This is a genomic window from Rhodococcus sp. KRD175 (assembly GCF_017168275.1).
GTDB classification, from domain to species: Bacteria; Actinomycetota; Actinomycetes; order Mycobacteriales; family Mycobacteriaceae; genus Rhodococcoides; species Rhodococcoides fascians.
The window spans coordinates 1-57671 of the sequence record NZ_JABFAQ010000025.1; the positions used below are offsets into that span (position 1 = coordinate 1).

46 protein-coding genes and 2 pseudogenes (1 of these 48 running past the window's edge) are annotated in these 57671 nt (G+C 64.8%); 41 read left to right on the forward strand and 7 right to left on the reverse strand.

The window, feature by feature from the left end; translation table 11 throughout:
• Positions 1 to 124: 124 nt before the first annotated feature.
• Complete coding sequence (locus J1M81_RS23850) at positions 125 to 1297, reverse strand: acyl-CoA dehydrogenase family protein (protein WP_032388183.1); 1173 nt, start codon at positions 1295 to 1297, stop codon at positions 125 to 127.
• An 81-nt stretch (positions 1298 to 1378) separates the two neighbouring features.
• On the opposite strand from J1M81_RS23850, the gene J1M81_RS23855 reads away from it, so the two are divergent.
• The 13 genes from J1M81_RS23855 to J1M81_RS23910 all read left to right on the forward strand — a co-directional run bounded on the left by J1M81_RS23855 (position 1379) and on the right by J1M81_RS23910 (position 15777).
• Positions 1379 to 2551, forward strand: a complete 1173-nt coding sequence (locus tag J1M81_RS23855) for a cystathionine gamma-synthase (RefSeq protein ID WP_032365667.1) — start codon at positions 1379 to 1381, stop codon at positions 2549 to 2551.
• Positions 2548 to 3318 carry a glutamate racemase gene (locus J1M81_RS23860; protein ID WP_032400167.1) on the forward strand — a complete coding sequence of 257 codons (771 nt, stop codon included), beginning with the start codon at positions 2548 to 2550 and terminating at the stop codon, positions 3316 to 3318. The genes J1M81_RS23855 and J1M81_RS23860 overlap by 4 nt, the downstream gene beginning before the upstream one ends.
• A gap of 84 nt (positions 3319 to 3402) precedes the next feature.
• Positions 3403 to 4635, forward strand: coding sequence for an MFS transporter (locus tag J1M81_RS23865; protein WP_032365665.1), 1233 nt, complete (start codon positions 3403 to 3405; stop codon positions 4633 to 4635).
• Between the two features lie 198 nt (positions 4636 to 4833).
• On the forward strand, positions 4834 to 6105 hold the full coding sequence (gene mdo, locus J1M81_RS23870) for an NDMA-dependent methanol dehydrogenase (protein ID WP_027496261.1): 1272 nt from the start codon (positions 4834 to 4836) through the stop codon (positions 6103 to 6105).
• 83 nt (positions 6106 to 6188) lie between these two features.
• Complete coding sequence (locus J1M81_RS23875) at positions 6189 to 7226, forward strand: MoxR family ATPase (protein ID WP_206498980.1); 1038 nt, start codon at positions 6189 to 6191, stop codon at positions 7224 to 7226.
• Positions 7223 to 8740 (forward strand): VWA domain-containing protein, encoded by a 1518-nt coding sequence (locus J1M81_RS23880; RefSeq protein WP_206498981.1) that lies wholly within the window; start codon positions 7223 to 7225, stop codon positions 8738 to 8740. Before J1M81_RS23875 ends, J1M81_RS23880 begins: the two co-directional genes overlap by 4 nt.
• A gap of 186 nt (positions 8741 to 8926) precedes the next feature.
• Positions 8927 to 10114, forward strand: a complete 1188-nt coding sequence (locus J1M81_RS23885) for an iron-containing alcohol dehydrogenase (RefSeq protein WP_027496264.1) — start codon at positions 8927 to 8929, stop codon at positions 10112 to 10114.
• Positions 10111 to 11463, forward strand: coding sequence for a histidine kinase (locus tag J1M81_RS23890; RefSeq protein ID WP_167329303.1), 1353 nt, complete (start codon positions 10111 to 10113; stop codon positions 11461 to 11463). Before J1M81_RS23885 ends, J1M81_RS23890 begins: the two co-directional genes overlap by 4 nt.
• Positions 11460 to 12140: a response regulator transcription factor gene (locus J1M81_RS23895; protein WP_032365661.1), complete on the forward strand. Its 681-nt coding sequence runs from the start codon at positions 11460 to 11462 to the stop codon at positions 12138 to 12140. Before J1M81_RS23890 ends, J1M81_RS23895 begins: the two co-directional genes overlap by 4 nt.
• 119 nt (positions 12141 to 12259) lie before the next feature.
• Entirely contained in the window at positions 12260 to 12760 is a 501-nt protein-coding gene (locus tag J1M81_RS26730; protein ID WP_283348273.1) for a molybdopterin-dependent oxidoreductase, read from the forward strand.
• Positions 12655 to 14439, forward strand: a complete 1785-nt coding sequence (locus J1M81_RS26940) for a molybdopterin-dependent oxidoreductase (RefSeq protein ID WP_283348307.1) — start codon at positions 12655 to 12657, stop codon at positions 14437 to 14439. Before J1M81_RS26730 ends, J1M81_RS26940 begins: the two co-directional genes overlap by 106 nt.
• Positions 14440 to 14476: 37 nt before the next feature.
• Positions 14477 to 14791 carry a ferredoxin gene (gene fdxA / locus J1M81_RS23905; RefSeq protein ID WP_027496268.1) on the forward strand — a complete coding sequence of 105 codons (315 nt, stop codon included), beginning with the start codon at positions 14477 to 14479 and terminating at the stop codon, positions 14789 to 14791.
• Positions 14788 to 15777, forward strand: a complete 990-nt coding sequence (locus J1M81_RS23910) for an NAD(P)/FAD-dependent oxidoreductase (protein ID WP_206498982.1) — start codon at positions 14788 to 14790, stop codon at positions 15775 to 15777. The genes fdxA and J1M81_RS23910 overlap by 4 nt, the downstream gene beginning before the upstream one ends.
• Before the next feature lie 18 nt (positions 15778 to 15795).
• Here J1M81_RS23910 and J1M81_RS23915 read toward each other — a convergent pair whose 3' ends face one another.
• Complete coding sequence (locus tag J1M81_RS23915; RefSeq protein ID WP_206498983.1) at positions 15796 to 16854, reverse strand: helix-turn-helix domain-containing protein; 1059 nt, start codon at positions 16852 to 16854, stop codon at positions 15796 to 15798.
• Positions 16855 to 17071: 217 nt separating this feature from the next.
• On the opposite strand from J1M81_RS23915, the gene moaA reads away from it, so the two are divergent.
• Complete coding sequence (gene moaA / locus J1M81_RS23920; RefSeq protein ID WP_283348274.1) at positions 17072 to 18130, forward strand: GTP 3',8-cyclase MoaA; 1059 nt, start codon at positions 17072 to 17074, stop codon at positions 18128 to 18130.
• Positions 18127 to 19377: a gephyrin-like molybdotransferase Glp gene (glp, locus tag J1M81_RS23925; RefSeq protein ID WP_257886219.1), complete on the forward strand. Its 1251-nt coding sequence runs from the start codon at positions 18127 to 18129 to the stop codon at positions 19375 to 19377. The genes moaA and glp overlap by 4 nt, the downstream gene beginning before the upstream one ends.
• 314 nt (positions 19378 to 19691) lie before the next feature.
• Here glp and mftM read toward each other — a convergent pair whose 3' ends face one another.
• On the reverse strand, positions 19692 to 20519 hold the full coding sequence (gene mftM / locus J1M81_RS23935; RefSeq protein WP_094622019.1) for a mycofactocin oligosaccharide methyltransferase MftM: 828 nt from the start codon (positions 20517 to 20519) through the stop codon (positions 19692 to 19694).
• A 277-nt stretch (positions 20520 to 20796) separates the two neighbouring features.
• On the opposite strand from mftM, the gene mftA reads away from it, so the two are divergent.
• Genes mftA through mftD (J1M81_RS23960) form a run of 5 tightly spaced genes read left to right on the forward strand, consistent with a single transcriptional unit; the run spans position 20797 to position 24865 of the window.
• Positions 20797 to 20910, forward strand: a complete 114-nt coding sequence (mftA, locus tag J1M81_RS23940) for a mycofactocin precursor MftA (protein WP_069973092.1) — start codon at positions 20797 to 20799, stop codon at positions 20908 to 20910.
• A 2-nt stretch (positions 20911 to 20912) separates the two neighbouring features.
• Complete coding sequence (gene mftB / locus J1M81_RS23945; protein ID WP_032368354.1) at positions 20913 to 21197, forward strand: mycofactocin biosynthesis chaperone MftB; 285 nt, start codon at positions 20913 to 20915, stop codon at positions 21195 to 21197.
• A 33-nt stretch (positions 21198 to 21230) separates the two neighbouring features.
• Positions 21231 to 22454 carry a mycofactocin radical SAM maturase gene (mftC, locus tag J1M81_RS23950; RefSeq protein ID WP_206498985.1) on the forward strand — a complete coding sequence of 408 codons (1224 nt, stop codon included), beginning with the start codon at positions 21231 to 21233 and terminating at the stop codon, positions 22452 to 22454.
• A 12-nt stretch (positions 22455 to 22466) separates the two neighbouring features.
• Entirely contained in the window at positions 22467 to 23645 is a 1179-nt protein-coding gene (gene mftD, locus J1M81_RS23955; RefSeq protein WP_206498986.1) for a pre-mycofactocin synthase MftD, read from the forward strand.
• Positions 23642 to 24865: a pre-mycofactocin synthase MftD gene (mftD, locus tag J1M81_RS23960; RefSeq protein WP_206498987.1), complete on the forward strand. Its 1224-nt coding sequence runs from the start codon at positions 23642 to 23644 to the stop codon at positions 24863 to 24865. Before mftD (J1M81_RS23955) ends, mftD (J1M81_RS23960) begins: the two co-directional genes overlap by 4 nt.
• 29 nt (positions 24866 to 24894) lie before the next feature.
• On the opposite strand, the gene J1M81_RS23965 is transcribed toward mftD (J1M81_RS23960), so the two are convergent.
• The 3 genes from J1M81_RS23965 to J1M81_RS23975 form a co-directional block, all read right to left on the reverse strand.
• Positions 24895 to 25626 (reverse strand): aspartate/glutamate racemase family protein, encoded by a 732-nt coding sequence (locus tag J1M81_RS23965; protein WP_032408036.1) that lies wholly within the window; start codon positions 25624 to 25626, stop codon positions 24895 to 24897.
• Between the two features lie 10 nt (positions 25627 to 25636).
• Positions 25637 to 27190: an NCS1 family nucleobase:cation symporter-1 gene (locus J1M81_RS23970; RefSeq protein ID WP_206498988.1), complete on the reverse strand. Its 1554-nt coding sequence runs from the start codon at positions 27188 to 27190 to the stop codon at positions 25637 to 25639.
• A gap of 94 nt (positions 27191 to 27284) precedes the next feature.
• The gene (locus J1M81_RS23975) at positions 27285 to 28010 is read right to left on the reverse strand and encodes a GntR family transcriptional regulator (protein WP_032371147.1); all 726 of its coding nucleotides are present in this window, start codon (positions 28008 to 28010) and stop codon (positions 27285 to 27287) included.
• 70 nt (positions 28011 to 28080) lie between these two features.
• On the opposite strand from J1M81_RS23975, the gene mftE reads away from it, so the two are divergent.
• From mftE to J1M81_RS24040, 13 genes and pseudogenes are all read left to right on the forward strand, one after another.
• A complete protein-coding gene (gene mftE, locus J1M81_RS23980) occupies positions 28081 to 28767 on the forward strand; it encodes a mycofactocin biosynthesis peptidyl-dipeptidase MftE (protein WP_048319836.1) in 687 nt (228 codons plus the stop codon).
• A 126-nt stretch (positions 28768 to 28893) separates the two neighbouring features.
• Positions 28894 to 30291, forward strand: a complete 1398-nt coding sequence (gene mftF, locus J1M81_RS23985; protein ID WP_027496281.1) for a mycofactocin biosynthesis glycosyltransferase MftF — start codon at positions 28894 to 28896, stop codon at positions 30289 to 30291.
• 3 nt (positions 30292 to 30294) lie between these two features.
• Complete coding sequence (mftG, locus tag J1M81_RS23990; RefSeq protein ID WP_206498989.1) at positions 30295 to 31842, forward strand: mycofactocin system GMC family oxidoreductase MftG; 1548 nt, start codon at positions 30295 to 30297, stop codon at positions 31840 to 31842.
• A gap of 57 nt (positions 31843 to 31899) precedes the next feature.
• Positions 31900 to 32037, forward strand: coding sequence for a hypothetical protein (locus J1M81_RS23995; protein WP_167326762.1), 138 nt, complete (start codon positions 31900 to 31902; stop codon positions 32035 to 32037).
• Between the two features lie 109 nt (positions 32038 to 32146).
• Positions 32147 to 33442 (forward strand): transcriptional regulator, encoded by a 1296-nt coding sequence (locus J1M81_RS24000; RefSeq protein WP_027496283.1) that lies wholly within the window; start codon positions 32147 to 32149, stop codon positions 33440 to 33442.
• A gap of 121 nt (positions 33443 to 33563) precedes the next feature.
• Positions 33564 to 35087, forward strand: a complete 1524-nt coding sequence (locus J1M81_RS24005) for an aldehyde dehydrogenase family protein (protein WP_027496284.1) — start codon at positions 33564 to 33566, stop codon at positions 35085 to 35087.
• Complete coding sequence (locus J1M81_RS24010; protein WP_027496285.1) at positions 35087 to 35626, forward strand: DUF779 domain-containing protein; 540 nt, start codon at positions 35087 to 35089, stop codon at positions 35624 to 35626. Before J1M81_RS24005 ends, J1M81_RS24010 begins: the two co-directional genes overlap by 1 nt.
• A gap of 113 nt (positions 35627 to 35739) precedes the next feature.
• The gene (locus tag J1M81_RS24015) at positions 35740 to 36723 is read left to right on the forward strand and encodes a cation diffusion facilitator family transporter (RefSeq protein ID WP_027496286.1); all 984 of its coding nucleotides are present in this window, start codon (positions 35740 to 35742) and stop codon (positions 36721 to 36723) included.
• Between the two features lie 121 nt (positions 36724 to 36844).
• On the forward strand, positions 36845 to 38299 hold the full coding sequence (gene eat, locus J1M81_RS24020; protein ID WP_057474226.1) for an ethanolamine permease: 1455 nt from the start codon (positions 36845 to 36847) through the stop codon (positions 38297 to 38299).
• Positions 38296 to 39708, forward strand: a complete 1413-nt coding sequence (locus tag J1M81_RS24025; protein ID WP_206498990.1) for an ethanolamine ammonia-lyase subunit EutB — start codon at positions 38296 to 38298, stop codon at positions 39706 to 39708. Before eat ends, J1M81_RS24025 begins: the two co-directional genes overlap by 4 nt.
• Positions 39705 to 40481, forward strand: a complete 777-nt coding sequence (gene eutC, locus J1M81_RS24030; RefSeq protein ID WP_206498991.1) for an ethanolamine ammonia-lyase subunit EutC — start codon at positions 39705 to 39707, stop codon at positions 40479 to 40481. The genes J1M81_RS24025 and eutC overlap by 4 nt, the downstream gene beginning before the upstream one ends.
• Positions 40482 to 40533: 52 nt before the next feature.
• Positions 40534 to 42150: an AMP-binding protein gene (locus J1M81_RS24035; RefSeq protein ID WP_206498992.1), complete on the forward strand. Its 1617-nt coding sequence runs from the start codon at positions 40534 to 40536 to the stop codon at positions 42148 to 42150.
• 31 nt (positions 42151 to 42181) lie between these two features.
• Positions 42182 to 44164 (forward strand): annotated as a pseudogene (locus J1M81_RS24040) (acetoacetate--CoA ligase).
• Here J1M81_RS24040 and J1M81_RS24045 read toward each other — a convergent pair.
• Positions 44140 to 44574, reverse strand: a complete 435-nt coding sequence (locus J1M81_RS24045; RefSeq protein ID WP_206499003.1) for a thioesterase family protein — start codon at positions 44572 to 44574, stop codon at positions 44140 to 44142. The pseudogene J1M81_RS24040 and the gene J1M81_RS24045 sit on opposite strands and share 25 nt — an antisense overlap.
• Positions 44575 to 44650: 76 nt before the next feature.
• Here J1M81_RS24045 and J1M81_RS24050 point away from each other — a divergent pair, with 76 nt between their 5' ends.
• From J1M81_RS24050 to J1M81_RS27075, 8 genes and pseudogenes are all read left to right on the forward strand, one after another.
• Complete coding sequence (locus tag J1M81_RS24050; RefSeq protein WP_206498993.1) at positions 44651 to 46108, forward strand: amidohydrolase; 1458 nt, start codon at positions 44651 to 44653, stop codon at positions 46106 to 46108.
• Positions 46109 to 46220: 112 nt separating this feature from the next.
• Complete coding sequence (locus tag J1M81_RS24055; protein ID WP_206498994.1) at positions 46221 to 46664, forward strand: hypothetical protein; 444 nt, start codon at positions 46221 to 46223, stop codon at positions 46662 to 46664.
• Positions 46661 to 48151 carry an ATP-binding protein gene (locus J1M81_RS24060; protein ID WP_283348275.1) on the forward strand — a complete coding sequence of 497 codons (1491 nt, stop codon included), beginning with the start codon at positions 46661 to 46663 and terminating at the stop codon, positions 48149 to 48151. Before J1M81_RS24055 ends, J1M81_RS24060 begins: the two co-directional genes overlap by 4 nt.
• Before the next feature lie 10 nt (positions 48152 to 48161).
• Positions 48162 to 48821: a response regulator transcription factor gene (locus tag J1M81_RS24065; RefSeq protein ID WP_206498995.1), complete on the forward strand. Its 660-nt coding sequence runs from the start codon at positions 48162 to 48164 to the stop codon at positions 48819 to 48821.
• A 73-nt stretch (positions 48822 to 48894) separates the two neighbouring features.
• Positions 48895 to 50394, forward strand: a complete 1500-nt coding sequence (locus J1M81_RS24070) for an SLC13 family permease (RefSeq protein WP_241258429.1) — start codon at positions 48895 to 48897, stop codon at positions 50392 to 50394.
• A gap of 30 nt (positions 50395 to 50424) precedes the next feature.
• Positions 50425 to 51618, forward strand: a complete 1194-nt coding sequence (locus J1M81_RS24075) for a glycerate kinase (RefSeq protein WP_027496297.1) — start codon at positions 50425 to 50427, stop codon at positions 51616 to 51618.
• Between the two features lie 168 nt (positions 51619 to 51786).
• Positions 51787 to 52212, forward strand: a complete 426-nt coding sequence (locus tag J1M81_RS24080; RefSeq protein ID WP_027496298.1) for a PPOX class F420-dependent oxidoreductase — start codon at positions 51787 to 51789, stop codon at positions 52210 to 52212.
• A gap of 377 nt (positions 52213 to 52589) precedes the next feature.
• Positions 52590 to 57671: pseudogene (locus J1M81_RS27075) on the forward strand (amino acid adenylation domain-containing protein); its annotated part runs 4383 nt beyond the window's last position; the annotation flags it as partial.

A 57671-nucleotide genomic window follows, 5' to 3' on the forward strand; every position in this document is an offset into this window, starting at 1 on the left:
CAACACTCGTACGATGATTCTTCACTGGGGCCTCCCACATCTGTGGCTCTACCGGCCAGGACCCACTCCTGTCGGCAACCCACGCTTACATGCGGAGGGGCCCCAGCCAAGACCTCCATACCGTCTATCGGAAAGCGCTGGAGCCCGTCAGCGCCTGCCCGATCACGAGTTGATGGACCTCGGATGTGCCCTCGTAGGTGAGGACGGATTCGAGGTTGTTGGCATGCCGGAGTACGGGGTATTCCAGCGTGATTCCGTTGGCGGCCAAGATCGTTCGGCATTCACGAGCGATCTTGATGGCCTCGCGCACGTTGTTGAGCTTGCCGAGCGACACTCGCTCGCCCGGTAGCTCTCCCTTGTCCTTCAGCCGGCCCAGATGCAGCGCGAGCAGTTGACCCTTGCCGAGTTCGAGCGCCATGTTCGCGAGCTTGGCCTGGGTGAGCTGGTATCCGGCCAGCGGCTTGTCGAACACCGCGCGGGTCTTGGAGTACTCGACGGCCGACTCGATGCAGTCCCGAGCCGCCCCCATCGCGCCGAACACGATGCCGAAACGGGCCTCGTTGAGGCAGCTCAACGGTCCGCTCAGGCCGCGGGCCTCGGGCAGCATCGCGTCGGCAGGAAGCCGGACGTCGTCGAACACCAACTCGCCCGTGATCGACGCGCGCAGAGACAGCTTCTTCTTCACCGTGTTCGCGGTGAATCCGGGGGTGTCCGTGGGGACGACGAAACCCCTGACCTTGTCGTCGGTTTGAGCCCACACGACGGCGACGTCGGCGACCGGACCGTTGGTGATCCACATCTTGCTGCCGTTGAGAATCCAGTCGTCACCGTCGCGCTTGGCGCGGGTGAGCATGCCGCCGGGGTTGGACCCGAAGTCGGCCTCGGTGAGACCGAAGCAGCCGATGAGCGAACCCTCGGCCATCCCCGGAAGCCACTGCTGCTTCTGTTCCTCGGACCCGTACTTCCAGATCGCGAACATCGCCAGCGAGCCCTGCACCGAGACCAGTGAGCGGATGCCGGAATCGATGGCTTCGAGTTCGAGGCAGGCCAACCCGTACGCCGTCGCCGATGTTCCGGCGCAGCCGTAGCCCTCGAGGTGCATGCCGAGCAGGCCGAGCGAGCCCAGCTCCTTGGCGAGTTCACGCGCGGGAACGGTGCCCTCGTCGAACCAGTCGGCGATGTGTGGTCGGATGCGTTCGTTGCCGAACTTGCGGACGGTGTCCCGGATCTGACGTTCTTCGTCGTCGAGGAGGGAATCGATCGCGAACAGTTCGTCGACGCTCTGGGAGTTGGCCACGGTGCCTCTTTCCGCTGGGGGTTGTCTTCGCAGGTTACCCACGCCCCTGCCGGGCGACGCAGGCCGATTAGTGTGGAGGCCATGAGTGAGCAGCGCAGCAAGGCAGACAACACCTCCTGGCAGGGCTTTTCCACGAAGGCGGTCCACGCGGGTTACGAGCCCGATCCACTGACCGGCGCGGTCAACGTGCCGATCTACGCCAGCTCCACCTTCGCGCAAGACGGGGTCGGCGGAATGCGTAGCGGATTCGAGTACGCGCGCACCGGCAACCCGACGCGTCGGCCGCTCGAGGCCAACCTCGCAGCCATCGAATCCGGTACCTACGGTCGCGCTTTCTCGTCGGGCATGGCCGCTACCGACTGCATGCTGCGGTCGGCGCTGCGTCCCGGTGACCACCTCGTCATTCCCAACGACGCCTACGGCGGCACGTACCGATTGATCGACAAGGTCTTCACCCAGTGGGGCATCGAGTACTCCGTGGCCGCGGTCTCGAACGTCGACGAGGTCCGCGCCGCGATGCGTCCGAACACCAAGCTGGTGTGGGTCGAGACGCCCACCAACCCGTTGCTCAACGTCGGTGACATCGAGGCGCTCGCGGGCGTCGCGCACGAGGGCGGGGCCAAGCTGGTCGTCGACAACACGTTCGCGTCTCCCTACCTGCAGCAGCCGTTGTCCCTCGGTGCCGACGTGGTGCTGCACTCGACGACCAAGTACATCGGTGGTCACTCCGACGTCGTCGGCGGCGCTCTGGTGACCGACAGCGAAGAGCTCGATACCGCGTTCGCGTTCCTGCAGAACGGTGCCGGGGGCGTTCCCGGACCGTTCGACGCATTCCTGACCTTGCGCGGCATCAAGACCCTCGCGTTGCGGATGGAACGGCACAGCGACAACGCGGAGAAGATCGTCGAATTCCTCGACGGGCACCCGGCCATCTCGCAGGTCATCTACCCCGGCCTCGAGTCGCACCCGTCTCACGCGGTGGCCGCGAAGCAGATGCGACGGTTCGGCGGCATGGTCTCCGTGCGGCTGGCCGGCGGCAAGCAGGCCGCTCTCGATTTCTGCGCGAAGACCGAGATCTTCACTCTCGCAGAGTCTTTGGGCGGCGTCGAGTCGCTCATCGAGCACCCCGGCGCGATGACGCACGCGTCGACTGCCGGTTCGCTGCTCGAGGTCCCGGACGACCTGGTGCGTCTGTCCGTCGGTATCGAGGACGGTGCCGATCTGGTGGGCGACGTCGAGCAAGCACTGGCATGATCGTTGCACTGATCGACTCGGGGTTGGGAATGCTCCCGACGGCTGCTCGCCTGCGTGAGTCGCGTCCCGAGCTCGATCTGGTGCTGATGATGGATCCCGACAACGCGCCGTGGGGTCCGAAGCCGGATGCGTGGGTGGTCGAGCGGGTGGTCGGTACCGCTCGGCATGCCGTCGAACTCGGTGCCGAGGTCGTGGTGTTGCCGTGCAACACGGCCAGTGTGACGGCGTTGAGCCAGGTGCGGGCTGCGCTCGGTGATTCCATCCCCGTGGTGGGGACGGTCCCGGCGATCAAACCCGCAGCGGCTGTCAGTGATCGGATCGCGATCTGGGCGACGGCGGCCACGACGGCAAGTGCGTACCAGGCCCGGTTGATCGACGAATTCGCCTCTCGTCGGACGGTGACCAGCGTGGCCTGCCACGGCCTGGCCGATTCGATCGATCGCGGAGACTCGACCGGAATACGTGCGGCCATCGACGCTGCGGTGGCCGCCACTCCCGACGACGTCGAGTCCATCGTGTTGGGGTGCACCCACTACCCGTTGGTGCTGAACGAGATCGTCGCGCGTCTGCCGAACGGCGTGACGATGTTCGACAGCGCGGCGGCCGTGGCCAATCAGACGGTGCGGCGCGCGGACGAGGTCGGTTCGGCGCGGGCCGGCACCGGATCGGTCTCGGTGTGGCTGAGCGGCATCGAAGGCGTACTGCCGGAGAGTGCACATCGTTACCGCGAGGCGACGGTGCTACTCGACGGTGCGCGGGCCCGGTAGTTCCGCGCCGCCGGGGAATGCCCGGTGGGTTCGTGCGTTGTCTTTCACTGAGGTAACGGTCGTTGCGGTGGAGGGAATGAGCACATGGTCGGTGTCGACACGCGGGACGTACAGGGCAGAGCAGCGGCGCGGATTCCGCATCGGTATGCCTTCTGGGTGGTCGGCGTCGCCTTCATCGTGCTCATGGCGTCCTCGGCTGCACCGTCGCCGCTGTACCCGGTGTACCAGCAGTCGTGGGGGTTCAGCGCGATCACCCTCACGGTCGTTTTCGCCGTCTATGCGCTGGCGCTGCTGCTGACTCTGCTCACGGTGGGAAGTCTGTCGGACCACATCGGACGCAAACCGATCCTGGTCGCGTCCCTGCTGCTGCTGATCGTCAGTCTGGTGTTGTTCATCGTGGCCGACAGTGTTCCGGTATTGATCGCTGCTCGCGTCGTTCAGGGGATCGCCGCAGGCGCGGCGACGGGTGCCATGAGTGCGGCCATCATCGATCTGCAGCCCACCGTGTCGACCGGCCCGCTGCTCAACAGCGTCGCCCCCTCCTTCGGTCTGGCGGCAGGCGCAATCGGGGCCGGGTTGTTGGTGCAGTTGGCGCCGGCACCCGAAATTCTCGTGTTCGCCCTGTTGATCGCCGCCGCGGCAGTACTGGCCGTGGCCCTGCTGTTCGTGCCGGAGACGTCGGCGATGCGCGGCTTCGATTCCCGGCGTCACCTGGCGTCGACCCTGCTGCCGCGAGCCTCGCTGCCGAAGTCGGTGCGGGCACCGTTCGTGGTCATTGCTCCTGCCCTGTTCGCGACCTGGTCGCTCGGCGGGTTCCACCTCTCGCTGGGCCCGTCGATCATCGGCACCGTCTTCGGTATCGACAACCACATCGTGGGCGGCCTGGAGATCTTCTCGCTGTTCGCCTCGGGCTCGGTAGCAGCTGTCGTCGTGCGCAACGGGCTTCCTCGCACGGTGATGATGATCGGCGCGTCGGTGCTCGCAAGCGGCGTCGCGCTGACCTTGGTGTCGGTCGAAATCGGCTCGGTCGCGCTGTATTTCGTCGGCGCTGTCGTCGCAGGATCGGGCTGGGGAGCAACGTTTCTCGGTGCGATGCGCACGCTCGGTTCGTTGGTCCCCGCTGCGGAGCGAGGTGGCGTGTTCGCCACGACATTCGTCATCAGCTACCTCGCCTTCAGCCTGCCTGCGGTGATCGCCGGTCTCGCCGTGCATCGGCTCGGATTGAGCACCACGGTCGAGGTGTACGGGGCGTTCGTCATAGCTCTTGCACTGATCTCGGTCGTCGGGTTCTCGGTTGTGCAGCGACGAAATCGATAGCGCAGCAATCACTCCTCGATCTCCCCTCCCGAGGACGGGCACCATGTACTGCCCAATCGGATAGTCCGGCAGCGGTGTTGGAACGGTTCTGCCCTGCAGGTGTTCCGATCTCCTCTCGGTGCGGCCATGGTGGTCATCAGTGAGACGCCGATCACACACCCCAGGCGTTTCCTGACCACACTCACCGAGGAGACACCGATGGCAATCGAGCTCAATCAGATCTGGGAATTCCCCATCAAGGAGTTTCACCCGCTGCCCCGCGCCAAGCTGGGGGTCGGCGCTCACGACATGATCGGCGTCGAGGCGAAGGAACTCGGATTCAAGCGTGCCCTGCTCGTCACCACCGGACTGCGCGGATCCGGGATCATCGAGGAACTGATCGGCAAGATCGAATACCAGGGCGTCGAGGTGGTTCTCTACGACAAGGTCGAGTCGAACCCCAAGGACTACAACGTCATGGACGGTGCCGCGCTCTACCAGAAGGAGAAGTGCGACAGCGTCATCTCCGTCGGTGGCGGCTCCAGCCACGACGCGGCCAAGGGCATCCGCGTCGTCGTTGCCCACGACGGCCGCAACATCAACGAGTTCGAGGGATTCTCCAAGTCCACGAACAAGCAGAACCCACCGCATATCGCCGTATCGACCACCGCCGGAACGGGTTCCGAGACGTCCTGGGCGTACGTCATCACCGACACCTCGGACATGGAGAAGCCGCACAAGTGGCTCGCCTTCGACGAGGCGTCGACACCGACTCTGGCACTGGACGATCCGCTGCTCTACTACACCTGCCCCCAGCAATGGACCGCGTTCTGTGGCTTCGACGTTCTGGCACACGGTGCCGAGCCGTACGTGTCGCGTCTCGATTTCGCGCCGTCGCTGGGCAACGCGATCTACTCGATCGGCCTGGTGTCCAAGCACCTTCGCGAGGCCGTCTACGACCCGGGCAACCTGAAGGCTCGCGAGGGCATGATGAACGCCCAGTACATTGCCACGCAGGCGTTCAACTCCGGCGGACTCGGTGTCATCCACTCGATTTCCCACGCGATCAGTGCGTTCTACGACAGTGCTCACGGCCTCAACAACGCCATCGCTCTGCCGCGCGTGTGGGAGTACAACCTGCCTTCGCGCTACGAGCGCTATGCGGAGATCGCCGTGGCCATGGGCGTCGACACGAAGAACATGACCACCGTCCAGGCGGCCGACGCGGCAGTCGAAGCCGCCATCCGGCTCGCGAAGGACGTCGGCATTCCCGACAACTTCGGGTCGATCCGTTCCGCGACGTACGACAAGAACCGGATGAACACCGGCAAGTACGCCGGTAAGGGCGACGTGATCAAGGGTGACGAGAAGTCGGTACTCAAGATCTCCGAGCACATCCAGGAAGACTGGTGCACCCCGGGTAACCCCCGCGAGGTCACCGTCGAGTCGATGATTCCGGTCGTCTCGCACGCGATCAACGAGTCGTACTAACCGCCACCCATGTGAGTGGAACTTCGTAGCAGGGTACGAAGTTCCGCTCACATGCGGCGCAGCCGCCGTCCGAAGGGAAACACATGACCACGCTGTCGACAGTGCGTAGCGACGACACCGACACCGTTCGATTCACCGACGCTGCCGATCTGCGGAGGGCGCTCGCCGAGCAGGACTACATCGCCGACGACGATCTCGCCACCGTGGTGCATCTCGCGACAGCGCTCGATCGCCCCCTTCTGCTCGAGGGACCCGCGGGTGTCGGAAAGACCGAGCTCGCCAAATCGCTTGCTGCGGCGAGCGGCCGCAAGCTGGTGCGCTTGCAGTGCTACGAGGGCCTCGACGACAACCGAGCCCTGTACGAGTGGGATTACGCCAAACAACTTCTGCACGTGCAGATGCTGCGTGAACACATCGGTGCGCTGACGCAGCATGTCACCGACATCGACGACGCCTCGAAAATGCTTGCCGCCAAGGACTTCGGCCTGTATTCCGAGCCGTTCCTCTCGGTGCGTCCGCTGCTGGAATCGATCCTGTCCGAGGAGCCGGTGGTTCTTCTGGTCGACGAGGTCGACCGCACCGAGGAATCCATGGAGGCGCTGCTGCTCGAGGTGCTCGCCGAGAAGCAGGTGACCATTCCCGAGGTGGGCACCTTCACCGCACGAAGTGATCCGTGGGTCATTCTGACCTCCAACGACACTCGTGAGCTGTCCTCCGCCCTCAAACGCCGCTGCCTCCACTTTCATCTCGACTACCCCTCCGCCGAACGGGAACGTGAGATCGTCACCGCCCGCGCTCCGGAGGTACCCGATCGGGTCGCAGCCGACATCGTGGCGCTGGCAACCGAACTGCGGGCGCTGCCGCTGCGCAAGAGCCCATCGATCTCGGAGGTCATCGACGCGGCTCGTATCGCGTCGGTCCTCGGCCATACGGAGGACACCCGCAAGTATCTGCTCGCCGCGCTGGTCAAATACTCCTCGGACATGAAGATCGCGATGGCAGGCCCGGCGACGGAGACAGCCTCTGCAGCAACATCTCTCGGAGCCGTCGTCAACACGACCGCGACGGCGTTCCGGGGTCATGGTGGACGGGACAAGGGCGGCATCGGGATTCGACGATGACTGCGGTCGAGCCGTTCGCTCCGTCGGTGGTACTCGACGTGCTGTCGGCAGTGTTCGGCCGGACGCTGCGGCGGTTCGGAGTGGCGGCGTCGCCGGCCGAGGTCATCGAAGTCCGACGCGTGCTCGGGCTCCTGGGGGCACGTGACCTGACGGTTCTCCGCGCGGCGTTACGCGCCACGTGCGCGAAGTACGATCACGAACAGCAGGGATTCGATCTCGCGTTCGACTCGCTGTTCGCAGTCGGCTCGAACACTGTTGTCCACGAACACACTTCGCCGGTAGGCGCGCAGGTGGCGGGTGGCCTCCCGACCGATCTCGACGTGGGAGCCGACCAGGAGGCGGCGAAGTACGCCGAATACAACGAGCGTGCCGTCGAGATCGGAGATCTGCTCGACGCCCCTGAGGCCGACAAGGGCTTCAACCCACACAAGGACGACGACGACATCAGTCTGTCGTCGGAGGATCACGATCTGTCCATCGATACCGATGGCGACATGGGTCGACGGGGCGTGACCTACACCGTCGATCTGGAGCGTTCCGGTTCGACGGCGGCAGGGGAGTTGGCGTCGAGCACGAGCGGAGCGGTTGCAGGGCAACTGAACTGGGAGGATCCGGCAAGCATCCTGGCATGGTTCGATGCCTACGATCCCAGTAGCGTGTACGGCGATGGCGGAGATTCCGGGCCGCTGAGCGCGGCGATGTTGGACAGGATCACCGATGCCGTCGAAGCCTTCGTCGCAGCTCTGGGTGAGTTGACCGGGACGATGTCGTCACCGGTGCCGGTCGACGGCGCAGGGCGGGGGATCGACAGCCATGCCGAGATCGAGCGCGCAAGTCACGAAGTGTTGCGGCACATGCGCGGGACTCCTCGGCCGCGGCCTCGCGAACACTCTCGGGGCCCGCTGGACATGCGTCGCACGGTTCGGTCGAGCCTGCGCACGGACGGCATTCCGTTTCGGTTGGTCACCAGGACACCGGTTCCGGACAAGGTTCGATTGTTGGTGCTGGCGGACGTCTCGTTGTCCGTTCGCCCGATCACCGCATTCACGCTCAGACTTGCCCAGGCGATGCACTCGCGTGCGCACCGCTGCACTGTGATGGGCTTCGTCGATTCTCCGGTGGACGTGACGACCACCTTGCTCGGGAGCACGGGCGACGGTGCTCTGGCTGCAGTACTCGCAGATGCGCGATTGGACCTCGAAGCGAGCAGCGATTACGGCAGAACCTTCGCGGACCTGCTGGACTCGCACGGGGAGGTGTTGAACAAGCGCACCGCGGTGATCATCGTGGGGGACGGTCGGTGCAACGGACGGCCGCCCGGACTCGATGCGTTGGAGAAGATTCGCTCCAAGGTGCACCGCATCGCCTGGATCACTCCCGAAGCTCGTCGCTACTGGGCGCAGGCCGCGTGCTCGATGGAGGAGTACGAACAATTCTGCGACCAGGTGGTCGTGGCGCGAGACGGGGAACAGTTGACGGCGCACGCCGCCGATCTGGGGCATGCGCTGTCCTGACCCGACCCATCACACCACGTACCTGCCCGATCGGGTAGGTAGGAACCTGGCCCGGTGCTGGTGGGAACGGACCGACTGTGCTCGTAAGGTTGTAACCTGAATCACAGGTCCGGATCGTGTTCGGATCGAAGGACAGCGAGGGTGTGAACGGTGGACCAGGCAGCTACTGCGAACGTCGGCAAGGCGCTGCACGATCTCGATACTCGGCGCAGCCGAGCCGAGACGCCACGTGTCCTCAAGTTCCATGCGCCCGAGATCGTGTTCGGTCCGGATTCGCTCGGAGAGGTCGCGCATGCGACGCGTCGTCTCGGTGGGGTACGGCCGATGCTCGTCACGGACGCCGGCTTGATCGAGAGTGGCTGGGCCGGGCAGCTCGTCGACCTCCTTCTTGCGCAGGGGCTCGAGCCCCAGGTCTGGAGCGCACTGACGCCCAATCCCAAGGACGTCGAAATCGAGGCCGGCCACGGTTACTACGCGGACTTCGGCTGCGACGTGTTGGTGGCGATTGGCGGAGGGTCGGTGATGGATGCGGCGAAGGGGATTGCCGTCCTCGCCGGCAACGGCGGTCGAATCCTCGACTACGAGGGGGTGGATCGGGCCACCCGGCCGATCCCGCCTCTGGTGATGGTGCCCACGACATCCGGCACCGGAGCCGACGTCTCGCAGTTCTGCATCGTCACCGATACCGCACGCTCGACGAAGATCACCATTCTCGGCCGAGCCCTGGTACCGGACATCACGGTGATCGACCCGATGTTGCTGACCACGATGCCCGAATGGCTCAACGCCGCAACCGGTTTGGATGCTCTGACGCACGGGATAGAGGCGTTCGTGTCGTTGGGCCACAACCAGCTCACCGACCATCATGCGCTCCGAGCCATCACCATGGTGATGTCACAGTTGGCTCGCACCATCGACGAGCCGACCGACATGGTTGCACGAGGGTCGATGGCGCAGGCGAGTCTGGAGGCCGGCCTGGCATTCACGAACGCGATACTCGGTGCGACGCACGCGATGAGCCACCAGGTGGGCGGGCTGCTCGATCTCCCGCACGGGGTGATCAACGGTGTGCTGCTGCCGCACGTCATTCGTTTCAACGCTGCCGAGGATCCATTGCCGTACGTGGCCATCGCGACGAGTCTCGGGCTACCCGAGGGCAGGGCCAGGCCGGAGGAGGCCGCCATGGCCGTGGCCGATCGAGTGGACCGCCTCGCTCGTCAGGTCGGTGTTCCCGCCGGCCTGGCCGAGATCGGCGTCAGCGAGTCCGATCTCGATGTGTTGGCCACCAACGCATTACGCGATGCGTGCATGTCCACCAACCCGCGCTCGGCCACGCACCGCGAGATGGTCGATCTGTTCAGGACCGCACTGTGACAACCGGACCCGACCTCTCGTTGCTGACGGGACTGCGTTCGGGCAAGAACACGTTCTACCCCCAGTATCGCGGCGCGGCAGAACGTTTGGAACGCGTCGTCTATGCGCTGGAACTGATCTCGCGAGCGCTGGTGCGCACGGTCGACGGTCCGGAAACGCTGGTGTGCGCTGTGGCCGAGGCGGCACGAGCCCATCTGAGTGCGCGTTGGGTCGTGTTCGCTCTCGCTGACGGGGCGTTCCCCGACGCCGGTCCTCGCAGATTGGTACTCGGACCCGACGCCACACCGTTTCTGGTCGACAACGTCGAAGGGCCACCGTTGCCGGAAGACGTCGTCGACTGCCTCGAGTCGATCCGACAGTCGACGTGCGGCGACGGGCTGACCCCGGTGATCTCCGCCCATCACGCTTTCGTGCCGATCGCATACGACGGGGGTGTCGTGGGCGCTTTTGCCGCATGGACCGGCGAGCAACGTGTGCTGGACGCCACCGACGCCGCGGTGCTCAGCATCCTGGCCAGCCAAACTGCGGTGGCCCTGCAGAATTCGGCTCTGTTCCAGAGCCGAAGACAACTCCTCGAGCGCACCGAGAGTGCCTACGCCGAGGCGAATCGAACAGCGGCCGACCTCGCCGCCCGCAATGCCGAACTCCTGCTGACGCAAAGACAATTGGGTGCCGCGCATCGGCATCAGGTGCTCGACGATGAACGGCATCGCATCGCGCGCGAACTGCACGACAGCGTGACCCAGGCCGTGTTGTCGGCCGGTATGCAGATCGAGGTCTGTCGCAGCGACATCTCGGCCGACGAGCGCAGTGACAGGCTGGATCTGGCCAAGGATCTGACGCGTCGGGCAGTGGATCAGCTGCGGTCGGCGATCTACGCGCTCAATCACCCTCAGGACGCCGACCGAACGTCGCTTCCCGAAATGCTCGAACAGCTTTCGGTGGTCCACATGCCCGACGAGTTGCAGGTCTCGCTGCGGGTGGAGGGAACTCCCGTCGAGTTGAGCAGCGAATGCGAGCATGCTTTGCTCCGCATCGCCGGAGAGGCGTTGTTCAACACTGCAGTGCACGGACATGCATCCCGGGCCATTCTTCGATTGAGCTATTCGCTCGATCAGGTACAGCTGTCGATTGCCGATGACGGTGACGGCGATCCGGCGCACTTGCGCATGATGCTGCACATGGCCGAGTCCACCGACGTCGACGGCCGCCACCGCGGGTTGGCGAACATGGCGGCGCGCGCCCGCGAACACGGCGGGGTCTTCGAGATCCGCCGTGCCCGCACCGGGGGCGTGCGAGTGGCAGTGCGTATACCGCTCGACCCGAATTCCACGAAGGGCACAGCATGAGCGTCACAGCGGTACGAGACGGTTCGCCTCAGGCGGCGCCGCCCAGGGTTCGGATCGTCCTGGTCGACGACCACGCGATCCTGCGCGACGGGCTGCGTTCGGTACTCGAGCGTGAATCGGATCTGACGATCGTGGGGGAGGCGTCGACCCGAGAGGAGGGGTTGGCCGTCGTCGCTCAGGTCACACCCGACATCGTGCTGATGGACCTCAAGCTCTCTGCCAGCTCCGATTACGAGGGTCTCGCCCTGTGTGCGCAGTTGTCCAAGGCACACAACGGAATCGGTCTACTCGTCTTGACGACGTTCCTCGACGATCGTCTGGTGGTGGAGGCCGTGCATGCCGGTGCCCGGGGATATGTGGTCAAGGACGTCGACACCACCGAGTTGGTTCGCGCGATCCGCGCGGTGTCGCGCGGTGAGAGTGCGTTCGATTCCCGGAGCGCGTCGGCCGTCGTTCGTTCTCTCAACGGCACACCGAGCAGCATCGAGCGGCTGACCGAGCGGGAGCTCGAAGTGCTCCGGCTACTGGCAACGGGTCTGTCCAACAACATGATCGGAACACGTCTGTTCATCTCGGCGACGACGGTGAAGTTTCACGTCAGCAACATCATGCGCAAACTTGCGGTGTCCCGCCGTGCCGAGGCCGTCTATGCCGCGAGCAAACAGGGATTGATCTGAGCGATGAGCCTTCGGGCACAGAGTGCAAAGTAGACGGCGCTCGGCGTCCTGTCGGGAGCGTCCTCGCGGTGCAGGCTACGGATAACACATACCAGTGATATCCACGCCGAGGAGCACCCATGACGACTGTTCAGGAAGATACGCGCTCACACGACGCCCCGGCCGACCGCCCTACGGAACTCACCGTTCTCGGAGCGTGTGCGCAGGATTGTCCGGATTCGTGCTCGATGGTGGTGACCGTCGAGGACGGGGTGGCGACGAGCGTCAGCGGGAGCAAGACCAACCCGTACACCAACGGTGGCCTCTGCGTGAAGGTGGACAACTATCTCGACAAGGTCTACAGCCCGGACCGAGTGCTGTACCCGCTCAAGCGATCCGGGCCCAAGGGCTCAGGAGAGTTCGAGCGGATCTCGTGGGACGAGGCCGTGGCCACCATTGCCGAGAAGTTCACCTCCATCGCCGAGGAATTCGGCCCCGAGGCGATCATGCCGTGCAATTACCTCCAACCCCGGGAATCACGCAGGGTCTCAACGTCGGGGATGCATTCTTCAACCGACTCGGGGCGACGGTTGCCGAGCGCACCTACTGCGATGCGGGCTCGTGCACGGCCTACGCGATGACGGTGGGCGACACGGCAGGCGTCGACCCCGAGAGTTTCGTCCACTCCAAGTTCATTCTGATCTGGGCGGCGAACACCATGAGCACCAACCTGCACCTGTGGCCGTACATAGCCGAGGCGAAGAAACGCGGGGCCAAGGTGGTGGTGATCGATCCGATCAAGACCAGAACAGCAAAGGCCGCGAGCTGGTACATCCCCATTCGTCCGGGCACCGACGGCGCTCTCGCCCTGGCGATGATGCATGTGATCATCGACGAGGGATTGACCGACGCGGACTACATCGAACGCTTCACCATCGGTTTCGACGAATTGGCCGAGCGAGTGCAGCAGTACACCCCGCAATGGGCTTCCGAGGAGACGGGCATTCCCGTCGAAGACATCTACACGCTGGCAAGGGAATACGCACAGAGTCAGCCCTCCGTCATTCGGATCGGCGTCGCCATCGAGCGCAGTGCAGGTGGCGGGCAGAGCGTCCGAGCCATCTCCTGTCTACCGTCGTTGGTGGGGGCCTGGCGTAAGCCCGGCGGCGGCATCCTGCAGCTGCCGCTGTGGGCGTTTCCGGTGAACTGGCCCGAGTTTCTGCAGACGGATCTGCAGACTCCGGGTACACGCGTGATCAATCTGTATCAGCTGGGTGAGGCGCTGACCGGCGGGTTGAATCTGGACACGCCCCTCAAAGGATTGATGGTGTACAACTCGAATCCGGTGGTGGTGTGTCCCGATCAGAAGCGCATGATCGACGGGCTCAGCCGGGAGGATCTGTTCACCGTCGTCAGCGACCACTTCATTACCGACACAGCGGATTACGCCGATATCATTCTGCCCGCCACGACACAGCTCGAACAGGACGACATCAACTTCTCCTGGGGACACCTGTTCGTCACGTACAACAACCGGTCGATCGAGCCCCTCGGGGAGGCCGTCCCCAATACCGAGATGTTTCGCCGATTGGCCGCCGCGATGGGCTTCACCGAACCGGTGTTCTCACGAACCGATGAGGAACTCCTCGCCCTCTCCTACGACTGGAATGCCCCGGCAATGGAGGGCATCACGATCGACTCGCTCAAGAAGCTCGGGTGGCAGCGACTCAACCTTCCCGGTCCCGACGAGTACGCACCGCACGCAGAGGGCAATTTCCGGACGCCGTCCGGCAAAACGGAGTTTCTGTCCTCGGCGGCGGCGGGCGGCAACTTCGTGCTGCCGCTGTTCCGGCAGGGATCGAACGATCACCAGCCGGGACAACCGGTGGATCCGCTCCCGCACTACATCCCGCCGCGCGAGTCGTCGAGGACCAATCCCGGACTGGCAGAGAAGTATCCACTCAATCTGCTCACGCCCAAGTCACACGCGTACCTGAATTCGAGCTTCGGGAATCTCGACATGCACCGCAAAGTGCAGAAGGAGCCGACGCTGCTGGTCAACCCTGTCGACGGCGAACGGCGGGGAATCGCTTCGGGTGACGTGGTGCGAGTCTTCAACGATCGCGGCGAATTCACCGTCGTTGCCAAACTCGACAAGTCGGTCATGCAGGGTGTCACCGTCTGTGCGATGGGTGCATGGCGCAAGAACATGCTGTCGCTGTCGACCCCGGCGTCGCTCAATCCGACGGTGTTCGCCGACCTCGGGAACGCTCCGACCTTCTCCGACACCCTCGTCGAGGTCGCCGCGCTCGACGCCTGACAACTCTTTCTCCTACTACGAACATGAGGATTCCGATATGGCCTACGTCGTGACCGAAGCGTGCATCGACCTGCTCGACAAGGCATGCACCGAGGAGTGCCCCGTCGACTGCATCTACGAGGGCGCGCGGATGATGTACATCAATCCCGACGAGTGCGTCGACTGCGGCAAGTGCATGCCCGCCTGTCCCAACGACGCCATCTTCTGGGAGCACAAGATCCCGGAGGAACAGAAGCAATTCGTCGATATCGCCGTCGAATTCTGTGAGGACGCAGATGCTTCCGGTGGTGCGGAAGATCTCGGCCCCGTTGGGCACGACCATCCCTCGATCGACGAAGTGGCGAAGAAGTGAGTGCTGCAACGGTTTCCGAGAGTGATCTGATCATCGTCGGTGCCGGACCTGCGGGGCTGTACGGTGCGTACTACGCGGGTTTCCGGGGCATGACGGTCACCGTGATCGACGCTCTGCCCCATCCGGGCGGGCAATTGGCGGCCCTGTACCCCGAGAAGAAGATATTCGACGTCGCCGGTTTTCCGGCGATCAAGGCGCAACATCTGGTCGACGCATTGGTCGAACAGGCGGATCAGGCGAAGCCGACGTATCTGATGGGTCACGTGGCGACCGAACTCGAAGAATCCGAGAACTTCGTGCGGGTCACGACGGACAAAGGCGAGACCGTCGTCGGCAAGGCCGTTCTCGTGGCCGCAGGTATCGGTAAGTTCACGCCGAGGCCATTGCCGGCCGGAGCCGAGTTCCACGACCGTGGCCTACGGTACTTCGTACCGAAGCTCGATGATCTGGCCGGCGAACGGGTGATGATCGTCGGGGGCGGAGACTCGGCCGTCGACTGGGCGCTGAGCCTGGAGCCGATCGCGAAGTCGGTGGTACTGGTGCACCGGCGCAACGACTTTCGGGCCCACGCTCACAGCCTCGGTTTGCTGGAGCGGTCCGGTGTCGATGTCCTCACGCCGTTCGAGGTGGAGGAAATCCTGGGCGTGGACTCTGTCGAATCGGTGACGATCGTCGACGGCACCGGAGTCGACCGTCGACAGCTGGAGGTATCGAGTGTTGTTGCCGCACTGGGGTTCAAGGCCGCACTCGGCCCCATCGCCACGTGGGGGTTGGACAAGTACCAGCGCGATATCGCCGTCGGACGGACGATGCGCACCAGCCGAAGTCGAGTCTTCGCGGCGGGCGACGTCGCCGGACACGAAGACAAGGTCAAGTTGATCGCAGTCGGCTTCGCCGAGGCAGCGACAGCGGTGAACCACATCGCCCCGCTGGTCGACGGTTCGGCAGCGATCGTGCCCGGCCACTCGAGCGACTCGATTCACTGACGAGAGACCCGTAGGAGCTCAGTTCGACCGACGAGGACCGTGAGCAGTGCCGACCTCGGGCTGCTCACGGTCGCTCGGCCACATCGGGCGAGTGACCGCTCGTGGGTCGTCGGACTGCGCGCACGCGGCCGCGCGGTACTGACGCGGGCTCATCCCGTACTGCTCGCGGAAGGCGCGGCTGAACACTGCGGAGTCCGCGAAACCCCATCGCCGACTGATCTGCCCCAGTGAGCGGTCCACCGCGACGCTGGCGATGATCTCGCGTCGGCAGCGCTCGAGCCGTTTGACCCGAATGCTGCGCGCCACCGTAGTGCCACTGGCCGCGAACAGGCGATGCAGTTGGCGGGTGGAGACGAGCATGGCCGACGCGACCGTGCTGGGCGACAGATCTGGGTCTGCGAGGTGTTCCTCGATATAGCGTTGCGCCGTCCGAACGAGGGCGGTACCGGGGGAGTCCAGCGCCGGGCTGGTGGTGGTGTTCCTCGCGATGACGCTGACCAGATCTCCGACCTCGTCTGCTATGGCCTGTGCGCCTGCGGTACCCAGTGTCGACCGGGTCGACCCCAGGTCGTGCAGAAATCGGCTGAGGAGGCCGCTGAAACCGGCCGAGCCGTCGAACGCCATGGCCGTCAGGTCGCTGGATTCATGCTCGTCGAGTCGCAGCATGTGACGGGGCCAGGTGAATACTTCGAGCTCCCATTGATCATCGTCGGGGTGACCGTCGATGATCCAGTCGAAGGGACGAGACGTGTCGTAGATGGCGAAGTCGCCGCGGGAGAGCACGCATTCGCGTCCGTCCTGCACCACGATCGCGCGGCCTCGACGGATCATCCCGATCTGAACGTACTCGATTCGATCCTTCTCGATGAGCGAGTCGGTTCGCGCGATGCGTTGAGTCGTCGATCGGACAGTCGACACCTGCAGGTGCGCGAGAGACATCGATCGGACGGCTCCGGTGAATCGGCTGTCCGCCACGTCGGCTACGTCCAGGGCGACGAAGTGTTCGTTCAACATGTCGGACCAGTCGCCGCGGCTGGTCGTTCGAGTCGGAATGGAGAATCCGGATCGAGACAGCATGGGGACCCCTTGTCGTAGACGCTCACGGCGATGCAGGAGCTTTCTTCGAGATTAACCCGCAATGTTTCCGGTTGATTCACTGTTCGTAACTTTGCCGGAAAGTCGTGAGGCAGGGTCGTGCGCTGGTCGCTGCACGTCAACTACCGGGCGCGCGCGGTCAAGTGTGAGGCACTGCCGTCCGCGATTCTGGTGTTCGACCGAGTGAAAGGACTACTCCGTGGTTGATCCCGTTCGAGCAGTGCGCACGCATCCGACCGACCTCGATTCGGGGACGGTGGACGCTCGGGGACGGGCACTTCGGGATCTCCGTATCTCGGTCACCGACCGGTGCAACTTCCGCTGTGTCTACTGCATGCCTCGAGCCGAGTTCGGTCCCGATCACCGATTCCTCGACACCGGCAGGCTGCTGTCCTTCGACGAGATCGACAGAGTGGCGCGGGCGGCGGCGACGATCGGCCTCCGAAAGATCCGTCTGACGGGTGGTGAACCGTTGCTGCGGGCCGGAATCGCCACGCTGGTCGAACGATTGAGCGCCATCGACGGCGTCGATCTTGCGATGACCACGAACGGGTCGTTGCTCGCAGCCCAGGCCGCATCCTTGTGCGCGGCCGGTCTGAAACGCGTTACCGTCAGCCTGGATTCGATCGACCCGACGACGTTCGCGCGGATGAGCGACACGCGCGTACCCGTCCGGACCGTGCTCGACGGCATCGACGCGGCAGTGTGCGCCGGGATGTCACCCGTCAAGGTGAACGTGGTGGTGCGACGGGGCGTGAACGGTGATTCGATTCTCGACCTGGCCGAACGGTTCCGAGGGACCGGCATCGTCGTGCGGTTCATCGAGTACATGGATGTCGGGGCGACGAACCGGTGGGAAATGGCGCAGGTGACGGACGTCGACTCCATTGTCGACATCATCGGGGCAGCCCATCCGCTAGAACGGATCGAGTCGATGTACGAAGGCGAGGTCGCGACGCGCTATCGGTATCGCGACGGGAGGGGAGAAATCGGGGTGATCGGCTCGGTGTCGAAACCGTTCTGCGGCAGCTGTACTCGGGCCAGGCTGTCGGCGGACGGGCAGGTGTACACGTGCCTGTTCGCTTCAGCGGGAACCGATCTGCGCGCGCTGCTGCGTTCGGGGGCATCGCAGGATGCTCTCGTGGCGCGGTTGTCGGCGCTCTGGAACAGCCGTGACGATCGATACTCCGAACTGCGAGCGGGATCGGGGGACACCCCGGCCGGCGAGCGGATCGAGATGTCCTACATCGGCGGATGAGGCGGACCGTAAACTCGGCTACCCGTTCGGTCGACGAACACCGTTGTGCGATAGCAGATCTCGGCTTGGCAGCCCAAGTTCGGGCGGTACCCATCGGATCTGCGGTCGGCGCAGTTCTCGCCGAGGATGTCGTTGCCGAGCGCGTTCTGCCGGCGTTCGACAATTCTGCAGTCGACGGGTTCGCTGTGCGCCGTACCGATGTGATCGGTTCCCCACGACTGCCGGCCACACTGACCGTCTCGGCGCGTAGCGTCGCCGGGCGGTCGAGTACCGAGCTGAGCGTGGCGCCGGGTGAATGTGTACAGATCATGACCGGAGCAGTACTTCCGCGAGGGGCCGATCTGGTGGTGCCTGTCGAACAGACCAGCGGATTCGTCACGTCGTTCGGTTCCGATACGGTGACCATCTGTTCGAGTGGTTCCAAGAGCAACATCCGCCGTCGTGCTTCGGATGTCGATGCCGGTGACGTGGCCATCAGGGCCGGTACGGTGCTGACTCCCGCTCAGGTCGGACTGCTTGCGGCACTCGGACGAACGCATGTCAGGATCGGTTCGACATTGACCGTGGCTGTGTTGTCCACCGGATCCGAAATCCGCTGTGCTGAAGAAACTCCGACGCTCGGCGAGTGTTTCGACGCCAACTCTCCGATGATCGCAGCCGATCTGCTGCGGTGTGGTGCCGATGTGCACCTCGAATCGGCGGTATCCGACGATGTGGAGGCGTGCAGAGCGGCCCTTGCCCGCTGCGCTGCGGTAGCCGACGTCATCATCACGACCGGTGGAATCAGCGCAGGAACCGAGGAGGTGGTCCGGCTTGCGCTGGCGGATCACGACGTCACCTTCGCCTCGGTTGCGGTCAGGCCGGGAAAACCGCAGGGCTGCGGACGATTCGATGGAATACCGATCATCTGCCTGCCCGGAAATCCGGTGAGTGCGCTGATCTCGTACGAACTGTTCGTCCGGCCGGTCGTGGCATCCGCTCTGCAGGATCCGGCGGCAGAGCGAACGGTGAAAACTGTGCGGGTCCGCGGCGACGTGACCTCGGCGTCGAGCACACCTCGGGTTCTGTTGGGATTCATCGACGGCGCGGATGCCGAGGTCACGCAGTCACATTCGATGAGAGCATTGGCAGCCGCGAACGGAATGGTCGTCGTTCCCCCATGCGACTCACTCCCCCAGGCAACAGGGCAATATCCCGCGTGGACCTTCGATTCACGTACGGCATCGAGACCGGGCCGGTACGTATGACCGCCACTGCCGCTTCCCCGGCTGCCACCGACCCGCGGCACGCTGCCAAATCGACCACGTGATCCCGTTCGACCACGCCAATCCACTCGGCGGCTGGACCACCGTCAACAACTTCCAATGCCTCTGCGAATACCACCACAGCGTCAAAACCGCCGGCTACACATCCCCACCCAACCCAGACGATCCGGCATCATCGCCTACCCCGACCCACCCGACGACCCGACACCCGAACCAGAACCGAGCGACGAGGAAGCCGACGCAGCACCACCGTTCTAGTAGTCCCGCGGATCCCATGCCTGCGGTATCGAGACTGTTCAGACGAGTTGTGGTGCCGTCGTCTTGTCGATCACGAGCCAACCGCCGTGGAAGGTCGAGGTCTCGAAGGGCTTCCCCGTCGATAATCCCAGCTCGGCCAGCGCCGTCTCGTCGAACGTGCGGATGTGTCCGTGGCAGACGGTGGTCTCGGTCTCGAACGGTACCGCGATGACGACGCGGAAGCGCGCCACCCGGAGTGCCTCCGCGACGATGGCAGAGCCCGTCTCGGCATCGACGTGTTCGAGCAGGTGCAGAGCTGTCACAGTATCGACACTGTTGTCGTCGAACGGGATTCGGGCTGCATCGAACACTGCCGTGTCGAGTCTCGCGCCGAGGTGCGGAGCGACAGTCGCGAGCAAATTCATGGTTCCCGCTGACTGGTCGGTCGCGGTGACCGAACAACCCTGCATAGCCAGCCGCAATGGGAAGAAGCCGAAGCACGAACCCAGATCGAGTACCGAACCGCGGACCGACGCGGCGGCACGCTCGTGCACAGGAGCGAACTCTGCTCGACCGGAGAGGAGGTCATCCAACGAGTTTCGGTAGTACGTCGTCCATGCCTCGACCGGATCGGCGACAGTGGTGCGCACGATGCCGACCAGCACGTGCTCGAACTCGCGTTGAGACAGCCCGATATGGCGCGCCTGTTCGGTGATGAGCGGCACGAGGCCCTCACCGATCTGGCCCGCAGCGAGGCAGTGGTTGACCTGCACTGTCGATCCTGCACGGATGGCGTCGAATCGGAGCCCGGGAGTGTGCCGGACGACGACGTTCTCATGAGCCCAGACCCCGTCGGGTCCGGGTGCCAATGCATCGATCTCGGTCATGTAAGTCTTCTTCTGTCGTTTCTGCTGTGACCCTCTGTTCAGGTCAGCTTTCCACAGCGAACCGCGGCAGAACTCGGATCGACCGCTGGTCGGTCCGCTCGGACGCCGCTCACCCCGCACGCCGGACGGGCCGGTACCTACCCGACTGGACGGTTGATCGCGACGGCCGACCAGTTCCTGCGCCATGACCCGTCGGAAACCTCGATGGCCGTTAGCGTGGTGATCCTGAACACAGTCGATCGGATTGTGGCCGAACAGATTTCGTAGGAGGAATCAGATGTCGAAGAAGAGTGAGAACGCTGTGGTCGGTACGTCGGTTGTCGAGTCCGATCTGGTGGAGGAGTCGTTGGTGGAGGAAGTCTCGATCGACGGTATGTGCGGCGTGTACTGATCATGACTACTGCTGTGCAGGACGCGCTCGATCTGGACGTGCGGTGGGTGTTGCATCCGCAGGTGGCGTTGCGCCCGGAGTCGTTCGGGGCGTTGCTGTACCACTTCGGGACCCGCAAGCTGTCGTTTCTGAAGAACCGCACGATCGTGGCGATCATCGAGTCCCTTCCCGACCACCGGGATATGCGGTCGGCGATCGCGGCCGCAGGGATCAGCGATTCGGCATCGGCTCCCTACGTGAGAGCGCTCGAGACGTTGGCGGACTCGAACATGATCACTCGCCCGTAGAACCTGACCCATTCGTAGAAGAGGACGGCCCCTATGACTTCCACCCTCGAAAGACCAGCTCCGGTAGGGAGATTGGTCGATCAGTTCGAGCTCGGTCTCGATGCTCCGATTTGTTTGACGTGGGAGTTGACCTACGCCTGCAATCTGTCGTGTGTGCATTGTCTGTCGTCGTCGGGTCGTCGTGACCCGCGCGAACTGAGTACCGAGCAGTGCAAGTCGATCATCGACGAGTTGCAGAAGATGCAGGTGTTCTACGTCAACATCGGTGGCGGTGAGCCGACGGTCCGGTCGGACTTCTGGGAACTCGTCGACTATGCGACGGCGCATCAGGTGGGGGTGAAGTTCTCCACCAACGGAGTCAAGATCGACAGACAAGTCGCCGCGCGTCTCGCGGCGTCGGATTACGTCGATGTGCAGATTTCCATCGACGGGGCGACGGCGGAGGTCAACGACGCGGTGCGTGGTCCGGGGTCGTTCGACATGGCGTGCCGGGCGTTGGAGAATCTGAAGGAGGCCGGGTTCCGGGATGCGAAGATCTCCGTCGTCGTCACCCGGCACAACGTGAGCCAGCTCGACGACTTCAAGGCTCTGGCCGACAAATACGCTGCGACACTGCGTATCACGCGGTTGCGGCCGTCGGGTCGCGGTGCGGATGTCTGGGACGATCTGCATCCCACGGCGGGTCAGCAGCGCGAGCTGTACAACTGGCTCGTTGCGAACGGTGAGGGTGTGTTGACGGGGGATTCGTTCTTCCACCTCTCGGCGTTCGGTGACGCTCTGCCGGGGTTGAACCTGTGTGGTGCGGGGCGGGTGGTGTGTCTGATCGACCCGATCGGTGATGTCTATGCGTGCCCGTTCGCCATTCACGAGAACTTCCTCGCCGGCAACATCGTCCGAGACGCCAAGGACGGTGTGGGCGGATTCCAAACCGTCTGGCAGACCTCGGAGTTGTTCCAGGAGTTGCGCTCACCGCAGACCTCGGGTGCGTGCACCAAGTGTGCTCATTTCGATGCGTGCCGGGGTGGGTGCATGGCTGCGAAGTTCTTCACCGGTCTGCCGATGGATGGCCCGGATCCCGAATGCGTGATCGGCAACGGTGAGATGGCGTTGGCGGCCGCGGGGGAGATCCCCAAGTCCAGCGTCGATCATTCGCGTACCGGTCAGCGCAAGACTCCCCGAAAGTCGGTGCCGCTCACGTTGATGATGCGACCACCGACCAAGATCTGCGACGAAAATCCGCTCGCAGGAATGGAATAGGAACACAAAGCTATGGCGAAGAGTGCGTGGTTCGAGACCGTTGCCGAAGCGCAGCGGCGGGCGAAGAAGCGGCTACCGAAGTCCGTGTACGCCGCGCTGGTAGCCGGGTCCGAACGCGGGTTGACGGTCGACGACAACATGTCGGCGTTCGGCGAGCTCGGGTTCGCCCCACATGTGGCCGGACTGTCGGACAAGCGGGACTTGTCGACGACGGTGATGGGGCAGCCGCTGTCGTTCCCGGTGATGATCTCCCCGACGGGTGTGCAGGCGGTACACCCGGACGGTGAGGTCGCCGTGGCGAGAGCTGCTGCAGCGCGTGGTATTCCGATCGGCTTGTCCTCGTTCGCGAGTAAGTCCGTCGAGGAGGTCGCGGCCGCTAATCCGCAGACGTTCTTCCAGATGTACTGGGTGGGCTCGCGCGAGATCCTGTTGCAACGAATGGAGCGAGCCCGCGCGGCGGGCGCTGTCGGGTTGATCATGACGTTGGACTGGTCGTTCTCCAACGGCCGCGACTGGGGTAGCCCGTCGATTCCGGAGAAGATGGACCTCAAGGCGATGGTTCAGTTCGCTCCGGAGGGTGTCATGCGTCCGAAGTGGTTGTGGGAGTTCGCCAAGACCGGCAAGATCCCCGATCTGACGACCCCGAACCTGACCCCGCCCACCGGTGGTCCGGCGCCGACGTTCTTCGGAGCGTACGGCGAGTGGATGGGGACCCCGTTGCCGACGTGGGAGGACGTGGCGTGGTTGCGTGAGCAGTGGGGTGGGCCATTCATGCTCAAGGGTGTGATGCGGGTCGACGACGCGAAGCGTGCTGTCGATGCCGGGTGTACAGCGATTTCGGTGTCCAATCACGGTGGCAACAATCTCGACGGCACTCCGGCACCGATCCGGGCGTTGCCGGCGATCGCGGAGGCTGTCGGTGATCAGATCGAGATCACCCTCGACGGCGGCATCCGCCGGGGTAGTGATGTGGTCAAGGCGTTGGCGTTGGGTGCTCGGGCGGTGTTGATCGGTCGGGCGTACCTGTGGGGTCTGTCGGCCGGCGGTCAGGCCGGGGTGGAGAACGTGCTCGACATCCTGCGTGGGGGAGTCGATTCCGCGGTGTTGGGGCTCGGGCACACCTCGGTGCATGATCTGTCCCCGTCGGATGTGGTGATGCCCGCCGGATTCGACCGGAAGCTGGGTGTGTGAGCGAGTGGTTCGAGACTGTCGCCGAAGCGCAGCGGCGAGCGCGTAAGCGACTTCCGGCATCGGTGTATTCGGCGCTGGTGGCGGGGTCCGAACGTGGTCTGACGGCGGGCGACAACACCACTGCCTTCGCCGAGCTCGGGTTCGCCCCACACGTGGCCGACCTGTCGGATTCGCGGGAGTTATCGACGACACTGATGGGGCAACCGTTTTCGTTTCCGGTGATGATCTCTCCGACGGGTGTGCAGGCCGTGCACCCCGACGGTGAGGTGGCTGTGGCGAGGGCGGCAGCATCGCGGGGTGTGTCGATGGGGTTGTCGTTGTTCGCGAGCAAACCGATCGAGGAGGTCGTGGCGGCGAATCCGCAGACGTTCTTTCAGGTGCATTGGGTGGGTTCGCGGGAGTTGTTGCTGCACATGCTCGATCGTGCCCGCGCTGCGGGCGCGGTCGGGCTGATCGTGACGATGGATTGGTCGTTCTCGGAGGGCCGCGATTGGGGGAGTCCGGTGATACCGGAACGCCTCGACGCGCGGGCGATGCTGCGGCTGGCATCCGAAGCGTTGGCCCGTCCACGGTGGCTCGCCCGGTGGGCGCGGACGGGGACGTTCCCGGATTTGACGGCACCGAATCTCGCCGCGCCCGGTGGGGCCGCGCCGACGTTCTTCGCCGCGTACCGGGAGTGGATGTCCACCCCGCTGCCATCGTGGGAGGACATCGCGTGGCTACGCGCGCAGTGGGACGGTCCGTTCATGCTCAAAGGTGTGTCCCGGGTCGACGATGCATTGCGGGCGGTCGATGCCGGTGTCACGGCGATCTCGGTGTCCAATCACGGGGGCAACAATCTCGACGGGGCTCCGGCGTCGATTCGGATGTTGCCGGCGATTGCCGAGGCGGTGGGAAATCAGGTGGAGGTCACCCTCGACGGCGGGATCCGGCGGGGCAGCGACGTCGCGAAAGCACTCGCCCTCGGCGCGCGGGCGGTGCTGATCGGGCGGGCGTATCTGTGGGGTCTCGCCGCGAACGGTCAGGCCGGTGCGGAGAACGTGCTCGACATCCTGCGCGGCGGCTTGGATTCGGCGGTCCTCGGTCTTGGACACTCGTCGGTGCACACCCTCGAACCGACCGACGTCGTTGCACCGCATGACTTCACCCGTGCGAATCAGCTCCCCGGTTTGGAATATCCGACGCCGATCGGAGTCCGGGATACGGAACCGAGGAGCTGATTCGATCGACAACCCAGCGCAGCTGACGCTCAGGCCCTGCTGAATCCGTCGAGCATGCCGGTGTACAGCTTGGGCGGAGGAGTCGCGAACTCTCCACGCTTACCGGTCCCGAGTCCCAGGGTGACGAGGGATTGCACGAACAACGTTCCCGCTGCGACCCCGTCGACGACGGGCACTCCGATTTCGGACGAGATGTGTCGGCAGAGATCGGCCATACCCGCGCAGCCGAGGACCACGGCATCGCTACCGTCCGTCTCTACCGCGATGCGGCAGGCCTCGGTGACGATCTTGCGAGCGTCGGGGTCGGTTTCGAGATCGAGGACGGGCAGGTCGCACGCATGGATGCCGAGGCACTGCCGTCCGAAGCCGTAATGGTCGGCCAAATCCTGTGCCCGTCCGATCGTGCGCGCGAGCGTGGTGACGACGCTGAAACCGCGGCCGAGAAAACTCGCGGCATGCATGGCCGCTTCCGCGATCCCGATGACGGGCCCCGATGCGAGTTCGCGGGCGGCGTCGATGCCGGGGTCGCCGAAACAGGCGATGACGTAACCGTCGACCCCGGCGGCCTCGCCGCGGGCGATCTCGGCGAGAATGCCTGGGACGCTAAGGGCTTCGTCGACGTGGCTTTCGATCGACACCGGTCCCATGGATGGGCTGACCGCATCGACGACTGTGCCCGGGCCGACTACGGCCCGGGCACAGTCACCGATCGTTGCGGTCATCGAACTCGTGGTGTTCGGATTGATGACCTTGATGAGCACGTGCGAGATCCTATGCTTTCACTGGAGTGTCGAAGTTGGTGACGGCCAGCTTGGTCCGCGTTGCGAGGTAGAAGTACATCGCGAATCCGATGCCGCACCCGATGAACCAGCTGTACTTGGACGCCGTCGACATTCCGGCGATCTGCATGCCGTCGATGGCTCCGTTGAACAGCACGGTGAACATGGCCACCAGCGCGCCGACGATGGTGGAGTACACCGCAGCCGGGTTGTATCCCTTGGAGTACCAGTACAGACCCGTCGTCGACATCGAGAACAGCTCGTCGACGACGACCTTCTGCTTGCGGACGAGGTAGTAGTCGGCGATCAGAATGCCGAACAGTGGTCCGATGAATGCGCCCAGAGTTTCGAGCGTCAGGTGGATTACGTCGGGGTTGTTGTACAGATTCCACGGGGTGATCAGCACCGAGCCGATGGCGGCGATCATTCCGCCTGCGCGCCAGCTGATGCGCTGCGGGCTGACGTTGGAGAAGTCGAACGCAGGGGAGATGAAGTTCGCGACGATGTTGATGCCGATGGTGGCGATCGTGAACGTCAGTGCACCGAGAACGATGGCGAACGTGCTGTCTATTCGAGCGACGGTCTCGACCGGGTCGGTGATCAGCTCACCGAACACCGGAAGCGTCAACGACGCCGTGACGACCACCAGGATGGAGAAGACCAGGAAGTTGACCGGGAGGCCGAGGAAGTTGCCCTTCTTCACCGCGGAGTAGGACTTGCCGTAGCGGGAGAAGTCGCCGAAGTTGAGCATGGGGCCGGAGAAGTACGAGACCACGAGGGCGATGGCACCGAGCATCACCGGAATCGAGCTCAGGCCCGTGTGCTCGACCTCTTGTAGGTTGAGATCGATTGCGCCCCAGCCTGCTTTCCAGATCAGGTAGCCGCACAGCATGAACATCACGACGTAGACGGCGGGCCCGCAGAAGTCGATGAACTTGCGGATCGATTCCATGCCGCGCCAAAAGACCGCTGCCTGGACGACCCAGAGGAACAGGAAGCTGGCCCATCCGAGCATGGAGAGACCGGCGAAGCCGTAGTCGGCGGTGACGGCGTACGGGGCCAGTGACGGGAACAGCTTGATCAACACGATGTCGAGGGCTGCCGATGCCAGGAACGTCTGGATGCCGTACCAGGCCACGGCGATCAGTCCGCGGATGATGGCGGGGATGTTGGCACCGAGGACGCCGAACACGCTGCGACAGATGACCGGGTAGGGCACCCCGGAGACCTGGCTCGGCTTGGCGACGAGGTTGCAGAAGAAGTACACGATGGTGATGCCGACGAGCAGCGAGATCAGCACCTGCCAGCTCGCCAACCCGAGTGCGAAGAGGCTGCCGGCCGTGACGTAGCCACCCACCGAGTGCACGTCGGACATCCAGAAAGCGAACAGGTTGTAGGAGGTCCAGGTCTGCTTCTTCAGCGGAGCGAGGTCTTCGTTGGTCAGCCGTGGGGCGTAACTGTCCTTGATCAGGCCTCCACCGACGGGGTGGCCCGCGGCTTCCACGAGATCTCCCGTTTGGGCGGGACCGTGCGCTGTATCTGTCATCGATGCTCCTGACGGCCGGGCAATGAATGGAACGAGTGAATGGGGAAAAGCTAGCGGCGAAGTATTGCGCCCTCGTGACGTGAGCGATATATCTTCAGCCCGGCGTTTCCGTGGGTGGATCGGCAAACAATCCGTGATCGTTCGACAATGTCGAAATGACCGAATTGAGACGCGTGTGATGGTGCTGGGCAGCGCGCAACAGTGCGTCGGAGTCGCGATCGAGGAAGGCGGCGATCATGTCGGCGTGGTCGTCGTGCAGTGACGCCCGATCGGATCCGGCGACATGCACCATCGGTTGCACGGGTTCGGTGATGTTCCAGGCGGATTCGAGCATGTGCAGGAGTCGGTGCATCCGCGACGGCCGGGTCAGCGACAGGTGGAATTCGCGAGAGAGGCGGTGATACTCGCGTGAGTCGTCCTCGGTCAACGAGGCCTCGAGCTGCCGGTTGATCTCGATCAGGTGCGCGCGATCGGCATCGGTGGCCTGTTCTACCGCGATGGGGAGTGCGGCAGTTTCGAGAACCTCACGCACGATGTACATTTCGCGCAGTTCAGCCGCTGTCAGCTGCGCCACTCGGTAGCCGAGATTGGGTCGATGGTCGACCAGTCCCTCGCCGATCAGAGTCTTCAGGGATTCGCGTACCGGAATGCGGCTCACGCCGAACAATTCCGCGACCTCGTCTATCGGAATGGGTGTATTCGGAGGAGCGTCACCGGCCAGGATGACGCGTCGGAGCTCGTCCAGAATTGTCGGCTGCGGGCCACCCGGTGCCGATATGGACAATTGCGAGAGCAATATCGACCGACGGCGGGGTGGCACGAATCGAAGATTATCGGCCGTGTGTTTCGTCCGCGTGACGGCTCGGTTCCGTCCGATAGCATCTGCACCCATGGCCACTGACACGCTCGGTACCCAGTACTGGCCGGACATCGTCGGACCGAAGCTCCTCGTGGTTCCGGTCGGTTCGCTCGAGCAACATGGGCCGCACCTACCTCTCGATACCGATACCCGCATCGCCGACGCCGTCGCGCGAACGGTTCCGAACGCTCTCGTGGCACCCGCGGTGGCGTACGGCTCCAGCGGCGAGCACGAGGGTTTCGGCGGCACCGTGTCCATCGGGTCCGCCGCGCTCGAGGCGCTGTTGGTGGAGTACGGGCGCTCCGCGTGTCGGTGGGCAGAGAGGGTCGTCTTCGTCAACGGCCACGGCGGCAACGGTCCCACCCTGCGCTCGGCGGTGACGCTGTTGCGCTACGAGGGGCGCGACGTCGTATGGTTCCCGTGCTCGGTGCCGGGAGCGGACGCGCATGCCGGACGCACCGAAACATCGCTGCTGCTGCATCTTTCGGCCGATGTGGTCGACATGACGAAAGCGGCACCGGGAAACACCACCGAGATCGCGGCTCTACTGCCCGAGCTGCGCGCCGGTGGCCTGGCGCCCGTCACGGCCAACGGTGTGCTCGGCGATCCCCTCGGGGCCACCGCCGAGGAGGGACGGCTCATTTTCGAGCAACTGCGGGAACGCGTGCTGGGTGCGGTGCAGAGATGGAGTCCGTCCCCGCACGGCGTCATCGTGTGAGCGATCGCGGTGCAGAACCGGCGGAAAGCCTGTTCGAGGCCTCGAACAGAAACGGGGAGCAGGTATGTTCCGACCGATTTACCGGGTGGCCGACACACCGACCGTTTGTCCGCTTACGATGCCCTGATGGGTGAAGGTCGGTTGCCTGACGGCTTCGGGGTGCGAGTGGATCCACGCGTACGCACATTCTCCGAGGGACGCGTTCTGATCGGTGGTTCACCGATGCGGATGCTCACGTTGGCACCGACGGCCGCGGCAATGATCGGTGACGGTTTCATCGAGGTGACCGACTCGCAGTCCGCCCTCGTGGCGCGCAAACTGCTCGACTCGGGGGTGGGCAACCCGCGGCCCATGTCCATCCCGTCGCCCAGTGATGTCACCGTCGTGGTGCCGCTCAAGAACAACGAGGCCGGGCTCGCGCGGCTGATCACGGCGATGCACGGCATGCACGTGATCATCGTCGACGACGGATCCGACGTCCCGGTGGCGGTTCCTGCCGTGTCGTGGAGCGTGGGTAGCGTGACGGTGCTGCGGCACGAGACCTCACGCGGGCCGGCGGCCGCACGTAATACTGGACTGCGTTGCGCTACAACGGATTTCGTTGCTTTTCTGGACTCGGACGTGGTACCTCGCAAGGGCTGGCTCGAGGTGATGCTCGGGCACTTCTCGGATCCGGCGGTGGGCCTGGTGGCACCCCGAATCGTCGCGCTGGAGCCCGAGGGCAGCGCACTGGCCCGCTACGAGCACGCCCGCTCCTCGCTCGACCTCGGACGCAAGGAAGCGGCGGTGCGCGCAGGAAGCGCGGTGTCGTACGTACCCAGTGCCGCCATGTTGCTTCGCCGGTCTGCTGCGGTGGAATGCCACGGGTTCGACGAGTCGATGCACGTGGCCGAGGACGTCGATCTGTGCTGGCGTCTGCAGGAGGCGGGCTGGCGACTGCGCTACGAGCCCGTCGCCCACGTGGCGCACGAGCACCGCGTCGCCTTCGTCGAATGGTTCGCCCGCAAACTGTTCTACGGCACCGGTGCCACACCGTTGTCCGCGCGTCATCCGGGCATGGTGCCGCCGATCGCGATGTCGCCGTGGACGTTGGTGACGTGTCTGCTCGCCGCCAGTCTGACGCGTATCGGATTGCTCGGCGCTCTGGCCAGTTTCGGGGTCACGGTCGTCCGGCTGCGCAAGATGTTCGTCGGTCTCGATCAGCCCACCCGCATCGCGGCCGTTCTCGCTGCCGAGGGTTTCGTGGCGGGGTTGTGGCAACTTGCCTCGGCGCTGTGTCGACATTATTGGCCGATCACGTTGCTCGCGGTGTTGTTGTCCAGCCGTATCCGGAAGATCGCGCTCGGTATGGCTGTGGCAGAAGCGTGTTCGGATTGGTACAAGCATCGTGAACTGGGCGGGCTCGATCCGGTTCGATACATCTTCTTCAAACGCGCCGACGACATCGCGTACGGAACCGGGCTGTGGAGCGGCGCGCTGTCGGCCCGTTCCATCGAGGCGTTGAAGCCCCGCCTGGACGGCTGACCCGTGCGCCGGGAAAGCCGGGCCGACGACGAGGGAAGTCCACTCGACGCCGACGTCATCGTCGTCGGAGGTGGGTCGTGCGGTTGCGTCGTCGCCGCGCGACTGAGCGAGAATCCCGACCGCTCAGTTTTGCTGCTCGAAGCCGGGCCGGCATCTGCGGGGGTCGACGACATTCCGCGCAGCCTGGGCGACTCGACGACGCTCCCCATCGGTCCGGACAGCCGGTGGGTGAGCCGCTACACCGCCGAACTCACCCGCGACGTCACGCGCACGGTGACCCGGGGCCGAGTGCTCGGCGGATCGGGCGCCGTCAACGGTGGCTACTTCGTCCGGGCGATCCCCGCCGACTTCGAGGCGTGGCCACAATCGAACTGGTCGTTCGATCAGGTGCTGCCGTTCTTTCGTCGTTCCGAGACCGATCTCGACATCGATGCCGCCGGCGGTACCGGCATCGCGCGTCGATGGCACGGAACGGACGGGCCGATGCCGATCACCCGACCACCCGCGCGGGCCTGGCATCGGCTGACCGCCGCGTTCGTGGACTCGGCGACGAACGCCGGGATCGACTACCGCGAGGACCTGAACGCTCCCGATGCGGGGGCGGGCGGAGTCGGTGCTGTTCCCTCGAACGTTCTGGGCGGGACACGGGTGAGCGCGGCCAGGGCATACCTCCTGCCGAATGCCGACCGGACCAACCTTCGTATCCAGGGTGATACGACAGTGGTGTCGTTGAAGTTCAACGGCAGCAAGGTGATCGGAGTGGAGACAGTCGTCGGCGGAGTGCGCAGAATCGTCCGAGCCGATACCGTGATCGTCGCGGCCGGGTCCGTGCACACGCCCGCGCTGCTGATGCGATCGGGCATCGGTAATCCCGAAAATCTTGTCCCGCTGGGTATCTCGATGGTGGTCGACAGTCCGGGTGTGGGTCGCGGATTCTCCGACCACCCCGAGGTCGCCGTTCCCCTCGTTCCGAAACATTCCCCCGAACATTGCCCCGATGATCGGTTGTCGTCTCCGCTCGAGGCGGTGCTGCACGCGGGCGACGCGGAAATCCGGCCGTACACGAGGCGGTTCGACGAATTGATACCCGGACTGGACGTGGGGCCGCACTCGTTCGGCGTCGGTCTGATGCGTTCGACCGCGCGAGGACGCATCGTGTTGCGCACGGCGGACGCGTTCACTCCTCCCGCGGTGAACTACCACTACCTCGAATCGGAACAGGACCGTCGGGCGATGCGAGACGGGGTCGAACTCGCCGTCGACCTGCTCCGATCCCCGGCCATGGCGTCGGCCGTGGACGTTCCCGCCATCGCCGATCCGCTCGCGCCACTCGGTACGTCGCTGCACCTGTCCGGAAGCGCTCGAATGGGGCCAGAATCTGATCCGGGGTCGGTTCTGGACGACCATTGTCGGGTGCGTGGGATCGACGGCGTGTACGTCATCGACACCTCGGCGTTCCCGGTAGTGCCCAGCAGAGGGCCCCACGCAACGGCCGTCATGTTCGCCGAACGGGCCGCGGCGCTGATCGATCAGCACGATCGCGGCGCATGAGGCGTAGCGTTCGTGGTCTGGGGACCGTTCAGGTTCCCCAACAGATGGGTTTCTGCCATGTCGGACAAATCGCCCCGCAACACGATGACCAAGAAATCCGGCAAATCACTCAAGGACAAGCGCGCCGACAAGCGAGCGAAGTCGAGTGGAGACACCAGCAACGACATCATCACCTCCGCCGTCAAGAAGAAGTAGCCGGTCGTCGTCGACGGGACCGGCCCCGGTCGCACCCGTCGACAGCGGCTGTATCCTTGCCTGTGAGCTGGGTTACAACGATGTGGACAGGTCACGGAGGAAGCGTCGAATGGCAAGCCGATCGGACAGTGGCGGCAACCCCTGGGTCGCAGTGCGCCCCGGTGAGGATGTCACTGTGCTGGCGCGCCAAATGTCCAGTGCCCATCAATCTTTCGTCGACGACATCCGTACACACGGCTCGGCGGTGCGGTCCGTCGTACTCGACTCGTGGATGCGAAGTCGAACCAAGGGTGTCGACCCGGACGGCGGTAGTCAGGCACCGGCCCTGAGTGGGCCGGACCTCGACCGCTACCGCAACGGGCATCCGATGGCACTCATCCGCCCGGTGATTCGCAAACTGCTCGTCGAGGACGCCTCCGACACCGGTCTGCTCGTCGCAATCTCGGACGCGGAGGGCCGCCTGTTGTGGGTCGAGGGCGATTCCTCGGCCAAGGACCGCGCGCTGACGATGGATTTCGCCGAAGGTGTCGACTGGAGCGAGGAGAGCAAGGGGACCAACGCGCCGGGAACGGCACTCGCCGTCGATCACAGCGTGCAGATCTTCGCGTCCGAGCACTTCTCGCGATCGGTCCACGAATGGAGTTGCTCGGCAGCACCGGTGCATCACCCCACCAGCGGCCACATCCTCGGAGCCATCGACATCACCGGCGGGCCGCGGGTGGCCGTACCCGAGGTGCTCTCGCTGGTGCGGGCCACCGTCGCAGCCGCCGAGTCCGAATTACGCCTGCACCTGTTGAACTCACCGAAATCGTTGGGCGATACCGCTCCTCGTCTCGAGGTCCTCGGATCCGGCCGGCCCGGAGTGGTACGCGGCTCGGGTCGAACGCCTCTCTCACAGCGGCACGCCGAGATTCTCCTGTTGCTCGGCGATCATCCGGAGGGGCTCAGTTCGGACCATCTCGCCGTCCTGCTCGACGAGCAGGAACTCGATTCGGTGACCATCCGCGCAGAGATGTCGCGGCTGCGTAAGTCTTTCGGTACCGCAGGCCTCGCATCCCGGCCGTACCGATTGGTCGGCGAGTTGTCCTCCGATGTCGGCGACATCCGACGTGCCCTGGACCGCGGCGACGTCGAGGCGGCTCTGCGGATCTACACCGGACCGGTGTTGCCCGGCTCGTCCGCACCCGGCATCGAGGAGATTCGCGAAGAATTGCGGTCTCGTATGCAGGCTGCACTGTTGCGGCTGGGGGATCCGGTGTTGCTCGCCCAGTGGACCTCCTCCATTCACGGTCGATCCGACGTGATCGCATGGGAGGCCTATCGCGCCACGCTGAGCCGCGATTCCGCACTCTACGGCCAGGTCAGCGCACGTATCGACCTGCTCGACCGCGATCTCGGAGTCTGACGCACCCGTCGCGGCGGTGCCGTCGGAGTGACGGCAACGTAGTTGCAACGTTGCACCCCCTAGTGTCCTGAATCACACACCGCATCAGCAGTGCAGCACGTGTCGATCAGGAGGATTTTCAATGTCCGTCTATGCCCGTCCAGGTACCGCCGATTCCGTCATGTCGTTCCAGTCGCGCTACGACAACTGGATCGGCGGCGAATGGGTGCCACCGGTCAAGGGCCAGTACTTCGAGAACCCGACTCCGGTCACCGGTGAGAACTTCTGCGAGGTCGCCCGTTCCACGTCCGAGGACATCGAACTCGCCCTCGATGCCGCGCACGCCGCCGCTCCCGCCTGGGGCAAGACGTCCGCGGCCGAACGCGCCGTGATCCTCAACAAGATCGCCGACCGCATCGCCGAGAACCTCGAGTCGATCGCTCTGGCCGAGTCCTGGGACAATGGCAAGCCGATCCGCGAGACCCTCAACGCCGACATCCCCCTCGCGGTGGATCACTTCCGGTACTTCGCCGGCTGCATCCGTGCGCAGGAAGGCTCACTGTCCGAGATCGACAGCGACACCGTCGCTTACCACTTCCACGAGCCGCTGGGCGTCGTCGGACAGATCATTCCGTGGAACTTCCCCATTCTCATGGCCGTCTGGAAGCTCGCGCCCGCGCTCGCTGCCGGTAACGCCGTGGTGCTCAAGCCCGCCGAGCAGACTCCCGCCTCGATCCTGCACCTGATCTCGATCATCGGCGACCTCCTGCCCCCGGGCGTGATCAACATCGTCAACGGATTCGGTGTGGAGGCAGGAAAGCCGCTGGCGTCGAGCCCGCGCATCGCCAAGATCGCCTTCACCGGCGAGACCACCACCGGCCGCCTGATCATGCAGTACGCGTCGCAGAACCTGATCCCGGTCACGCTCGAACTCGGTGGCAAGAGCCCCAACGTCTTTTTCTCCGACGTGCTCCAGGCCAACGACGACTACCAGGACAAGGCCCTCGAAGGCTTCACGATGTTCGCCCTGAACCAGGGCGAGGTGTGCACCTGCCCGTCGCGTTCGTTGATCCAGGCTGACATCTTCGACGAGTTCCTCGCACTGGCCGCGATCCGCACGAAGGCTGTGCGGCAGGGTGATCCGCTCGACACCGAGACCATGATCGGTGCCCAGGCGTCCAACGATCAGCTCGAGAAGATCCTCTCGTACATCGAGATCGGCAAGGGCGAGGGCGCACAGGTCGTCACCGGCGGCGAACGCGCACAGCTCGGCGGCGACCTCAACGGTGGTTACTACGTGCAGCCGACGATCTTCACGGGCAAGAACGACATGCGCATCTTCCAGGAAGAGATCTTCGGACCGGTCGTGTCGGTGACGTCGTTCAAGGACTACGACGACGCCATCGACATCGCCAACGACACCCTCTACGGACTGGGCGCAGGCGTCTGGTCCCGCGACGGCGGCGTTGCCTACCGGGCGGGCCGCGACATCAAGGCCGGCCGAGTGTGGACCAACACCTACCACCAGTACCCCGCGCACGCCGCGTTCGGCGGCTACAAGCAGTCGGGTATCGGTCGCGAAAACCACAAGATGATGCTCGATCACTACCAGCAGACCAAGAACCTGCTCGTGAGCTACGCCCAGAAGGCGCAGGGCTTCTTCTGATGGAGAACGCTCGGCCGCCCGCGCGGCTGAAGACAACCGCCGAGGCGATGGATCTTCTCCGTCGCCTCGGCGGTATCCACGGCGAACTGATGATGCATCAGTCCGGCGGATGCTGTGACGGCTCGTCGCCGATGTGTTATCCCGCAGGCGAATTCATCGTCGGCGATCGCGACGTTCTGCTCGGGTACATCGACCTCAGGCTCGGAGTGGGCGAGATCGCCCAGGACCTCCCCGAGGGTGTCGACGGCGTACCGGTGTGGATCTCGGGTTCGCAGTTCCAAGCGTGGAAACACACCCAACTCGTACTCGACGTGGTGCCGGGCCGCGGCGGCGGATTCTCGCTCGAATCGCCCGAAGGCGTGCGGTTCCTGAGCCGTGGGCGCGCCTACACCCCGGAGGAGAACGAACTTCTCGCCGCGCATCCACCTCTCGTCGGAGTCGACTGGGAAGAGGGCCGACGACCGCCGGTACCCGACGACCCACTCGTGGTCGCCGAGGCCGTCGACGCCTGTCCTGTGCCGGGAATGCTCCAGGGCTGAGTGCCTACGGCAGTGGTGCGGCTCCGCTTCCGGGTCGTTCCGCGGGCTACACTCCCGTGTGCCCCAGGCGGCACATAGCCGCACCACTGCGCGCAGCGCATACAGTGCGAACGATGAAGAGCTCATCGAAAACCGACGCGGCCGACGGCGGCGACAGCCTGCGCACCGTGGTGATCGCGTTCGTCGCCAACCTCGGTGTGGCCATCGCCAAGACGTTCGCGGCGGTGTTCACCGGGTCCGCGTCGATGGTCGCCGAGGCCGCTCACTCCTGGGCCGATACCGGTAACGAGATCTTCCTGCTCGTCGCCAATCGCCGCGGGGCGCGCGGCCCCGACGATCGGCGCCCGCTCGGGTACGGCCGGGAGACGTACTTCTGGTCGACGCTCGCGGCCATCGGCTTGTTCGTCGCCGGTGCGGCGGTCTCGGTGTGGCACGGCATCACCTCGTTGCTTGCCGGTGAGTCGAGCAGTGAGAACTACCTCGTCGCCTACGTCGTGCTCGCCATCGCGTTTCTGCTCGAGGGCGTGTCCTTCCTCCAGTCGGTACGGCAAATACGCGGCGAGGCAGCGCAATACGACAAGGACTTTCTCGATTACGCGTTGGAGACGTCGGATCCGACGCTGCGGGCAGTGTTCGCGGAGGACAGCGCGGCTCTGATCGGCATCGTGATCGCCGGTGCGGGAATCGGTTTGCACCAGCTCACCGGTTCGGCGGCGTTCGACGCCATCGGCTCGATTCTGGTGGGCGTTCTACTCGGGATCGTGGCGTTCGTGCTGATCGATCGAAACCGCCGATTCCTCACCGGCGAACCAGGATCGCGAGCATTATGGAACGCGGTAGTGCAGCGCATCGAGCTACTCCCCGAGGTGGCGTCGGTCCGGTTCGTTCGCATCGAGTTCGTCGGTCCCAAACAGATCTACGTGGTGGCGAGTGTCGATCTCGTCGGTGACTTCGCAGAGTCACGCATCGCGCACACGCTCCGGCGGCTGGAGCGTGAGCTGGAAACCAACAGAGCTGTGGTGGACGCAGTACTGACAGTCGCAGAACCGGACGAGGGAGATATCGGTGACGTGAATGCGGTTGCACAGCAGCCGTAATTCGCCCGTCATTCACCGATGACACTCCGCTTACATCACGGACCTATCGTGAACCGGTTCGCGCGCCCCACACACCCGAATGGGCGTCCCCTCGCGAGGGACCTGGTACGAGAGGCTTGCAATGTCCGTGAAAGATCCACAGTCGCCTCACCCGAAATCCGGCTCCTACGAGGGCACACAGTCGCACGTCGAGGGCGGTGACTACCTGGCCAAGAGAACCTTGAAGAAGGGGACCGCCGGGTGGGTACTTCTCGCGGGCCTCGGTGTCAGCTACGTCATCTCCGGTGACTACTCGGGCTGGAACCTCGGTCTCGCCGAAGGCGGCTTCGGTGGTCTGCTCATCGCGGCGATCATCATCGCGGGCATGTACCTGGCCATGGTCCTCGGAATGGCCGAGATGTCCTCGGCACTGCCCGCGGCGGGCGGCGGCTACACCTTCGCCCGCCGTGCTCTCGGACCGTGGGGCGGGTTCGCCACCGGCACAGCCATTCTCATCGAGTACGCCATCGCTCCCGCCGCCATCGCCACGTTCATCGGCGCGTACGTGGAATCGCTCGGACTGTTCGGGATCACCGACGGGTGGTGGGTGTACCTGGTGGTCTATGCCGTGTTCATCGGAATTCACCTCTCCGGCGCAGGCGAAGCCCTCAAGATCATGTTCGTCATCACCGCGATCGCCTTGGTCGGACTCATCGTGTTCGCCATCGCTGCCCTCGGACAATTCGATGCGAGCAACCTGACCGACATCGCGCCGACCGACGCAGCCGGAGCCTCGGGATTCCTGCCGTTCGGCTACCTCGGCATCTGGGCGGCTGTGCCGTTCGCCATCTGGTTCTTCCTCGCCATCGAGGGCGTGCCGCTGGCCGCCGAGGAGGCCAAGGATCCGACAAAGAACGTCCCGCGCGGCATCATCGCCGCCATGGGCGTACTGCTCGTCACCGGTGCCGTCGTGCTGTTCCTGGTGACCGGAGCGGGCGGGGCCGACGCCGTCAAGGAATCGGGAAACCCGTTGGTGGAGGCGCTCGGTGACGGAACTGCGAGCAAGATCGTCAACTACATCGGCCTGGCCGGACTGGTCGCGTCCTTCTTCTCGATCATGTACGCGTACTCGCGTCAGCTCTTCGCGCTGTCCCGTGCCGGCTACCTGCCGAAGACGCTGTCCATCACCAACTCTCGCAAAGCCCCTACGCTCGCGCTGATCGTGCCCGGTGTCATCGGATTCCTGCTCTCCCTGACCGGTCAGGGCGGAATGTTGCTGAACATGGCCGTGTTCGGTGCGGCACTGAGCTACGTTCTGATGATGGTCAGCCACATCGTGCTTCGCCGCAACGAGCCGAACATGGAACGGCCGTACCGAACCCCCGGGGGCGTTGTGACCACCGGATTCGCGTTGATCATCGCGGCACTCGCCGTCGTCGCCACCTTCGTCGTCGACTCCACTGCGGCACTGTGGTGTCTGGCCGTGTTCGTCGCGTTCATGGCCTACTTCGGCATCTACAGCAGACATCATCTGGTCGCCAACTCACCCGACGAGGAGTTCGCCGCACTGGCCGAGGCCGAGGCCGAACTGGAATGACGATCTACACCCAGCAGGTATCCGGGACCACCTACACGTTCGACGGTCTGGTCGACCTGATGGCCAAAGCGACACCGCTGCGATCGGGTGACGAATTGGCCGGTTGCGCGGCCGAATCCGATGCCGAACGGGCTGCCGCGCAGTGGGCGTTGTCCGAGGTCTCCCTCGATGTCTTCCTGCACGATCTGCTCGTTCCGTACGAAAGCGACGAGGTCACCAGGCTCATCATCGATTCTCACGACCGCATCGCGTTCGGGGCCGTCTCACACCTGACCGTGGGAGGTCTTCGGGATTGGTTGCTGCAGGTGACCGCGGGGCCCGATGCGGCCGCGACACTGCGATCGGTCGCGGCCGGATTGACACCCGAGATGGTCGCGGCGGTCAGCAAGATCATGCGGAACCAGGATTTGATCGCGGTCTCTCGGGCCGCGCAGGTGACGTCGGCGTTCCGGACGACGATCGGCCTACCCGGAACTCTCACCACGCGTCTGCAACCCAACCACCCGACTGACGACCCGCGTGGCATCGCCGCGGCCACACTCGACGGGCTGCTCCTCGGGTCGGGTGACGCGGTCATCGGGATCAATCCCGCGACCGACTCACCTCAGGCCACCGCCGACCTGCTGCATCTGCTCGACGAGATTCGGCAGCGATTCGAGATCCCGACGCAGTCCTGTGTGCTCTCGCACGTGACGACGACGATGGAATTGATCGACAAAGGAGTTCCGGTCGATCTGGTGTTCCAGTCCATCGCGGGTACCGAGGGCGCCAATTCCAGCTTCGGCGTGAACATTTCGTTGCTCCGTGAGGCCAACGAGGCGGGTAGATCGCTGCACCGCGGAACCGTCGGGAACAACGTCATGTATCTCGAGACGGGCCAGGGTTCGGCGCTGTCGGCAGGCGCGCACATCGGTACAGGCGACCGGCCCGTCGATCAGCAGACCCTCGAGACGCGTGCGTACGCGGTGGCCCGTGATCTCGAGCCGCTGCTGATCAACACCGTGGTCGGATTCATCGGGCCCGAGTACCTGTACGACGGCAAGCAGATCATCAGGGCAGGCCTCGAAGACCACTTCTGCGGCAAGCTCCTCGGACTACCGATGGGAGTGGACGTCTGCTACACCAATCACGCCGAGGCCGATCAGGACGACATGGACACGCTGCTGACGCTGCTGGGTGCGGCCGGCGTCGCATTCGTCATCGCTGTGCCGGGAGCCGATGACGTCATGCTCGGCTACCAGTCCTTGAGCTTCCACGATGTGCTCTACGTGCGACAGGTCCTCGGTCTGCGGCCCGCACCGGAATTCGAGTCCTGGCTCTCGCGGCTGGGGATGGCGGACGCCGACGGCCGAGTCCTCGACGTCGATGCCGCGGGATCGCCGCTGCGGGCCTTGATGAGTGCGCGATGAGCACGCCTGCGGAACGACCCGAGGCAGAGTTCTGGGGTGAGTTGCGGGCGAGTACCCAAGCTCGGATCGGTCTGGGGCGCATCGGCGATTCGTTGCCGACGACGCGGGTGCTCGAGTTTCGCTCGGCGCACGCCGCGGCCCGAGATGCGGTGCACATGCCACTCGAGGTCGACCAGTTCGTACGTCGGGTGGAGCAGGTGGGGCTCGGTACACCGTCGGTGGTGACGTCGTTGGCGACGAGCCGGGCCGAGTATCTGCGTCGTCCGGACCTGGGTCGTCAGCCGAAGGATTTGTCGGCGATTGCACATTCGGAGGACGAGATAGGCATCGTGCTGAGCGACGGATTGTCTCCCCGGGCCCTGGCCGATCACGGTGTCGCCATGGTGGAAGCGTTGAAAACCGAACTTGCCGAACGGTATTCGATTGCTGCTCCGGTCGTTGCGACCGAGGCCCGAGTGGCGCTCGGTGATCACATCGCGGCGGCGATGGGCGTGCGGACGGTACTGGTTCTCATCGGGGAGCGGCCCGGCCTGTCCGTCGCGGACAGTCTCGGCATCTATTTGACGCACCTCCCCAAGCCCGGTCGTACCGACGCCGATCGCAACTGCATCTCCAACATCCACCCGCCCGAGGGGCAGGGGTACGCGCAGTCGGCCCGCATCGTGGCAGGTCTGCTGGCCGGAGCCAGGAAGCTCGGACGGTCCGGCGTCGCGCTCAAGGACACGTCGCGCGCCGAGGTGCTCGAGGCTGCGGACGTCATCACGCTGGAGTAGGACCCCCATTCGGGGGTGGCCGGCCGTGACCGGCGTCACTACCGTGAGGCTCATGGACAGTTACGCCCGCGGCGATTCGGACACAGCGATACTCGACGACACGATCGGCCGAAACCTGCATCGCACCGTCGAGCGGCACGCCGAACGCGATGCCCTCGTCGATGTCGCATCGGGCAGGCGGTGGACCTACTCGGAGTTCGCGGCGGACGTCGAGTTGTTGGCGGCGGGGCTTCTCGTGGCCGGAGTACAAGTAGGCGATCGAGTAGGGATCTGGGCACCGAACTGCCCCGAATGGACGCTGGCGCAATATGCGACGGCGGAGATCGGGGCAATTCTGGTCAACATCAATCCGGCGTACCGCTCGCACGAGCTGCAGTTCGTGCTGAGACAGGCGGGTGTCTCGGTGCTGTTGTCGGCCACCGAGTTCAAAGGGTCCGACTACACGGCCATGATCGACGACGTGCGACCGGAAGTGGCAACTCTGCGCGAGGTCCTCTTCATCGGAAGCATTCAGTGGGAAGCGATGACCGATCGAGGGCACCGAGCGTTGGCGAAGACTCCGCAGATGGTCGCCGACGTGTCGAGCACACTTCGCCCGGACGACGCGATCAACATTCAATACACCTCGGGTACAACGGGTTTCCCGAAAGGTGCGACGCTCAGTCACCGCAACATACTGAACAACGGCTTCTTCGTCGGCGAGCTCTGCCATTACACCGAGAACGACAGGGTCTGCATTCCGGTGCCGTTCTACCATTGCTTCGGCATGGTGATGGGCAATCTCGCGTGCACGTCGCACGGAGCAACGATGGTCATCCCCGGTCCCGCGTTCGACCCGGTGGCGACGTTGACGGCCGTGGCCGATGAGAAGTGCACCTCGCTCTACGGCGTACCGACCATGTTCATCGCCGAGTTGGCACTGGAGAACATCGGCGAATTCGATCTGAGCAGCCTGCGTACCGGAATCATGGCCGGATCACCCTGTCCCACAGAGGTGATGAAGCAGGTCATCGAACGCATGGGAATGGCAGAGGTGTCCATCTGCTACGGCATGACCGAGACGTCGCCGGTATCGCTGCAGACTCGCAGCGACGACTCGATCGAGCAGCGAGTGTCCACTGTCGGTCGTGTGGGACCGCACCTCGAAGTGAAGATCGTCGACCCCGTTCTCGGTGAGACACTGCCGCGAGGCGAGGCGGGTGAACTGTGCACCCGTGGCTACTCGGTGATGATCGGTTACTGGGAGCAGCCCGACAAGACCGCAGAGGCCATCGACAGCGACGGGTGGATGCACACCGGCGACATCGGGGTCATGGACGGTGACGGCTACGTCGCGATCACCGGGCGCATCAAGGACATGGTGATTCGCGGCGGCGAGAACATCTATCCCCGCGAGGTCGAGGAATTTCTCTACACCCACCCCGACATCCTCGACGCTCAGGTCATCGGTGTGCCCGACGAGAAGTACGGCGAGGAATTGATGGCGTGGATACAGCTCAGAGACGGTGCCGCACCACTGGATTCGGACGCGGTGCGGCAGTTCTGCGACGGTCGCCTCGCGCATTACAAGATTCCGCGCTACGTGCACATCGTCGACGAGTTCCCGATGACCGTCACCGGCAAGGTGCGCAAGGTCGAGATGCGTGAACGCTCGCTCGGATTGATCTGAACCCAGCCGTTGGGCTGACATACTGACGTCCATGACCAGTGCGCTGTGGACGCCCACCGATACCGATGTCGAGCACGCTCGGGTCACCGAGTTCACCCGGTTCGTCGAGGAGCGCCACGAGGTGACGCTGCCCGACTACGCAGCGTTGTGGCGGTGGTCGATCGACGACATCGAATCGTTCTGGAAAGCCGTGTGGGACTACTTCGACATTCGCTCCACCATCGAGCCGGCGTCGGTCCTCGAGGGCCACGGTATGCCGGGGGCGCAGTGGTTCCCGGGTGTCGAGCTGAATTACGTCGATCAGGTCGTCCGGCACGCTCGAGGAGATCGAGCCGCCATCGTTCATGCCTCCGAGGACGGTTCGACCCGGACCGTCACGTGGTCCGAGATGATCGCCCAGGCCGGTGCGTTGGCGGGCACCCTGTCCGACGCGGGCGTCCGACGCGGCGACCGCGTCGTCGGATACCTGCCGAACGTGCCCGAGGCGGTCATCGCCTTCCTGGCGACAGCAAGTCTGGGCGCGGTGTGGGCTGCGTGCGGGCAGGACTACTCGGCGGCGGCAGCACTCGACAGATTGGGACAGCTCGATCCCGCGGCGTTGATCACCGCGTCCGGGTACGTCTACGGAGGGGCCTTCCGCGACAAAGATGCGGACGTGAACACTCTCGCAGAGGGATTGCCGACGGTACGCACGGTGGTCACGATCGGCGACGCTGCCGGGACTGTGGGAAGCGCGGGGACTGTGGGAACCGCGGGGATTAGGCTGAATTGGGCGGACGCGACCGCGACACCGCGCGAGCTCGCTCCGGTCGCAGTGCCGTTCGATCACCCGTTGTGGGTCGTGTTCTCGTCGGGGACGACGGGACGACCCAAGGGGATCGTGCACGGCCATGGTGGCGTGCTGCTCGAGCATCTCAAATCCGTTGCACTGCACTCGGATCTAGGACCCGACGATGTGTTCTTCTGGTACACGAGCCCGAGCTGGATGATGTGGAATTTCCAGGTGGCCGGTCTGCTCGTCGGGGCCACGATCGTGTGCACCGACGGAAATCCAGCGTTCCCGAGAACGGATGCGCTGTGGGGCATTGCGGCCGCGCAGGGCGTGACGTACCTCGGTACCAGCCCCGGGTACGTCCTCGCGTGCATCAAGGCGGACGCACACCCCGGTGCCGATCACGATCTTTCGAGCCTGCGCGCCATCGGGATCACCGGGTCTGCGATGCCCGCGACGTCGTCGATCTGGTTGTCGGAGAAGGTCGGAGCCCACGTACCGGTGTTCTCGATCTCCGGTGGTACCGATGTGGTGTCGGCGTTCGCCGGGGGAGTGCGGACCGTGCCGGTCTGGGCGGGCGAGTTGTCGGTTCCGTTCCTGGGGGTCGCGCTAGACGCCTTCGACGAGGCAGGCAGGTCGGTGCACGGCGCAGTGGGCGAACTGGTCGTCACCGAACCGATGCCGTCCATGCCGGTGCGGTTCTGGAACGAACCCCACGGAACCCGTTATCGGGACGCGTATTTCGATACCTATCCGGGCATCTGACGGCACGGCGACTGGATCACCGTGACCGAACGCGGCAGCGTCGTCGTGCACGGTCGTTCCGATGCGACGCTGAACCGCAACGGGATTCGAATGGGAAGCGCAGACATCTATCAGGCCGTCGAATCTCTCGACGAGGTCACCGAGGCCCTGGTGCTCGGCATGGAACAGCCCGACGGGGGATACTGGATGCCGCTGTTCGTGGTGGTCCCGGATGGGCTCACCGCGGAGCTACGCGAGCGCATCGTTGCCGTCATCAGGACACAGGCGTCCCCGCGGCACGTTCCCGACGACATCGTCGCAGCGCCCGCGATCCCGCACACGCGGACCGGTAAGAAGCTCGAAGTCCCGCTCAAGAAAATGTTCCAAGGTGCTGCCGAGACAACTGCTCTCGACACCAGTGCCGTCGACGATCCGGAGGCGGTGCGCTGGTTCGCAGATCGTGCGGCGGAGTATCAGCGAGTCCAGCGCGCGAGGTAGGCCTTCTCCTCGGGTGCGATCCGGCGCAGAGTCTCTGCCCCGACGTCGAACATCGCCATGCGAGTGGTCGCCACCACCGCAGGCGGCGAATCCGGGGCCGCGCCCGCTGCTCGTACCTCGTAGCCGATGGTGAAATCGACCGCACGTACCTTCTCGAACCAGAGTGTGACGTCGAGCGGACCGTCCGAGTGCCGAAGCGGCTTCTTGTACGCGATGGTGACGTTCGCGATCAACGCACTCTTGATCAGGCTTTCGTTGGCCTCGCCCTCGCTGAGCAGCCATTCGATGCGCGCCTCTTCGAGCAGAGTGACCATCCGGGCGTGATTGATGTGCGCGAATGCGTCCATGTCCGACCACCGCACCGTGACGGTCGCGTGATATCCGACGGGGTCGATCCGATCTGTCTGCATCGCCACAGGCTCTGTCTTCATTGCTAGAGGATGGCATGCGCGCCTGCGTCGGGGGCGACGCTCTAGAGTCCCAGGAGTGATTATCGCCAATGTCGCACTGGATGATTCCGGCGTGCTCTTCGACATCGAACTCGTCGGCTCGACCATCGGGTCCATCACCCCGGCCGGTAGCGATCGCACCCGCGGCGTCGAGGTCGTCGACGGGGCGGGGGGAGTGGCCCTGCCGGGTTTCGTGGACAGTCATGTTCATCTGACGCAATGGGCAGCGGCGCGGCGGCGTATCGACGTCGGGCCGGCCTCGTCGGCGGCCGATGCCGTGGCACTGGTGTTTCCCTATGCGCGCACAGCAGGCGATTCCGTAGTGCGCGCCAACGGGTTTCGGGACGCGCAGTGGCCCGACGAACCACACAAGGACCTGCTCGAGAACGCGCTGCCCGGTGTGCGTGTGGCGTTGACGAGCATGGACCTGCACACGCTGTGGCTGAGTCCGGCGCTGCTGCGCGATCTCGGTATCGACCATCCCACCGGAGTGCTTCGTGACGTCGACGGCCTCGAGGCCGTCATGGCGCTGGAGGCCTTGGAGGACCCGGCCGAGTTGGACCGAGCTGTGCTCGACGCCACCGCGGCACTGGCGGTCCGCGGAGTGACCGGCGTCGTCGATTTCGAGTTCGCGGACAACCGGACGGTCTGGGATCGACGCCTGTCGGCCGGATCTCCCGCAGTGCGCGTGGCCACCACGGTGTGGCCGCAGTGGCTCGACGAAGCGCTCGATCGAGGGGAGCGCACCGGCGACGTCTCGGCCGTCTCGGACATGATCAGGCGCGGACCGCTGAAGGTCATGCTCGACGGCTCGCTGAACACCAGAACGGCCTGCTGTCACGATCGCTATCCGGGCGTCGACGGTGACAACGCCTACGGACTGTTGCTCGAGACCCGCGACGGACTGTTCGAGCTCGTCGCTCGCGCGGCTCGCGGCGGAATCACCTCTGCTGTCCATGCGATCGGTGACCGGGCGAACGGCGTTGCGCTCGATGCGTTCGCGCGGGCCGGTTGCGGAGGTCGTATCGAACACGCGCAGCAGCTCGTCCCCGAAGACATCGCACGCTTCGCGTCGCTGGGCGTTGCGGCGTCGGTGCAGCCGCAGCACGCCATGGCCGACCGCGACATCGCCGAGAATCTGTGGGCAGGTCGGCGCTCGGTGGCCTACGGCTACGGGTCGCTCCATCGAAGCGGTGCCACGCTTCTCTTCGGTTCCGACGCTCCGGTGAGTCCGCCGGAGCCCCTGGCAGGCGTTGCGGCCGCGGTATTCCGAACCGACGACGACCGGCCGCCGTGGCGTGCCGAGGAATCGGTTCCTCTCGGCGCGGCACTGCAGGCGGCGAGCGGCGGCCGCGGTGCGCTCCGCGTCGGGGTCGTCGCGGACATCGTCGTTCTCGAGGAGCACCCGGTGCATCGCTCGGTGCACGATCTGGCGGAGACGGAGATCAGGGCAACGGTCTGTGCAGGCACGCTGACACACGCAGCTGCGGTATAGCACCCGGCTCGGCGGGACCCGTATGCCGTCGAGGTTCGGTCCGATCGCGGACATGAAAATTTACTCATGTCGCCTTCATCGTCGTCTCACGCACCGGAGGGAGTGTGGCGGTGTGAAGTTCGCACCCAAGATTGCAGTCCTGGCGGGTGTGGTGATCGTGCCGGTAGGCGTCGCGCTCGCGAGCACCGTGCTGGCCGACGCCCCGCAGCCACCGAGCTTCGAGCCGCGCGTCACCGTCGGAGTCGCGACGTCGAGCGGTGCACCTCAGACGTCGGGCGCAGCCAGATCGACGACTGCTGCCCCGTCGACAACCGCAGCCCCACCGGCGACCGCAGCCCCACCGGCGACCGCAGCCCCACCCATCACCGCAGGCGCTCCTACCGACACGGGGCCGTCGGTCGGGAATGCTCCAGCCGTTCCGCCATCAGCACCGCAATCCATCGTCGTGCCGGCCCCGCCGCCCGTGGTGGTTCTGCCGGACGGGGATGATGACGACGACGTCGGCAACCAGGACGATGTGGGTGGCGACGACGATGCGGAAGATGACGACGGGTGAACTCGACCGAAAAGATGATCGACGGCAGCAACGCCCGCACCGAGGTGCTCGCGCCGACGGGACTCGAGCGCGAGCCTGCGATTCGTCGCCCCCGGGTGGGAAGCCGAGTTCCGGCACGGGTGCGCATCCTCGGCTGGCTGTTGTTCGTGATGGCGTTGGCCATGCTGGCCGTCGGCGTTGCAGTGCGAACGATCCTCCTCGCGGACGTCGAGCGAGACACCGCAGTGGCGCTCGAGCAGGAGATCAGCGAGTTCAGCGAGTTCGCGGCGACCGGCCGTGACCCGGACGACGGTCTGCCGTTCGGCAATGTGGCAGATCTGCTCCAGTTGCACCTGCAGCGTCAGTACCCGGACGACGACGAGATCTTGTTCGGATACACCGATCGACTCCTGCGTCAGGAGCGCGGCGGTCCGGGGGATCTGGTCGCCGACGCCGCTGTCGTATCGGCCATCGTGGACTCACCCGACAGCGTGGGATCGACACCGACCTCGGAGGGAGAAGTCATCTGGGCGAAACAGGTGGCCGAACCTTCCGGCGGGGGCCAGGCCGGGACGTTCGCTATCGGAATCCTGGTCGACCGTGAGCGCGCAGACGTGTCCAACACCATTCGTGTAGTTGTCGGGGTATCGCTCATGGCACTTCTGTTCACCGGCGGTATCGCTTGGGTGGTGGCCGGGCAGATTCTTGCGCCCGTACGTCTCGTTCGCCGGACCGCGGCCCAGATCACCACCGACGATCTGTCCAGGCGGATCGAGGTGGAGGGCCGCGACGACGTCGCCGAGCTCGCGGACACGTTCAACGACATGCTCGACCGGCTGGAGTCCGCGTTCGCCGCGCAGCGACAATTCGTGGACGACGCGAGCCATGAGCTACGTACGCCGATCACGATCGTCAGTGGGCATCTGGAACTGATGGGTGAGGACCCACACGAGCGTGAAGAGACGGTTCGGCTCGTCACCGACGAGTTGGACCGGATGAACCGGATCGTGGAGGACCTGTTGATCCTTGCCAAAGCCGAGCGGCCGGATTTCGTCCGCAAGCAACCGGTCGATCTCGAGATCCTCACGCGCGACATCGACGCCAAGGTGCGAGCGCTGGCCGACCGCGATTGGATTCTGGGGCACGTCGGTACGGGCTCGGTGCGGGTCGATCCGCAGCGAGTCACGCAGGCAGTGCTTCAGCTGGCGCAGAATGCGGTGTCGCACACCCGGACCGGTGACCGGATCGTCGTGGGCTCGGAGCTCGCCCTGGACCGAGTTCGGTTGTGGGTGAGCGACACCGGGCCCGGTGTGTCCAGCGTGGATGCGTCGACCATCTTCGAACGGTTCGCCCGCGGAAGCAGTGGCTCGCGTCGCTCGGACAGTGGCGGCGCAGGGCTGGGGCTGAGCATCGTGCGAGCAATTGCCGACGGGCACCACGGTGCCGCGACGCTCGACAGTCGACCCGGTGCGGGTGCGACCTTCGGATTGGACCTGCCGGCACGATGAGAGACCGACGATGAGCCGAATATTGATCGCCGAGGACAACGTCCGCATCTCGTCCTTCATCGAAAAGGGTTTACGGGCCAACGGTTTCACCACGACCACCGTGGCCGACGGCATCTCCGCGATCGATTATGCGACGACCGGAGACTTCGATCTCGTCGTTCTGGATCTGGGCCTGCCGGGCAAGGACGGGTTCGAGGTGATCGAATCGCTACGAGGCACCGGTGTCGGTATTCCTGTGATCATCCTGACGGCCCGGGACTCGGTGCGCGACACCGTGACCGGCCTCGAAGGGGGAGCGGACGACTACATGACCAAGCCGTTCCGGTTCGAGGAGCTGCTTGCACGTGTTCGACTGCGGCTGCGTGGCGGTGACCGAGAGCCCTCGGTCTCCGTTCTGGAATCAGGCTCTCTGGCTGTGGATCTGCACACCAGACGTGCCGTGGTGAACGGTGTGGTGGTGTCGCTGACATCGCGCGAGTTCGTTCTGCTCGAGATGTTTCTGCGTCACCCACGGCAGGTCCTCTCTCGTGAGCAGATCCTCAGTCACGTATGGGGATACGATTTCGACCCCGGCTCCAACGTCGTCGACGTCTACGTTCGTATGCTGCGCAAGAAGATCGGCTCCGATCGAATCGAGACGGTGCGCGGGATGGGGTACCGCCTGGCCTGAGCAGAACCGCTCATGAAAGAACGCTCATGGACTGTTCATCGGCGTTTCATCGGTCGGCTCCAGACTGGTAATCATGAACACGGTCAGCTTCAGGACGCAGCCACCTCCCCTTCCGCAACCGATGCGGGCGTGGCGCTTTCGCGATCTGTGGACCCGCCGGGTGGTTCAGCTCGTCGTCAGTTCGGTTGCACTGCTGGTGCTGTTGGCCGTGCTCGCCGGCGCGGCGCAAGGGTTGCCGAGCGCGGGACGGACGACGCTCGTCGTCTTCTCGGCAGCTGTCGCCCTCTGGGTGTTCACCAAGATCGACGACACCTACGTCGCACTCGGTGCCGCACTGGCTCTGGTACTGACAGGTGTAGTCAGCACCGACGCCTTGTTCGACACTCTGGGCGAAGAGACCATCTGGCTTCTCATCGCGGCGTTCATCATCGCCGCTGGAGTTCGCGAGTCCGGTTTGGCAACGCGCGCAGCGGTGTTCATCGTCAGCGGTGCGGGCAGCGTACGCCAGCTCGCCCATTTGGTGACGTCTGCACTGATCGTGACGGCATTCGCAATTCCTGCCACCTCGGGTCGTGCGGCACTTGCGCTGCCGGTGTTCTTGGCGTTGGCGCAGGCGCTCGCCGAGCGCAAGCGGGTGGTGCGGGCGTTGGCAATCCTGTTTCCCACCGTCATCCTGCTGTCCGCTGTGGCGACCCTCATCGGCGCGGGGGCACATCTGATCACCAGCCAGGTGCTCGAAAGTGCGACGGGCACCGGCATCAGCTTCACCGCGTGGTTGTTGCTCGGTGTGCCGCTGGCCGTGGTCAGTAGCCACTGTGCGGCCGAACTCGTACTGCTGCTGTTCACCGATCGTGAGGATCGCCGAATCCCACTGGCGGTGAACGTATCCGACATGGCGTCGCGGCTTCCCACCCCGGTGACGGGACCGCTGACCATCGCGGAGAACCGGGCCGCGACGTTGCTGGCCGTCGTCATCGTGCTGTGGTGCTCGGAACCGCTGCACGGCGTGCACCCCGCCATCATCGCCCTGCTCGGTGCACTGATCTCCACCTCTCCGCGTTTCGGTACCACCGATTTCGGCAAGGCGCTGTCGACGGTGCCGTGGTCGCTGCTGCTGTTCATGGCGGCGACGCTGGCCCTCGGGACCGCGCTGACGACGTCCGGTGCGGCAGGGTGGCTCTCGGACGGGCTGTTCACGGTGGTCCCGATCGGATCGGCCCCGCCCTGGGTGTTCATTGCAGTGGTGATCGTTCTGTCCGTGGCGTCACATCTTCTCATCCAATCTCGCTCGGCCCGTTCGTCCGTGCTGGTTCCACTCGTCGTCACCACGGCTGTGGCGCTCGGCATCGATCCAGTGGCCGCGGCCTTCGCCTCGACGGCTGCGGCAGGCTTCTGCCACACCATGCCGTCCTCGGCGAAGCCAGTGGCGATCTTCGCCAAAGCCGAAGGTGTGGATACATATTCACCGAAGGACCTGCTGCGGCTGTCCGCGTTCCTCGCGCCGCTGACCGCAGTGACCGTGCTGTTCTTCGCCGTGGCCGTGTGGCCTCTGCTCGGCACTCCCATCTCCTGATCTCCGACTTCCGACAAGGACACGATCACCATGCCCTCTTCAACTCCTCTCCGCTTCGTCGTCGCCCCGTCCGGGTTCAAGGAATCCCTCGGTGCCGACGAGGTCGCAGTGGCTATCGGTGCAGGTATCCGCCGGGTGGTGCCCGGTGCCATCGTCAGCTCGGTTCCCCTGGTCGACGGGGGTGAAGGGTCTGCCCGCGCACTTGCCGGTGCCACCCTGGGAAAGGTGATCGACGCCGTCGTGACCGGGCCGGTCGGCACGCCGGTGGCGTCCCATTTCGCTCTCCTGGGAACCGACGGGCCGATCACAGCGGTCGTGGAGATGGCAGCGGCGGCCGGCCTGTCGCTGGTTCCGCGAGATATGCGTGACCCGACGATCACCACGAGCCGCGGAGTCGGTGAGCTCATCCGCGCCGCCCTCGATTACGGTGCCGAACGAATTCTTTTGGGCTGCGGTGATTCCGGTACTTCGGACGGCGGCGCAGGTTTGCTCCAAGCACTCGGAGTGCGACTCCTCGATGCCGAAGGCCTCGAATTGGGTGACGGCGGAGGCGAGTTGGTCCGTCTCGATCACATCGATGTGTCCGGTCTCGATCCACGTCTGACTCCGGGAAGCGGTGTGGAGATCAGGGTCGCATGCAATCCGCACAACATTCTGTGTGGACCGGGGGGAGTCGCCCGGGTCTTCGCACCGCAGAAGGGTGCCACTCCGGGGCAAGTGGAGGTTCTGTCGGCTGCGATGGACCGCTGGGCCGAGGTGCTCGAGCGTGACGTGTCGACACGGCCCTCGGGCCTGAACCTGCGCACCGGGCCGGGCACGGGGGCGTCCGGCGGGATGGGTGCCGGCGTGGCTGCAGTCCTGCGAGCAGAGCTCCTACCGCGCTTCGAGGTGATGCTCGATCATGTCGATCTCGACAGCCTCATCGCGACGGCCGATCTGGTGTTGACCGCCGAGGGTTCCATCGACAAGCAGACGCCGAAGGGCAAGATCCCTACGGAGGTCGCGCGCCGAGCGAAGCTCCACGGCAAACCAGTGGTGGCGCTCGCGGGCACCATCGGTCTCGATGCCCGGGCCAATTACGACTCGGGTATCGACGCCTTCGCAGGCATTCTGCCCTCGCCGGTCGAACTGGTCGAAGCGCTCGAACGAGGTGCCGAGTTTCTGACCGATGCCACGGAGCGAGCGATGAGATTGATTCTGATCGGAGCGACGTTGGGTCGCTGAGAGGGCCGTATCGACGAAGCCCCTCCGCGATCTCGTGCAGGAGATCGTCGATTCGACGCGCGAGATATGCGGACGGTGCCCGGCACAGCATCGTCGATCGAGCGGCACGTCCTGGCCGAGTTCGTCGGTGACGTGAACCTGTCGGTCCGGCCGAGTAGCGTGACGTCGATGACGTCTTTCACCGATCCACGCGTGCGAGAGTTTCTGTCGGCAGGTACCCGCACCGGAAAGGTCGGCTACCTCGCTTCGGACGGACGGCCCCTGGTCGCCCCGATCTGGTTTGTCGTCGAGGACGATTCCATCGTGTTCAACACCGGAGCCGATACCGCCAAGGGGCGAGCGATCCGCAGAGACCCTCGGATCGTGTTGACCGTCGATCTCGAAGAGCCGCCGTACGGGTTCGTGCAGGTGCAGGGCGTTGCCTCGATCGACGAGGATCCCCGAGAACTGGTGCGTACGGCCACCGAGATCGGAGCGCGGTACATGGGCCGCGACAGAGGGGAGGAGTTCGGCAGACGCAATGGAGTTCCGGGCGAATTGATCGTTCGTTTGGTACCTACCAAGGTGATTGCCGCTTTCGACATGACGGCGTGACAACCGACGAACTCCGCGCGTGAGGGCCTGTAGATTGGCCGGGTGCCGAATCCAGCCACCGGTTCTGCACGTACGGGGGCGGGTGCTCTCGACGCGTGCTGGGCATGTAACGGTCCGGCCCATCTCGACGGATAAGTACTGAAAGGTAACTTCCGAGTTGTTCATGGTGAGAAAATAGAGATCGACGTAGTCAGCTTGCTCGATGTGTTCGGTGCCCATCGTTGTCCGCCGCTTCGGCGGCCGGTGGGGGCGCGTGTGATTGTGGGAAAGAGAGGAATCGATTGGACCCGCTAGGTGTGGAAGGTGCTGGAGACGACGACACGGGAGTCGACAGTCGGCAGCATCCCTCGTTCCCACTGTCACCGGCCCAATTGGGGATGTGGTTCGCGCAGCACGTGGACCCCTCGGTACCCGCCAACATCGCGCAGTACGTCGAGCTGCGCGGTGATCTCGACGTCGAACTGTTGCGGCGCGCATCGTCGCGCGCAGCCCTCGAACTGCAGTCCGGTTTCGTCCGTATCACCGAGATCGACGCGGAGCCACGACAGATCGTCGACCCCACCCTGGACGACTCGCTCGGACTGGTGGATCTGCGCGGCGAGAACGACCCTCGCGCGGCCGCCCTCGAGTGGATGCACGCCGATTACAGCGCTCCGATCGACATTCTTCGCGATCGACTGATCGCCGCCACCGTCTTGCGTATCGAGGACGATGTCTGGTTCTGGTACGAGCGCGTGCACCACGTCGTTCTCGACGGCTTCGGTGCCGTGACCTTCATGAACCGCGCTGCGGAGTTGTACACGTCCGAGGTCGAGGGCACCGAACCGACGAAGAACCTGGCCTCGGATCTGACCAAGGTCTACGACATCGAGATGTCCTACCGCGATTCGAGCCGCTTTCAGGCCGATCGCGAATACTGGGCGTCGCGGATCGACGGAATCGACGGAGTCACCACCCTCGCCGGACACACCGCTCCGCCGGCCCCGAAGAGTCAGATCGACAGCACCGCTCTGTCTACCGACACGATGAGCAGTCTCGATGCCCTGCGCGCCGAGACCGACACGACGATGGCGACCATCGTCATCGCCGCGTTCGCGGCGTATCTGGCCCAGATGACCGGCCGCGAGGACGTCGTGCTGTCACTGCCGGTGACTGCGCGAACCACCGCGGTTCTGCGCCGCTCCGGCGGCATGGTGTCCAACGTGGTGCCGCTGCGGTTCGACGTCTCGGGCGACACCACCGTCGAAACGATGCTGGCGCGCGTCAACGCCGAAGTCTCCGGTGCACTGCGCCACCAGCGGTACCGGCACGAGGACATTCGCCGCGACGCCGGCGGCGCAAGCGGTCAAGCTGCGTTCTTCGGTCCCTGGGTCAACATCATGCTGTTCTTCGGCGAGGTGCGCCTGGGATCGATGGTCGGCGGGATCAACATCCTCTCCACCGGCCTCATCGAGGACTTCGGACTGAACCTCTACACGAGCGTCGCCGGGGCCACGACCCACATCGACTTCGAGTCCAACCCCAACCTCTACGGCCCCGATCAGTCCGGCCGCAATCACGAGCGGTTCGTCGACTTCCTCAGCCGTTTCGTGGCAGCAGCCCCGACGGACCTCGTCTGGGACCTGGCTCTGACCGACGGATCCGAGCGCGCACTGGTCGTCTCCGAGTGGAACCACACCGAACACGAGACCACGCCCAGCACTCTGCTCACCGCATTCGAGGCTGCTGCGGCAGCTCGTCCCGACGCCACGGCTCTGGTGTACGAGGGCGACGTCCTGACTTACGGAGAACTGTCGGCGCGGGTGAACGGCCTCGCTCGCCATCTGATCGACATGGGCGTCGGCCCGGAGACTCTCGTCGGATTGTCCATTCGACGCTCGTTCGATCTCGTGGTCGGCATGTACGCCATCGTGGCGGCAGGCGGAGCGTGGGTACCGATCGACCCGGATCATCCTGCCGAACGCACGGCCTACATCCTCGATTCCGCGCAGCCTCGGTGCGTACTGATCTCGTCGCGTGACGACGTGTCGCTGCCCGAGGGCACCGAGACGGTCGCCGTCGATCTGGTCGACCTGTCCGCCCGGTCGTCCGCTCCGGTCGGAGACGCGGAACGGATTGCGCCGCTTCGTGTTTCGAACACCGCGTACGTCATCTACACCTCCGGCTCCACCGGCCGCCCGAAGGGCGTCGCCGTGGAGCACGCCGCCATCCACAATCAGATGGAGTGGATGCTGGCGGAGTATCCGATGGATACCACCGACGTCTATCTGCAGAAGACGGCGACGACGTTCGACGTCTCGCTGTGGGGTTTCTTCCTGCCGCTGCGAGTGGGCGCGACGATGGTGCTCGCCACCCCCGACGGGCATCGCGACTCGGTCTATGTGGCGAACAGGATCGCCGAGCATCGCGTCACGGTCACCGACTTCGTGCCCTCGATGCTGACCGTGTTCGTCGCCAACGCGCCGGCCAACACCTGTGCTTCGCTGCGTCACGTCTTCGTGATCGGCGAGGCGCTTCCGGTCGAGACGGCAGCAGCATTCCGATCCGTCTGCGCCGCAGGACTGCACAACCTCTACGGTCCCACCGAGGCGGCGGTCTCGGTGACGTACCACGAGAGCAGCCCACAGGACACGCGAACCGTCCCGATCGGTGTGCCCGAGTGGAACACCCGCGCCTTCGTACTGGACAGCCGGCTGCGACCCACTCCGGTGGGAGAAGCGGGCGAGCTCTACCTCGCGGGCGTCCAGCTGGCGCGGGGCTACGTGGGTCGCCCCGACCTGAGCTCGGATCGGTTCGTGGCCAACCCCTTCGGCGACGCCGGAGAGCGGATGTATCGCACCGGCGACCTCGTTCGGTGGCGCAGCGACGGAGTGCTGGACTACATCGGACGCACCGACTTCCAGGTGAAGTTCCGTGGCCAGCGCATCGAGCTGGGCGAGATCGAAACCGTGCTGCTCGCACACGAATCCATCTCGCAGGCAGTGACATTGGTCGTGCAGACGGTCACCGGCGACCAACTCGTCGCCTACGTCGTCGCCGGGCCGGGGAAGTCCATCGACTCCGCCGAGGCCATCGAATTCGCCGGGCATGCGCTGCCGTCCTACATGGTTCCCGCAGCAGTGGTCGTGCTCGATGCACTGCCGCTCAACACCAGCGGAAAGCTCGATCGAAAAGCGTTGCCGGAGCCGGTGTTCACCAGCGCCAAGAAGTACCGAGCACCGCAGAGCCGCGCGGAATACGTCGTCGCCGGAATCTACGAGGACCTGCTCGGCGCGTCCAAGGTCGGTCTGGACGAGGACTTCTTCGAGCTCGGCGGCAACTCGCTGATCGCCACACAGTTGGTGACACGAGTCGGCGGCGCACTCGGAGTACGCCTGGGAGTGCGCGAGCTGTTCGAGGCCCCCACCGTCGGCGCACTGGCTGCCCGGGCCGAGTCGGCTGCCGGCCGCGGATCCGACACCCCGATCCTCGAATCCCGGGAACGCCCCGAGCGCATCCCACTCTCGCCTGCACAGCAACGCATGTGGTTCCTCAACCGGTTCGATCCGGCCACTGCGGTGTACAACCTGCCGTTCTCGGTCCATCTGAGCGGTCCACTCGACGTGAGTGCCCTGTCGGCCGCATTCGCGGACGTCGTGGAACGACACGAGACGCTGCGCACGGTGTACCCGGAAGTGGACGGATCGCCCGAGCAGGTCGTGCTCAACGCGGCCAGGACACCGGCCACGATCACCCCGATCCGCATCGAACGGCACGAGCTCGGTGGCCGACTGCACGAGTTGGTGGCCCAGGGCTTCGACGTCACGATCGACACGCCGTTCCGAATCGCGCTGTTCGAGATGTCGCCCACCGAGTACGAACTGGCGATGGTCCTGCACCACATCGCTGCCGACGGAGCCTCCTTCGGACCGTTGGCGCGCGACGTCCTGCTGGCCTACTCGAGCCGGATACAGGGCCGTGCTCCCGAGTGGACGCCGCTCGAGGTCCAGTACGCCGACTACGCGCTCTGGCAGCGTGCGGTACTCGGTCCCGAAACCGATCCGCATTCGCTCGCTGCACGCGAAATCGCTTATTGGAGTGCCACACTCGAGGATCTACCCGATCAGCTGGCGCTGCCGTCGAGTAGGCCTCGCCCCGCCGTGTCGTCCAACGCAGGCAGCAAGCTGCGCATCGAGATTCCGGCCCGGTTGCACAGTGCTCTGGCCGATCTCGCCCGCGCGAACAACTCGTCGCTGTTCATGGTGATGCAGTCGGCGTACGCGCTGTTGCTGGCTCGACTGAGCGGCACCACCGACATCGCCATCGGCGCGCCGGTGGCCGGTCGCGGTGAGCCTGCACTCGACGACCTAGTCGGAATGTTCGTCAACACGTTGGTACTTCGTACCGATGTCGATCCGGCACTGTCGTTCGAGCAGCTGCTCGCTCGCGTCCGCGACACGGACCTGTCGGCGTTCGCGCATGCCGACGTTCCGTTCGAGCGCCTGGTCGAGGTTCTCAATCCGGTCCGCTCGACATCACGGCACCCGTTGTTCCAGGTAGCGCTCTCCCTGGAATCGGCCATGTCTCGTGAACTCACCGTCGGCGGGCTCCGCGCCGTGGCCGCCGAATTCGACGTCCCGATAGCGAAATTCGACCTCCAGCTGTGGCTCACCGAGCATCAGGTCGACGGAACTGCCGCGGGTATAGATGCGGTGTTCGAGTACGCGACCGATCTGTTCGACGCCGAGCTGGTCGACAGCTTCGCGCAACGCTTCCTCGAGATTCTGGACGCAGTCACCACCGACGCGTCGGTTCCGGTCGGCGACGTCGACATCGTGGACGCCGCCGAATACGAGTCCGTCGTGTCCACCTGGAACGTGTCCGGGCCGGACGTCTCTCGCGACGTGACGTTGATCGACCTGCTCGACGCTGCGGCCTCGGCACAGCCGGACGGAGTGGCCGTGCGCTTCGGCGACACGTCGCTGACGTACGCCGAGTTCGATGCTCGGACCAATCGCCTTGCTCGCGTACTGATCTCGCACGGCGTGGGCCCCGAGAGCCTCGTCGCGGTCGCCCTACCGAGGTCGGCGGAACTCGTCGTCGCGCTGGTCGCGGTGGTGAAGGCCGGTGGCGGTTACCTCCCCGTCGATCCGAGCTACCCGCTGGACCGCGTCGAGTACATGCTCGACGATGCGCGTCCGACATCGATTCTCTTCTCGGGAACGGACCCGATCGAGCTGCCCGCGGACGTCGAATCCCGCATCGGCGCAACGTTCGTCGACATCGACACGGTCGATCTGTCGTCGATCTCGGACGCACCGGTGACCGACACCGATCGCATTCGCCCGCTTCGCCCCACCAACGTCGCCTACGTCATCTACACCTCGGGGTCGACCGGTCGCCCCAAGGGTGTTCTGGTGCCGCACCGCAACGTGGTTCGGCTGCTCGCGAACACCGATGCGGTCTACGGCTTCGGAGCC

Coding starts and splice junctions, on each gene's coding strand:
- J1M81_RS24005 (WP_027496284.1), top strand. CDS start 33,564: ATGTCCGTCTATGCCCGTCCAGGTACCGCCGATTCCGTCATGTCGTTC.
- J1M81_RS23855 (WP_032365667.1), top strand. CDS start 1,379: ATGAGTGAGCAGCGCAGCAAGGCAGACAACACCTCCTGGCAGGGCTTT.
- mftF (WP_027496281.1), top strand. CDS start 28,894: ATGGGTGAAGGTCGGTTGCCTGACGGCTTCGGGGTGCGAGTGGATCCA.
- J1M81_RS23995 (WP_167326762.1), top strand. CDS start 31,900: ATGTCGGACAAATCGCCCCGCAACACGATGACCAAGAAATCCGGCAAA.
- J1M81_RS23915 (WP_206498983.1), bottom strand. CDS start 16,854: ATGCTGTCTCGATCCGGATTCTCCATTCCGACTCGAACGACCAGCCGC.
- mftM (WP_094622019.1), bottom strand. CDS start 20,519: ATGACCGAGATCGATGCATTGGCACCCGGACCCGACGGGGTCTGGGCT.
- J1M81_RS24010 (WP_027496285.1), top strand. CDS start 35,087: ATGGAGAACGCTCGGCCGCCCGCGCGGCTGAAGACAACCGCCGAGGCG.
- J1M81_RS24075 (WP_027496297.1), top strand. CDS start 50,425: ATGCCCTCTTCAACTCCTCTCCGCTTCGTCGTCGCCCCGTCCGGGTTC.
- J1M81_RS23875 (WP_206498980.1), top strand. CDS start 6,189: ATGACCACGCTGTCGACAGTGCGTAGCGACGACACCGACACCGTTCGA.
- J1M81_RS24065 (WP_206498995.1), top strand. CDS start 48,162: ATGAGCCGAATATTGATCGCCGAGGACAACGTCCGCATCTCGTCCTTC.
- mdo (WP_027496261.1), top strand. CDS start 4,834: ATGGCAATCGAGCTCAATCAGATCTGGGAATTCCCCATCAAGGAGTTT.
- mftB (WP_032368354.1), top strand. CDS start 20,913: ATGACTACTGCTGTGCAGGACGCGCTCGATCTGGACGTGCGGTGGGTG.
- J1M81_RS23880 (WP_206498981.1), top strand. CDS start 7,223: ATGACTGCGGTCGAGCCGTTCGCTCCGTCGGTGGTACTCGACGTGCTG.
- mftC (WP_206498985.1), top strand. CDS start 21,231: ATGACTTCCACCCTCGAAAGACCAGCTCCGGTAGGGAGATTGGTCGAT.
- J1M81_RS23860 (WP_032400167.1), top strand. CDS start 2,548: ATGATCGTTGCACTGATCGACTCGGGGTTGGGAATGCTCCCGACGGCT.
- J1M81_RS24045 (WP_206499003.1), bottom strand. CDS start 44,574: ATGCAGACAGATCGGATCGACCCCGTCGGATATCACGCGACCGTCACG.
- J1M81_RS24035 (WP_206498992.1), top strand. CDS start 40,534: ATGGACAGTTACGCCCGCGGCGATTCGGACACAGCGATACTCGACGAC.
- eat (WP_057474226.1), top strand. CDS start 36,845: ATGTCCGTGAAAGATCCACAGTCGCCTCACCCGAAATCCGGCTCCTAC.
- J1M81_RS24000 (WP_027496283.1), top strand. CDS start 32,147: ATGGCAAGCCGATCGGACAGTGGCGGCAACCCCTGGGTCGCAGTGCGC.
- mftA (WP_069973092.1), top strand. CDS start 20,797: ATGTCGAAGAAGAGTGAGAACGCTGTGGTCGGTACGTCGGTTGTCGAG.
- J1M81_RS24070 (WP_241258429.1), top strand. CDS start 48,895: ATGAACACGGTCAGCTTCAGGACGCAGCCACCTCCCCTTCCGCAACCG.
- J1M81_RS24015 (WP_027496286.1), top strand. CDS start 35,740: ATGAAGAGCTCATCGAAAACCGACGCGGCCGACGGCGGCGACAGCCTG.
- J1M81_RS23865 (WP_032365665.1), top strand. CDS start 3,403: ATGGTCGGTGTCGACACGCGGGACGTACAGGGCAGAGCAGCGGCGCGG.
- J1M81_RS24025 (WP_206498990.1), top strand. CDS start 38,296: ATGACGATCTACACCCAGCAGGTATCCGGGACCACCTACACGTTCGAC.
- J1M81_RS23970 (WP_206498988.1), bottom strand. CDS start 27,190: ATGACAGATACAGCGCACGGTCCCGCCCAAACGGGAGATCTCGTGGAA.
- J1M81_RS26730 (WP_283348273.1), top strand. CDS start 12,260: ATGACGACTGTTCAGGAAGATACGCGCTCACACGACGCCCCGGCCGAC.
- mftD (WP_206498986.1), top strand. CDS start 22,467: ATGGCGAAGAGTGCGTGGTTCGAGACCGTTGCCGAAGCGCAGCGGCGG.
- mftE (WP_048319836.1), top strand. CDS start 28,081: ATGGCCACTGACACGCTCGGTACCCAGTACTGGCCGGACATCGTCGGA.
- glp (WP_257886219.1), top strand. CDS start 18,127: ATGAGGCGGACCGTAAACTCGGCTACCCGTTCGGTCGACGAACACCGT.
- eutC (WP_206498991.1), top strand. CDS start 39,705: ATGAGCACGCCTGCGGAACGACCCGAGGCAGAGTTCTGGGGTGAGTTG.
- fdxA (WP_027496268.1), top strand. CDS start 14,477: ATGGCCTACGTCGTGACCGAAGCGTGCATCGACCTGCTCGACAAGGCA.
- J1M81_RS23895 (WP_032365661.1), top strand. CDS start 11,460: ATGAGCGTCACAGCGGTACGAGACGGTTCGCCTCAGGCGGCGCCGCCC.
- J1M81_RS24080 (WP_027496298.1), top strand. CDS start 51,787: ATGACGTCTTTCACCGATCCACGCGTGCGAGAGTTTCTGTCGGCAGGT.